A 57,671-nucleotide genomic window follows, 5' to 3' on the forward strand; every position below is an offset into this window, starting at 1 on the left:
AAGCTCATGAATGTCTTTACTGAGAAAATCTCCGCCTTTTAATGCGGAAAAAGCAAGCACATCAGCTCCCGCGGAGAGGATCCCTGCCGCTGTACCGCCCGTCCCGGCTGCTGTTGCCATGAAGTCCGGCATTATTCCTAGCTGACCTTTTACCTCGCCGACCATTTCGGCGACGCCTTTCAGCGCGAGCCCGGTAGTACCTCCCTCAGGAATCATATATGGATTTCCATACTGCTCCGAAATCCGTTTAAGATAGTCTTCCGAATTGCGCTGCCTGTATTCTTCCCTCGTTACGAAATGTAACGCCATCCCTTGCTCGCGGCAAAATTGCAGGGTCGCATTTTGCTCACGTTCCAGTTCCAAGCCCCTTACAATGCCGATTGTATCCAGGCCTAGTGCGCGTCCCGCTGCCGCTGTTGCGTATAAATGATTGGAATACGCCCCGCCAAAAGTCAGCACTGCCTTTTCGCCGCCGGCCTGTGCTTCGAGTAAATTGTATTTCAATTTCCGCCATTTGTTACCCGAAACAGTCGGGTGAATGAGGTCGTCGCGTTTGATAAACAATTGAACCGCCGCCCGCTCAATATCCGTATTAGAGAGCCGTTGCAGGGGCGTGGGTATCGTTGGACTTAGTAAATCCACTTATTTTGATAATTTTGTTGATAGTAACTCCAAAAAGAATGTCCGTAGAACTTGTTGATATTGCCTCGGAAGAGGATGATTTATTTGAACATTACCGCATCGTCGCCGACAAAGGTCAAAGCCTGATGCGGCTGGACAAATTCCTGAATCTTCACGTAGCCAACGCTTCCAGGACAAAAATACAAAACGGGATCGAAGCGGAGGCCGTAAAGGTGAACGGCCAGCCGACGAAGGCCAGCTACAAGGTCAAGCCTTTGGATGTGATCACGCTTTCGCTCCCGGAGCCTCCGCGCGACACGGGAATTGTGCCGGAAGACATTCCGCTGAATATCGTGTATGAGGACGACGTGCTGATGATCATCAATAAACCGGCTGGAATGGTTGTTCACCCGGCTTACGGCAACTGGACAGGCACGCTGATCAACGGTTTGGTATATCACTTCCAGCAACTGCCAACCGGCAGGAACGGTGAAGGTCGTCCCGGACTGGTGCACCGTATCGACAAAGACACATCCGGCTTGCTCGTGATCGCGAAAACCGAATTCGCCATGACTTTCCTGGCCAGCCAGTTCGCCGATCATTCAATTGAACGAACCTATCACGCATTGATCTGGGGTGAACCCAAAGCCGAAAAAGGAACCATAACCGGGCACATCGGGCGCAGCGTGCGCGACAGGCGCGTCATGGACATATACGTAGACGGGAGCCAGGGCAAACATGCAGTGACGCATTACGAGGTTATTAAACCGCTTCGCTATGTGTCGCTGATTAAATGCAACCTCGAAACCGGTCGCACTCACCAGATACGCGCGCATATGAAGCATATTGGCCACCCGATCTTCAATGATCCGATGTACGGAGGCGACAAGATCCTGCGGGGTGTTTCGAGCGGCAGTTACAAGGCGATGATCGAAAACGGATTCAGCCTCATTCCGGGACAGGCATTGCATGCAAAATCATTAGGTTTCATACATCCAACGACGCGGCAATGGATACAATTCGACACCGATCTGCCGGAAGGTTTCCAGGCCATCCTCGAAAAGTGGGAAAACTATGTGAACTCTCAGTAGGAAATAGTATATTCTCGATTCTTAACCTTTCTAATCAATAAAACGCTTATCATGAATATCTCGACCAGGCAGGGAACAGCTGAGGATATACCAGCAATTTTTGAATTGGTAAAAGAGCTTGCGATCTACGAACGGGCCTTGAACCAGGTGACCAACAATGTTGATAAAATGACCCGGGATTACAACGAAAAACTGTACGACTTTTTCGTTGCCGAAGTGGATTCGAAGATCATCGGGCTTTGCCTGTACTACTATCGTTACTCGACCTGGAAGGGAAAACGGCTTTACATGGAAGATATAATCGTAACCGAATCGATGCGTGGTAACGGGATCGGTAAGATTTTATTTGACGCAACGGTGGTTGCCGCAAAAAATGTAGGCTGTACGGGAATGATGTGGCAGGTGCTCGACTGGAATACGTCGGCGGTTAATTTCTACCGCAAATACGGCACCAATTTCGATAATGAATGGATTAACTGTAACCTGGATTTTTAAGCGATTACAGGCATAGTTAGGGGTCGGACCGCGTAGGTCGAACCGCGTAGGTCGGACCGCGTAGGCCGGGCCGCCCGTTGTCATTGCAACAGGTCCGGCCTTCTTTCCTTGGTTCTTTTGAGCGATTGCTCGTAACGCCACTCCTCGATTTTCGCTTCATGCCCCGACATGAGGATCTCGGGTACTTGATGCCCTTCAAAATCGGCCGGGCGGGAATATACCGGAGGCGCCAGGAGATTGTCCTGAAATGAATCCGTCAACGCGGAAGTTTCGTCATTCAAAACACCGGGAATAAGGCGAATAATGGCGTCTGAAAGTACAGCGGCGGCGAGTTCTCCGCCCGAAAGTACGTAATCCCCAATACTGATTTCTTTGGTCACAAAAAGGTCACGCACACGCTGATCGACGCCCTTGTAATGCCCGCATAGCATCATCAGGTTTCCTTTTAACGAAAGCTGATTCACCATTCGCTGCTGCATTTGCTCGCCGTCCGGGGTGAGGTAAATGATCTCGTCGTATTCCCTTTCACCCTGTAATGCGCGAATGCAGCGCGCGATCGGCTCGATCTGCAACACCATTCCGGCACCGCCGCCGAATGCGTAATCGTCTATCGTACGGTGCTTATTAGTCGAGTAATCGCGGATGTCGTGGATTACCACTTCCACGTGATTTGCCTGCTGCGCCCGTTTCAGGATGGAATGCGCGAAAAAGCTGTCGAGCAGGTTCGGAACGCAGGTCAATATATCAATCCGCATCATCGGGAATGCTTTCTGATGAGTTATCGAGATAAACTTCCAACAGGCCCTCCGGCAGGTTTACCAGCAGCGATTTAGCCTCCTTATCAGCTTTAATCACAATATCATTGGCTGTTGGGATCAGCACTTCCGAGCCCTGGTAATCCATCGCGATCAGGTCCTGACCATTCAAAGCATACACTTCGCGCACCACACCAAGCTCGCCTTTCGTTTCGTCTACCACCGTGAAACCTTTGATTTCATGATAGTAAAACTCGTCATCACCGAGCTCGTTCAGTTCTTCCAGAGGCAGGTAAAGCGAGCTTCCCACGAGCGCCTGTGCTTTTACGATGGTGTCAACATCCTCGAAGGTCACAATCGCATTGCTTTGCTTCTGCAAGTTGATGTCTTCGATAAAATAAGGCACCAATTCGCCTTTGATTTCGATATAAACCGTTTCCAGGTCGTCATATTCGTCCGGATAATCCACATCCAGATAAATCACCACGTTGCCGGCAGTGCCGTGGGTCCGTACGATATAGCCCAATAAATAACAGTTGTCCTGTGTCATTTGCGGGATTTAATATTTTAGTTCTGTATAAAACAATATGAGTCTGTGCGGAATACCGACAGACCCATAAAGCATGTATGTAACATTAAATTATTCTGCTGACTCTTCTGCGGCCGGAGCTTCTGCTGCTGCATCCGTTGCGTCGATAGCAGCTTCGTCGGTAGCAGTTTCTTCAACCACTTCTTCGCTAGCTGGCGCTTCTTCCACAGGAGGAGCATTTTTCTTGGCGATCGCCTCAGCACGAGCGTCGTTAACTTTACGTTCAGCGTCGAGTTTTGCTTTCTTGTCAGCCTCTTTCTGCGATGCCAGTGTATCGGCAGCAGTCGCTTTACGATCTGTTTTCGAGCCTTTCCACTCTTCGAAACGTGAATCTGCAACTTCTTGCGAGATAGCACCTTTCAAAACACCTACTTGCAAGTGCTTGCGGAGCAATACACCTTCGTGTTGCAAAATTGAACGGGCTGTATCCGTTGGCTGAGCACCTTTCAAAAGCCAGTCAACTGCTTTGTCTGATTCCAAAACGATGGAAGCAGGGTTGGTACCTGGGTTGTAGATACCCAATTTTTCGATGAAGCGACCATCACGTGGTGCTCTGGCATCTGCGACTACGATATCATAGATCGCTTTCTTTTTGCGTCCCCGACGCGCTAATCTTATTTTAACTGCCATTTGTGAATTTGTTATGGTTGGGAGCTCGTCCCGTAATTAAACAGGGTGCAAAGGTACGCAAAACTTTCCTGTTTTTAAATATAGGCTAACAAAAAAGGGAGACAATTTCTTGCCTCCCTTTTCGGTGTATTTCCCTAAACTACTAGCGGCGGAAACCAGCCGGGTAAGTAGAGCGGATTGTATTGTTAGGCAGAATCTTGATCTCAACACGACGGTTGGATTGAAGACCTTCCACCGTTGTGTTTTCTGCGATCGGACGATATTCACCGTAGTATTCAGTAATGATACGGCTAGGATCTGTCAAACCAGCACGAACCAGGAAGCGTTTTGCTGCATCCACACGACGACGTGACAGGGATACGTTGTAGCTGTCGGAAGCACGGGCATCCGTGTGACCTACGAGTACGATGCGGCAGTTGGTGCGCATGTTCAGGAGCTCAACTACTTTGCTAAGTGTTTCTTTCGATGGGTTGCGGATGATAGCCTTATCGGTATCGAATTCAATGTTACTGAACAAGGCTTCGCATTCGTCTTTCGGCAGGTTGTTTTTGATAGCGTCACGGATGATCTTGTCGATATCCAATGCTACCCCACCCCCTGAAACGATACTACCAGCAGGTGTATTCGCTTCTTTGTCGAACAGGTCGGCTACACCGTCACCATCAGAGTCAGTATAAAGACGTGGGTCAACCGGCTTAGGCATGTTAGCTTTCGCGATTGAATCCGCATCGTTCATAGTCGGGTTGTAAGGTACAGGGATCAGCTGTTGTGGGTTAGCCCAACGCAGGTGGTAACGACCTGCGGCTGCATCGTATTTGCCATCTTTTGCTCTTACCGCATTCTTACCAAGCTTGTAGGTAAGTGCCAGTGACAGCATTCCGTAAGCATCGTTTTTCGAATCACCTTTTGCAAACGTCCAGATTCCCTGTTGGCTATCGTAGTCGCTCAATCCTCCAACAGTCGCATCCAGCTTCTCTGTATTCACAAAGTTATGGGTGTAATCCAGACCAAGGTCGAACCGTGAGCTAAGTTCGTAGTGAACGGTAAAACCAACCGGCACTACCCATTCGCGTGTATAAGTGGATCCGTTTCGTTCCCATTTACCAGCTGTTTTCGAACTGGCATCGGTGTTGGTGGAGAAATGTTTTTCAGGACCTCCTTTGGTTACGTTGGTGTAGTCTACGTCCGTGTGGTAGTAAATGATACCACCTCCCAAATGCGCATCTACTTTCCAACGGCGCAATTTGTTGTAACCGAGCAGCAAACGGTTCACGTTAAGTGTTCCGTCCAATGTCAATTGAACAAATGATGGGCTGTTGAAAGTGGCACTGTAAGTATCACCGCTCAGCGAGCTCTGGTGATTGTCCTTGGCTCCCTGAAGACGGCCGTTGTAACCCGTCAGCTGGATACCCCAAAGCGGCGAAAGCTGCTTGTTGACTGAAAGCCCCCAACCACCTGTTAATTCTTCCCGGTCTCCACGCTTGAAGCCATTGTACTGGGTCAAATCTCCGAAGAATTTTGTAATACCTCCGTAACCTGTGATCGACCAAGTATTCATTTTGTTGGGTCCATCATACGTGCGATTTTGAGCGTACGTATTGTAACTCAGGAGGGTAGAACAAAGTAAAGCAACGTAAAGATTCTTTTTCTTCATGGGAAACACGCGTTATGTGATTCAATTCAAATATAGCATTATAAACAAATTCAAAAATCAGAAAAAAAGCCAAAGCCTATAAGCCGGATTCTGTCACTTCGATCGGTTGCCCGATCTCCGCTCCTGCCATTTATCCAGGATTCCGGTCACCCGGAACCTCTAACGATCTACCCGTGCCGGCGTCCCCGAGGGAACAGAGACGAGTAGCCCCATTAACCGACACCTATTTGATCTTTCAGCCCGTAAGGTTTACCATGCATTCCCTGTCACCAGGGAACCGGTGGGCTCTTACTCCACCTTTTCACCCTTACCGAGGCATACAAAAAATATGCCAGGGCGGTATCTTCTCTGTGGCACTTGCTGTCAACGGACCGTCGCCAGTACGTTGCCTTCCCGTTAGGAAGTACGGCACTCTGTGCTGCCCGGACTTTCCTCCCCGGTTTAAAAACCGCAGCGGCAGGACAGCTTAGACCTTTCCTCTGACCACAAAGCTAAGAAATACTTTCTTTCGATCAGCAGTCAATATACCATAAAAAGTAAAAAAAGATGGCACTCTGGCTGATTTTTGTACAAATTTCTGATCAGATTCCTTTCAATCCGTCGACTTTCAAATTCACTTTTCCAGTCGCAAATACAACAGAATAAAGATGTTTCGGAGTGAGGTAAACCTTATCGGGCACAATATCGGAAAGTATTCCCTTTACAACTACACCTTCGGTGACTTTGTAGTTAGCAAGTGTTTTCTGGATGGTATTTTTTGCGTCGGCAATCTGGCCGCCAACCGGAAACACCATCCGCTTTTCCATCATCCTGCTGAACTGTCCCTGCAAGAGCCAGCCGGCTGTCCGGACGATCGTACTTTTGGTATCCAGGTCGTAATCAAGGCCTTTGAGCGACAACTGCTGCGTGGCGGGATCATAGTAAGGGGTTCCCTTTAAATAAATATCGCCGCTAATGCTGCCTTTCAGCCCGGCTTTGATCACCAGCCGGTCGTTCTGCCCGTACATCTCAACGGAAGTAACCTCCACGTTATACTTTCCGCTCAAAAACGAGAACTTCTCGCCGGCAAACTGCCTGGTAGCCAATTTTGCCGCGTCTTCATACGACACCAGGCTGATCAACCCGATCTTGAAGTCGTCCTGGACCTTATCCACAATCCGCAAGTCGGGCAGCTTCTGTCCAGGCGCCACGGCGGGTTTCACTGCCGACGTAATAGTTTGCGTATAACCTTTAATACCAATGACCGAACGGAGGATATTATTTTTCGCAAGTAAGGGCGTCATCTCCACACCCGTGGGCACGATCACCAGCCAAGTATCATATTCCTTAGCGAGCATAACCGGCTGCCTCGCGATGTTCCAGGCCAGCTCCGCATTCTTTTTGAGTGCGAGGTTCGTTGCTACCTGCTCGTCGATGGCCTCGGTGATCTTATCAAAATTCTTGTTCAGCATACGGCTCACCATTCCCTTAATGGGGATATTGATGCCCGCCACGCGGATGTTCGGTTCGCTGAGCCAGTCGTAACTGTCAACATAGGTTTCCGATTTAATCTGCCACGACGGCGTAATGCCTATTTTGGAAATCAGCCGAATGCGGATTGAAAACTCGGTATCTTTGTATCCCGACATCGTCATGCCCAGCGGACTGACCTTATACCCGGCACTCACCCAGATTTTCAGTGGTACTTCAAATAGAAACGAAGAATCGATCGCGACGACTTTGATAGGACTGATCTTCCACACCTTCGCTTTCAGGTTGTCGTTATTCTCGTCCTCGTAACTGTCGTCGTCGTAGATCAACCCTTTGATCTGGTTGTTGATCTGCTTTTCGATTTCCGCAACCGGAATCTCGACCGGTACGTTCAGCACCGACAAATGTTTCTCGTTCTGGATCTCCTTATCCGAATATTTGTATTCTTCCATAGGGGCCTTAGGGGAGGTTTTTTTAGAACCGCAGCTCCAAAAAACAACGGCTGCCAGCGCGATTACCAGAAAATAACCGCGCCTGACGTATACATTACTTGATTTTGACGAGGGTTGCACCGTATCCGAATTTCTCTTTTAATGCATCTTTAAAAAATTGCACATGCTGGTTCTTTCCCAGCCTGCGGTGCAGCTCATTTTTCAAAGCGCCGCTGCCAGCGCCATGTATAAACGTAATTTCGTCCATTCCATTGGCAATGGCCGATTCGAGGTTACTCTCGAAAATATCCAGCTGCTTTTTCAGTATCGCGTCACTGGACAGGCTTTTGTGGTTGTTAACCAGCTTTTCGATATGCAGATCGACCACCTGATCGGGTTTGGGAAGGGTGTTTTGCTCCGAAACCGGTTGACCAAGCATACTCGCCTTGATCTCCCCTGCGATATCCTCCGAAATACCGGGCGACTCGCGTTTCAGATTTTCTTCATCCAGCTGATACACAAAGCCATCCTTCGCCAACACCGGCACTTTGCCTTTGTTTTTGTAAAACGACTGGGCACGGCAACGAATACGTTTGTTCAATGCGACGGGCAACTGGTGATTGCCTTCGCGGAAATACAATGCATGAATGTCGAAAACCGGCCACGACTCGAAATCCTTCATCAGTACTTCGGTCAGCTTTTGCGAAGTGCGCGGTTGCAAAACGCCGGCAGCGAGGCCGGTAGTCACCGATTCGGAAGCCGCTACGGCTGTGAATGGTAATATCCAGTCGGTATTGTTAATGACGTGAACAGTCAATGAACGGTCGTTCACGGAAATGAATGCCAGGTAAATACCTTTTTCTGCGAATGGAGCATTGCGCGGTACGATCACATCCGCACGTGCCGCCACTGTCTTCGGTTCTTCGGGCTTGACCATTCGTTGCGATTCCACAGGCGAAATCGTCACAATCTCGTTTCTGAGAACGGGAATGCGAAACCCGTCCTCGATCTCGATTTCCACCACATTACCAGGCAAAAAAGCGTAAATAACCCCCTCTTCCCTACCGTGCACCAACCGTACTCTATCTCCGATATTCATAGTAAATATTGCTTTCCGATCAGATGAACCACTTTTCGATTCAAATAATACTGTTAAAAATAAAATGGTTTGAAGTCCACGCCTTTCCTGCTGATCTGCAATGCAGGGGCTGGAATTTTGATGGAATTGGCCAGGAAACCCAGCGTCTTAACAAACTTGCTCCGCGTTTTGATCTTCGTGAGATCGATATCCAGCGATAAATAATATTGCCGGTAAGGCCGGTAACCCTTTTCAATGCTTACGTCTTTCTGAGCCGAGACCATATTCTGGATACCATAACCTACTGAAAAACACAGCCAGGCAGGCCAGTCGGAGCCCTTAAAAAACGACCTGGGGCTGGCCGAGAACCAGTAAGTCTGCCCGTTATAATCTTTCAGCCATCGCTCCGACCAGGTGCTTCCGAGCAACTGGGGCCTTACATGCGCAAGCGAAGTGTAGTGAAATGAAAACTTGGGCTGAATGCGAACCTCATCCCACAGCGCTACCTGGCCGAGGTATAATGCCGAACCCGTAATGTTCGCGATCATGTCCCCGGGCGAAAAACCATAGTCGGGCGAAAAGCCGTCGAGAATTTCGATCGGTGTTTGAAAAATAATCCCGGAAATGGCGCCATAAACCAACATCTGCCGTTTCGAAATACCTGTTTTTTTATACAATGCCGCAGTATGGCGGGCAATCTGGTAAGATGTGTAAAGGTGCCCCATTTTGTCCATTTGTAACCACTCGCGGCTGTCGTCTTCGATCGTGAATTTGGTCAACGGATTTTTGTACCACGATTTGCTCAATCCGTAAATGGTACCCAGGTAAATGGCCGACTGAGCGGCAAAAATACCACGGAGCATTTTGTAGTTGGGCCTCACCTGAGATACGGTGTCCCGAACAAGCGTGTCCCGGACAGGCGTGTCGCGGACAAGCGTGTCGACCGGCGGCACCTGCGCGCACACGGGAGACAGCGTTCCAGCCAGGAGGCAAATCAGTAAACAATGAAGAGTAAAACGCATTCGATCACACCGGGACCAGACATTAATAACCGCCATGGTATTTTCTAAGTCCCCATTCCGCTCCCAGCAATATCACGATCAGGAAGAACAGCCATTTCAGATAGATCAGCTCGACCATATCTTCGGTACTGTCCAGCCTGTCGGCCGGGCGGTCATTTTTAAGTTTTTGAATAAATTGTTGAAGTGATGCAGGCGTCATGAATGTTCCTCCCGACCGCCTCGCCAGATCGCGGAGCATTCCAAAATCCGCTGTGGTATTGCTCAGTTCGAGGTCGGCGTTGCGGATCACAAACTGGCCCGAAACACGTTCCTCTTTACCTTTCATGATCGTCGACGCCGCGTACCGGTAAACGCCATCGGCAAGCCCACTCACATTGAAACGGGGGGTCTCCTTCGAATGGGTGTAGGTAAATTGTTTGCTTTTACCCTTTTCATCCACCAGTTCCAGCTTCACTTCCTGACCAAAAATCGGCTCGTAAATATCGTTGTAAACTTCCGTCTGAAATGCTACCTGTTCGCCGGCCTCAAACTCATTGCTGATCGGGTACACCCGAAATTTCCGGCGGTCCTCCTTCACAGAAAGCACCTGGATCAGCTTCTGAAAAAGGTTATCCACTACTTCCTGTTTGCTTGTCTGGGCAAATTCCTCCTGTCGCCATTGCCAGATCCCCTCTCCTGCCAGCACGGCCGTTTTCTGATCACCATTGGTGTTTAAAACCAGTAGCGGCTTGTTCGTATTAAGCGTTCCTACCTTCTGGAAAAGGATTGTTTCCGTGCCCGAGGATATATTGTACTCTCCAAAAGGCACCGACAGCGGTGGAAGGCGTTCGAGCAATTTCAGGCTCTCCGCATCCAGATTTAGTTGTGAAAATGCAGGATTGAACCGCGCTGTAACCTTATCCACCTGGTTGTTGGCCGCCACATTGATGAACAGCGACCGGTTCAGCGAGCTCGCCAGCGGCACCGCCGATTGATTTCCCAGGATAAAAAACAGCGGCATTTTCGCATCCAGAAACTTGCGCACCTGTGCATTACCCAACCCGAGCACATTCGGGATCTGGTGCAGTATCACGAGGTCGTAAGGCTTAGTATTGGCCGGTGGGTTATTGGCAATGGATAAAATATTGATATCCAGCTCATAGTTATCGTTCGCCTCGATCACACTCCGGATACTTTTGATGTCGGGATGTGGTGCGAGCGCCATAAGCAATACCTTCTGGCGGCCATCGATAATGTCGATGTAAACATCCTTCCGGTTATTCCGGCCGGATGTTTCTCCCGAAACTGCGCCCAGCTCTATCGTATAGTGCTGAACACCTTTCTGGGCGGAAGATGTTTTGAAGTCGAATGCCTTGAAGTATTCCGCACGGTCGATGACGACGGGCTGGCTTTGGATCACACGCCCATTTTGCTTTAAAGTAATCGTCGTGCTTTTGCCTTGCAACCCATTCGCTCCGACCTCAGCCCTGACCGGGAACTCGTTGCCCAGGTACGCGATGCGGTTACTCACCACATCTTTAATCCGGATATCCAGCTTTGGAACCGAATCTCCGACTGCCAGTGCATTGATCCTGAACGGATAACGATTATAGGTGGGCGATATGCCCTGGTTCACGATGCCATCCGACAGGAGTACGACGTCCGTCACGTTTCGGCCTTCAAAATTGGTACGGACCGTTTGCAGCAGCCCTGCCAGGTTGGTGCTATTCTGATTGAATGCAATCGAATCCACATTCTTCCCGGCGCCTCCGAGCGATTCAATGCTTACTTCAAATCCTGAATCGTTCAGCTCGCGGGAAGCGGCTCTCACCAGCTCCATCGCTGCCTCTCCGTATTTACCAACAGATTCCGAGTTGTCGATCGCGAAAACGATCTTGGCCTTATCGACCGACGTTTGTGAACGCCGCACGAGCGGGCTCAGCAAAAGGAAGCAAATCAGCGCGACTACAATGCCACGCACAGCGGCGAGCGCGTAGTTCAGTTTCTTACCCCAGGCCGGTTGCGGCTGATACAGCAACCAGGCGTACGCCAGGCCCGCAAGCACGCAGAAAATGATGAACCAGTAAGGGGTTTGGAATATGAGCTCTGACCGCATGGATTGGGATTCAATAGCTGGCGATCCTACAATATACGGCGAAACCGCCAGCTATTTACTAACGAAGAAAGACTCTATGTTAACATACCACCGTCGACCTGGATTACCTGGCCGGTAATGTAGCGCGACATGTCCGAAGCGAGGAATACGCAGGCATCCGCCACTTCTTCGGGCTGGCCTCCGCGCTTCATCGGGATAGATTGTTTCCAATCGTCGACCGCCTTGGCATCGACCGCGTCGGTCATTTCAGTTTCGATAAATCCGGGCGCTACTGCATTTGAGCGGATATTTCTTGAACCCAGTTCCAGCGCGATAGATTTGGTAAAGCCGATGATACCGGCCTTCGAAGCAGCATAGTTCGACTGACCCGCATTCCCACGTATACCAACTACCGATGTGATATTGATAATCGACCCGCTTTTGGCACGGATCATGGATTTCGTAGCAGCTTTGGTAACGTTGAAAACCGATTTCAGGTTGATGTTCACCACGGTGTCCCATTGCTCTTCACTCATGCGCATAAGGAGCCCGTCACGGGTGACGCCTGCGTTATTGATGAGCACGTCGAGCTTGCCGAAATCAGCAATAACATCGGTAACGAGCTGATCTGCCGCCTGAAAATCGGACGCGTCCGAGCGGTAGCCTTTCGCTTTTACCCCGAACGATTCCAGCTCTTTGGCCAAAGCCTCGCCCTTTTCGACGCTGGACAAATAGGTAAATGCGACATCAGCACCTTCCTGAGCCAGGCGCAACGCGATCGAACGTCCGATACCCCGCGAAGCTCCCGTTACCAATGCAACTTTATTTGCTACTAACTTCATAAATAGGATTAGAATCTGTCAAAATGTATACTGCCGGCAAAAATAGGATATTGGGGAGAGACCGGCAAATAAACGCCCTATGGTACTTTATCACAAAATGATGTAATATTCAGGCAAAATACCTTCTCCAACAATTTAACTTACACTAACATGAACACTACAAATGCCCAGAAAACCTCCGGAGCCTTCATTGCCGCGTCATGGATCGCATTGGGCGTAGGAATGGCCGGCTTCATCATCGGCCTCTGGCGGTCGGAAATGCTGCTGAGCGAAAAGGGATATTATTTTACGGTATTAATGTACGGGCTTTTCGCAGCGGTGTCAGTCCAGAAGAGCGTACGCGACCGGCTGGAAGGCGTTCCGGTGACGGCTATTTACTACGGTATCGCCTGGTTTTCGACCATCCTCGCCATTGTGTTGCTCGTAGTGGGCCTCTGGAATGCGACATTACTGCCGAGCGAAAAAGGCTTTTACGCATTCGCCTTCCTGTTGGGCATCTTCGGCGCTATTGCGGTTCAGAAAAATACCCGCGATACGGCGATTTTTGAAACCGGCAGCTCATTTTCCAAACCTTCTGATCATTGATGCTGTTAAGCCTTTACGTGTAAATTTTTGAAATAAAAACTCAGGTAATGGCAGAAACAATCAAAACAGCCCTGATCACAGGCGGTTCAAGGGGAATAGGATATGGTATTGCCGAAGCGTTGATCCGCGACGGGATCTATGTGGCAATTACGAGCCGGTCGCAACAAAATGCCGACGAAGCTGCACTAGCTTTGAACAAAATCCGTGCGGGTCACGCACTGGCTATCGAATCAGATGTAAGAAATCTGGAATCCCAGGAAAAAGCGGTGCAAACCGTGCTCGACCAATGGGGCCGGCTCGATTACCTGATCGCGAATGCGGGTGTCGGCCATTTCGCGCCGATTCACGAACTAAGCGCCGAATTGTGGCAGGAAACCATCGATATTAACCTCACAGGCGTGTTTTTCAGCGCGAAAGCGTCCATCGCTGCATTAACGGAGTCGAAAGGTTATTTTATCAACATCGCGAGCCTGGCAGGCACCAACTTCTTTGCCAACGGCACTGCCTATAATGCTAGCAAATTCGGCCTCGTCGGCTTTTCGCAGGCTATGATGCTCGATGTGCGCAATGCGGGCGTGAAGGTTACGACCATCATGCCGGGTTCCGTCGCTACGGAGTTCAACAACCACGAGCCTTCGGACAAGGATGCCTGGAAAATCCAGCCGGAAGACATCGGCCAGATCGTGTCGGACCTGATCAAAATGCCTGCAAGAACATTACCAAGCAAAATCGAAGTCCGCCCCACTACACCGAAATAAGCTCGCATCAAATGTGATTAAGTTGTCCCCCTGAGCGAAGTCGAAGGGTATTTGCGAGATGCAAATAATGTTTCGACTTCGCTCAGCACGACAACAAGCGTCATTTTGCTCTTTTACACAACGTCTTTATATTTTATACCACTTGGGGAATGCATAAAGCGAAAACAGCAACCCGCACCCAGCGATCAGAAGGAGCGGTATTTTATATAAAATCAATAAGGTAAGGCCCACAAACCCAAACAGAAACACCTGCATCGCATTTTCCGGCAGTCCCGATCTTTTATAAAAATAGAGGTGTGAGACTATGAGGATGGTTAACCCGAGCACGTACAATTGTGCCACCTCCGCAAAGCCGAGGGCGCCACTACGCAGCACGACAAGCGTTTCGGGGACGATCAGGATCAAATGCGCCGTCACTACCCTGCCCCAACGCTTCCAGACCGGCACCGGCAGCGACCTGCCCCAAAGCCAGATTTCGCCTTCCCATTGAAACAGCTCGAACGAAAGGCCCAGATTTAGCAAATAGGCCAGCGACATGCCAACGGCCGGCATTCGGATGTCGTATTCGCCGGTGCTGTAATAAAGCATCGTCCCGGCGGCTACCAGCATAGCACCCAGTTTTCCTACCAACAAGGTAATCCCCCGCTCCCGCATCAGCCATTCCATCGACCAATAGAGCCACGACGTTGGCCTCCCAAACGGCCATTTGATCAGGCTTTTACCTTTGACAGGAACATACAAAACCGGCTTCCGGATGCGCCACTCAGCAAATAGCGCAAGCATGGCCGTTAAAATAATGTAGAAAGGAATGACCTGCCAGAGACGAGCCAGCAACTTTTCCTGAATGGCGATCATAAAAAGGTAAACGCCGTAGTAAAGTATCGGTTGAAGGAAGCCTAATGCCTGCCCGACAAACCTTCGCGCACGTGTGAGCGCGGGCCATGTGCGGGCATGGAAAATGAACGTGTATTCAGGCAGCTTCCAGGTGTTAACTACGAATTGCGCACATAAAAGGCCATAAACCAGCCATATCCCAAAAAGAGTGAGCATTCCATAAGTACCAGTCAGGAAAAACAGGGCGAAAGCATGGTGCTCGTTGGCGCTCAAAAATCCGAAAAGCACGCCGAGCAAAACGAGGAACGTCCCCGCCCGCTGCCTGAAAAAAGCTGAAACGGTAGAGGTCAGCAGCATTTTCATAGCGCGTCGGTAGCTATGAGTGTTTTGTCTTTCAGCCGGAAACTTTGCGAAACGTGCAAGCCTTCCTGCTCGAAAAGCTGGTGCGAGGACAACAGAAATGTGACGCCGTTGCGGTGGTATTCCTTGATCAATCCGAACAACACTTCCCGCGCTTCGCGGTCGATAGTAATGAGCGGCTCGTCGAGAATAATGAGCGAAGGGTCGCCCAGAAATGCCAGCAGCAGGGATACTTTTTTCACCATTCCGCTGGAACAGCTCCCGAACGGATTTGAAAGGTAGTTGATCCCGAAAGCCCCGGTGAGCATTTCCCTTTGTTCGCGGGGGGCTCTTTGTGCTTCGGCTACGAAGGCAATGAGATCGGCAGGTGTCAAAAACGATGGATAGAGTGGTTCGGCTTCTCCGAGGTTGAGGCGCAACCGATATTCGACCGGATCTTTTTTAAGGTCATAACGCCCGTCGAGCTTTACAGACCCTTCGAATGGCAGCATACCGGCCAGCGTCCTGAAAAGCGTTGACTTACCTGCACCGTTTTCTCCCTGTATCCAGTAAATGCCTTTTTCAATCCCAAAAGACGGGATCGAAAGGATTTCCCGCTCACCATACCGCTGCCTCAGCTGATTGATTTCCAGTACCATATCGCGGGATGGCGGCTACTTATGGATGAATATTGAACTCGTCTTTCAGTGCCTGCAACGCTACGGATTCTTCATAACGGTAAAGATCCTTATCGAAAAGCGCATTATGGCCGGCATTCTGCATACTAATCCAGCTGTGGGTCGCGTAGGGATCGTAATCGAAATGCTTAAAGGTATGGCCCAAATTGTTCATATCGGCAAACCATTTAACACCCACATCGAGGCGGTCGTAAGCCCCGAATGCGGCACCTTTGCCGATGGGCATCGTGTCGTTCCGCGTTTTTTCGAGATCGATCATCGCTACATATTCATTGAGCCGGCATTCGGGCAACGGCCATGGCGCAGCGCGGTCGACCACCAGCTTGTACTCATGCGTGCGTGCCTGCGGGTAGGTGGCAGCCAGTTGCATCAGTTCTCCATAATCCGGCTTGTATTCCGTATATGTTTCAGAATCGCAGAGGCCCGCTTGCTTTGCGGGGCACACCCAGCATTGCCCGATGCTCCCGATACCCGATGCAGTGCCAATACCATTGACATATTCCCCTACCAGGTCGCCTTTGAAATACACATCGTTATGGATGACGAGCAAGTATTTCTGATCCGACTGCTCCCAGGCATATTGGTAGCGGACCGCATGCCGGTAACGCTTGAAATTCAACAAAAAATCGAATTTTACGTTTTTTGTCCAAAGCCAGACATTAGGCTTATAGTACACGATCTTATCCCCGAAATGATCGAAAATAAATTTGAAATTCGGCGGCTCGGGCTGCTTTGCTTCCTGTACGAAATAGATTTTATTGATCCATTGGTGTGAATGCTTCATGAGCGTCAGCAGTGTGATTGCCGTCTGGTACGGCTTGCCATAAGCATTGATTGCCACATCTACACATGCCTTCGGAGAGTTCGTCATCGTGTGTTCCGTTCGTTTTTCTGAAACAAGTAGCCAAAGGTTGCCATTAAATCAGAAACCATCTGTTGTTAGATTGAAAAATTTAGTAAGTGCCCAAAAGCCCCTGCAAGTGCTGCTTTTAAACTGTTACAGTGCAAATATTTCAAAATAAGGGACTTCGACCAACAGATCATATGAAATTTCATATTTTAATTGATCACAAATTTCGTGAGATGTATATTTGAAAAAATTTTAATTAAAGTCCCGAGATATTTTTAAAATTTTGCAAAATAGATCTTGCTACTCTAAACCCGTTATGCCGGATACCATGAAAACGAATCGTAGATCCTTCCTCCGCCTGTCGGCTTTTGCCCTCCCTTTCACGCGGGTAAACCAGTTGTTCGCCAAAACACCAAAGGCCGCCACTCCGGTGGCCGGTACCCCGGTGGCCGCCGCCCCGGTCGTTATTTCTACCTGGGACAGCGGGCAGATCTCGAACGCCGCCGCATGGCCGGTGCTGGAAAAGGGAGGTCGTGCCCTCGACGCCGTGGAACAAGCTGCCATCGCCATTGAAAACGACATCAACTGCTGCGTCGGCCTGGGTGGCAATCCCGATCGCGACGGTCACGTGACGCTCGACGCGTGTATTATGGATGAAAAATCCAACTGCGGGGCGGTAGCATTTCTGGAAAGAATTAAACATCCAGTTTCGGTTGCCCGCAAGCTGATGGAAACGACGCCGCACGTGTTCCTCGTGGGCGCGGGCGCACAGCAGTTCGCATTGGCCAACGGTTTCAAGCTGGAATCCGGCAAACTTTCGCCCGACGCGGCCGATGAGTATAAAAAATGGCTAAAAAAGGCTGAATACAAGCCGGTTGTCAATATAGAACACAAACAATCGAAAGGTCACGGCCCATTTGCACCGGCGCGCCTTGACAACGGAGACTTCAACCATGATACCATGGGGACCCTCGCATTGGATGCACAGGGCAATCTTTCGGGCATGTGTACCACCAGCGGCATGGGCTTCAAAATGCGCGGCCGCGTGGGCGATTCGCCTGTTATCGGTGCAGGACTTTTTGTCGACAATGAGATCGGCGCGGCAACCTCTTCCGGCCAGGGAGAGGAAGTGATCCGCGTTGCCGGGACGCATTTGGTAGTCGAGTTCATGCGCAATGGTTCTTCTCCGGAAGAAGCGTGCAAAAAAGCCGTCGAAAGGATTGTAAAACGCGACCCGGAGCGGGCCAAAACTTTCCAGGTAGGCTTTCTGGCCATCAGCAAACAGGGAGAAGTGGGTGCCTATTCCGTACAGTCCGGATTTGCCTACACCATTACCAGCGGCGATGGCAAAGGCAAGGTTGTGGCTTCCAAAAGCCATTTTGCGTAAACCCTCATTCAGCAGTATTTACCAAACACTTAACCATTCCAATGAATCTTAAATCCACAGCTATCCTTCTTGCAGGGCTGCTATTTGCTTCCGGATCGTATGCGCAGCAGCATTCGGAACAAAACCACTCCAAATACGTTGCGCCTACCGACCCGCTTGTGCAGCAAAAACTCTCCAAATGGCAGGATATCAAATTCGGCCTGCTGATGCACTGGGGGACGTATAGCCAGTGGGGCATTGTGGAATCCTGGTCGCTATGCCCTGAGGACGAAGGCTGGTGCGAACGCCGCGGGCCGCATTCGCACGACTGGTATGAGTATAAAAAGGCTTACGAGGATATTTCCAAAACCTTCAACCCGGTTAAATTCAACCCCGAGCGTTGGGCTAAGGCGGCCAAAGGTGCCGGTATGAAATATGTGGTGTTCACTACGAAGCACCACGACGGTTTCTCGATGTTCGATTCGAAATACACCGATTACAAGATTACCAATACCCCCTTCAAAACCAATCCCAAAGCGAACGTTACCAAGGAAGTGCTTGCGGCATTCCGCAACGAGGGCTTCATGACGGGTACCTATTTCTCCAAACCCGACTGGCACACCGACTCCTACTGGTGGCCCTATTTCCCGCCGAAGGACCGTAACGTTTCGTACGACCCGAAGAAACGTCCTGAGCTCTGGAACAAGTTCAAGGATTTCACCTATAACCAGATCGAAGAGCTGATGTCGGATTACGGCTCCGTCGACATCCTCTGGCTCGACGGCGGCTGGGTACGCCCGTTCAGCAGTATCGATACCACCATCAGCTGGCAGAAAACTATTCCCTACGACCAGGACATCGACATGGCGCGCATTGCCAAAATGGCCCGTTCGCACCAACCCGGGCTGCTCGTAGTGGACCGCACCGTTACCGGCGAATTCGAGAATTATGTAACGCCCGAGCAATCCATTCCCGATCATTATATGTCGATCCCGTGGGAATCGTGTATGACCATGGGCGACTCATGGTCTTATATTCCCAAAGAGAACTTCAAGTCGACGCAGAAGCTTGTTCACACATTGGTTGATATCGTCGCCAAAGGCGGTAACCTGCTCCTGAACGTGGCTCCCGGCCCCGACGGAGAATGGCACGAAGAAGCATACACGCGCCTCGAAGAAATGGGTAAATGGATGAATGTAAATGGTATTGGTATTTACGAAACCAAACCGCTGGCCCCTTACCGCGCCGGCAAATGGGCGTACACCAAAAAAGGCGCCACCACCTACGCGTTCTACCTCGCCGAAGCAGGCGAAAAACTTCCTGCCAGCCTGAAACCGGAAGGGCTGGAAATTTCCGCCAAAGCAAAAATCACATTTGCGGGTAATAAAAAGGCATTGAAAGTGAAGAACGGAGCGATTGAACTACCGATGAAGACTGTCGCCGAAGTAGGCGCGCAGCCGGCATATTTGTTTGTGATTAATCAAGATCCGATAGGAAAACGGCGATAGATTTGGTGAACTCGCCTAAAAAAAACGATCTTCACTTCCGATTTGCATCACCCCCATCTGTATCATCAGAAACACCTTTTCAAATGATCAAACAAATAACCGGTCTCCTCTGCCTGACGGCGTCGATCGCTTTTGCGCAAACACCTCCGAAACCCTATGGCGCACTGCCGGCACCCCGCCAGGTCGCATGGCATGAAACCGAAGTTTACGGCATCATGCACTTTACCCCTACCACATTCGAAAACAAAGAATGGGGCTATGGCGATGCCGATCCCAAGACCTTCAACCCATCGGATTTCAATGCAGAGCAGATCATTCAAGCTGCCAAAGCAGGCGGTTTGCGTGGGATTGTACTCGTAGCAAAGCACCACGACGGCTTTTGCCTCTGGCCCACCAAAACGACCGACTATAATATCGCCCAAAGCCCGTTCCGCCAGGGCAAGGGTGACCTCGTGCGCGAAGTAGCGGACGCCGCGCGCAAGCACGGCCTGAAATTCGGGGTGTATTGCTCGCCCTGGGACCGCAACAATGCCAAATATGGCACGCCGGAATACATTAAAATTTACCGCGAGCAGCTTCGCGAGTTGTATACCAATTATGGCGACTTGTTTATGTCATGGCACGACGGTGCCAATGGTGGGGACGGCTACTACGGCGGTGCGCGTGAGAAGCGCTCGATCGACAATACTACCTATTACCAATGGGATTCGACCTGGACTAACTACACCCGCAAACTGCAACCTAATGCCAATATTTTCAGCGATATCGGCTGGGACGTTCGCTGGGCAGGCAACGAGGACGGCAGCGTGAACCCTACTTCCTGGGCAACACTTACTCCGAAGCCTTCGGAAGGGCAGAATGTAGCAGTACCCGGCCAGGCCAATGCAACTGAGAACCCGGGCGGTACACGCGGCGGGAAGTTCTGGATCCCCGCTGAATGCGACGTTCCATTGCGCAAAGGCTGGTTCTACCACGCCAACGAGAAGCCGAAAACGCCCGAAAAGCTATTCGACCTCTATTTGAAAAGCGTAGGACGCGGCGCCGCACTCGATTTGGGACTGGCACCCGACACCCGCGGCCAGTTGCATAACGACGACGTAGTAGCGCTCAAAACATTCGGCGACCACGTCAAAAACACATTCGCAACCAACCTGATCGGTCGCGCGTCTTCCAAAGCCGTAAACGTGCGTGGTTACAACTCCATTTACAGCGCCAAAAACCTGCTCGACGGCAAACCCGACACCTATTGGGCCACGGACGACGATTTCAAAACACCGGAAGTGGTGATAGAAATGAGCCAGCCGGTCGTTTTTGACGTCATCAGTCTGCAAGAATATATCAAGCTCGGACAGCGTATTGAAGAATTCGCCGTAGATGCCTGGATCGGCAATGACTGGAAAGAGGTTTACAAAGGTACCAGCGTAGGAGCCAAACGCCTCGCGAAGCTCGATGTGCCCATCACTTCCAACAAAGTACGCCTCCGCATCACCAAATCGCCGGTTAGTATTGCTATCAGCGAATTTGGGGTTTATAAGGACTCGGAATAGTACGTACAACAATGTGCAAAAAGCGCCGGTTGAGTTTTCGACCGGCGCTTTTTGCTTTCTTTCCTTACCTTATTGTGCGGTCAGCCTTTCCAGCCGCGCATACATTTCCAGCATCGCCCCCTGGTCTATCAGCGTTTTCACAGGTTTGCGGCCCAGAAGGTTTTTCCCGTCGCGTTCTTCTTTCCAGATCCGCTCGGCTTCGGCGACAAAGATCTGGTAATCCCCGGCCTGGGGGTCTATTTTATGAAGTTCCTCGAAGCCCCGGAGCAGCACCACGTTGAACCAATAGTTGTCGGGCAGCTTATTGTTCTTATAAAAATACTTTTTCGACCCCTCTGCCAGGGCTTTTGCCTCAACGAGATATTCCTTGTTACCCGTGATATTATGCAGCATCGCAGCCGATTGCAGCATGGTACCCGTATTGTAGGAGTACTTCGCCGAATCGATTTTCAATGACGGAACTTTGATAGCGTCATAATAAGTACCGTCGCCCGCGCGCAGGTTCTTTTTAGTCCAATCATAAAGGTTAATCGCCGTTTTCAGGTATTCCGGCTCCTTTTTAATTTGATAGAGTTGCAGCGCAACCAGTATTCCAGGGCCGTTGGAACAGGTATTTTTCGTGTTCTTTTCGTCTTCTTTCCAGTACAGCCCGCCGCCCGCTTTATCGTCGTAGCCGGTCATCATGAAGCGGTAGATTTCCTCCGCGACGACCAGGTAATCTTTATCGCCCGTGCGGTTGTACGCGTCCAGGCACGCGATCGCGATCCATTGGTTGTCGTCGTAGAACCGGGAATCCTTTTGCTCACTCGTCACATACGCCTGGTAACCAGGAGCAGGTGCAGCGGTATTGTAATATTGTTTGATGGCCCCGAGCACCGGTTTCATGTATTGCTTGCCCGGGCTCACTGCCTCCGACTCGGTGGCTGCTTGGAGCAATGCACATAGCGGCCACAAGTACGAATGCGGCTTTTCGTTCTTGCCATTGGTTTCAATAAAAAGGCCTGTGGATGACTCGTAAAATACGCCTTCGATGTTGTGGAGAATCTGCCCGCGGCGCGATTTGTAATCGGGAGCGGTCTGCGATACGGCGAGGTCGAAGCGGGCTATGCCGAGCAAAACCAGCGCCGTTGTGTACATACTTTTCATAAATAGTTCCGATTTTTTTGAGTAGAAGCAGGCCCTGCAAGGTTCTCTACTTGAAAGCTCCTCTGCAAAAATTGCTGGTCCCGAAAACGCAACCAACTGTTTTCTGGTAAAATAGAATAATAAAATTTGGTTATTCTAATAATATACAAAACACTGTTTTATATCCAGCACGCATCACCTATTTTTGACTTAATCCCCCATTAACCCGACCGCCTTCTTGACCGCATTTGGCAAACATACCGACGATGCAGTGCTATGGAATTCGTTCCGTGGTGGGGACGAGCACGCATACACGGAGCTTGCCCGGCGACATTACCGGACGCTCTTCCAATATGGCCAGCGGTTCACGCACAATATGCAGTTGATCGAAGATGTGATCCAGGATCTGCTGGTACATCTCTGGCTCCACCGCACCACCATTAATGAGACTCCATCGGTCAAATTTTACCTTATCAAGGCATTCCGGCACCGGATGCTGAAAACGATCAAACCGCTCTCCGACGAGACAGGTTTGACCGACGAATGCGACAATTTGCTGTCCGAATTTTCGAGCGAGGAAGATTGGATTGGGCGGGAGAATGACCTGGCTTTGAAACAACAGGTCAGAACGGCGATCGACCAGCTCCCTGCCCGCCAGCAGGAAGTCATTTACCTCCGTTTTTTCCAGAACCTGATGCCCGAGGAAATCGCGGGACTGCTGGCGATCAACGCGCAATCGGTGAGTAATATCATCCAGCGGGCATTGTCCAACCTGCGCGGATTCTGGCGCACTCCTCCTTCTATCTCCGTCATACTTTGTTCTTTCTGCCAAATTTTCGCACAGTTTTAAATTAAACTGAAAAATTTTTCACACCCAACCGAGTATTCCGGCAGAATAAACGGATAATGTATAAAAACGCATTGTTCGATGTTACCCGATCCATCCGGCCATTTACTACAATCACTTCTCGGAAACCCTGCATTTAGGTGCTGGGCGGAGGGAAAATGCCCCGAAGATGGTCCGGCTTGGAACAAATGGGCTGAGGAGCATGAGAACGGGCAAGATATTCTCCGACAGGCTGTGGAGATCGCGCGGGCCGTGCCAGTGCGTGACGAGCATTTGACAGACGAATATATTCACCACAAGGTACAAGAAGCGCTCCAAGCCGCAAAAAGGCGGGAGCAACGGGAGAACAGGGAAGGAAGGGAATCGTTTTTCCCGGTGTTCGTGTCAGGCTGGAACATCGCCGCGAGCCTTCTCATCATCGCCGGGCTCTGCTTTGCGCTGTTGCGCATATACAATCATACGCAACCGGCTGCGACAGCCGGGCAACCTTCCCGGTTGACGACGCCCGCTTTAAAGGAAGTCGCTAATACGGAACGACCGTTCAAATATGTACAGCTTCCGGATGGCAGCTCCGTGGTATTGCAGCGGAACAGTACATTGAAATACCCTCGGGCCTTTTCCAGCGCAAAACGGGAGGTTTACCTTACCGGCGAGGCGTTTTTTGAAGTAACCAAAAATCCTGATCAGCCGTTTTTCGTCTACGCAGGTGAACTTGTCGCGAAAGTGCACGGCACCAGTTTCAGTATCAGGGCAATTGCCGAGGAAAAAGAGATCACCATCGCCGTCAAAACCGGGAAAGTATCGGTGTTCACCGAGCAGGCCTCCCCAACCCTCCTGCTTACCCGCAACCAGCAAGCCACCTTCGAACGTGCGCAGGCCAGGCTCGTGCGCTCCGCGCTTAAAAGCTCCGCACTGCTGAATATTCCCATTGAGAACCAGGAATTCACCTATTCGGAAACGCCCGCCGCAGAAGTTTTCGACGCGCTCGGGAAGGCTTATGGCGTAAATATCGCATTTGACCGTAACAGCCTGGCGCATTGCAGCATTACCGCGACGCTCGGCGACGAACCGCTCGAAAATAAGCTGAAATGGCTTTGTACCATCCTCGAAGCAAGTTACACCATCAACCAGGACAACATAACCATTACCGGAACCCCATGCGACTGATTATTCACTTCAAAACCCTGCTATTTGAATAAAAAAACAAAAGGTGAACGATGCTACCAACATCATTCACCCGATTAAAATCCCCCCTCATTCTATGCTGACGCTAAGAAATCCCGGACTGAAAGTCCAACAGGGACAAGGGAATTATTTTGCCGATTTTTTAAACCTACAAAACAGACAAAAGTATGAAAAAAACCTTTGACCGGCAGAGTTACCTGCTCAAAATTATGAGAATCAGCCTCATACAATTGTTTATCATTATCCAGGTTTCCGGGCTCGCCGTGGCGTTCGACGGTTTCGGACAGGAACTACTCAACCGTCGTTTGACGGTAAACATCCGTGAACAGAAAATTGGCGCGGCATTGGAGCAGATTGGCAAAATTTCCGGCGTGCATTTTATGTACAGCCCGGAGCTTATCCGTTCACAGCGTAAGGTCACTTTCAGTGCCAGAGAGGAAAAACTGGAAACGATACTCAACAACTTCCTTACGCCATTGCAGGTGTCTTACGAAGTTTCAGGCAAACAGATTTTGCTGAAAAGAGCCGTTTCAAAGCCTGCGTCTACCCTGCCCGAAGGAGCAGGCACGTCCATCAAAACGATCCAGTCTATTGATTTTCAAATTAAAGGAAAGGTGAAGGACGCAACAGGCGGCACCATTCCCGGCGCGACGGTCGTCCTCAAAGGCAGCTCGTCGGTGGGAACTACGACCGATGCCGACGGCGGATTTGCATTGAATGTACCCGATGGCAGTACGACCCTCGTGGTTTCGTCGATCGGCTTCCTGACCCAGGAGATCGATATTACCAGCAAAACCCTGGTGGAAGTAACCCTCCAATCCGATATTAAATCACTTTCGGAAGTAGTGGTAACGGGTTACTCGTCCCAATCGAAACGCGACATTACCGGCGCAGTTTCTACCGTTGACGCTACCGAACTCACCAAAGTGGCCGCTCCGAACGTGGCTCAGCAGTTGCAGGGCCGCGTGGCCGGTGTAACCGTGACATCCAACAATACACCCGGCGGCGAAGCGACCGTCCGCATCCGCGGTTTTGGCACGATCAACAACAACGACCCGCTTTACGTCATCGACGGCGTACCTACGAAAGGTGGTTTGAACAGCATTAACCCGAACAATATCGAATCGATGCAGGTATTGAAAGACGCTTCTTCGGCTTCGATCTACGGCTCACGCGCTGCAAACGGGGTGATTATTATCACTACAAAAAAAGGAAAAGTAGGTGCCCCAAGATTTACATTCAATTCCCGCGCGGGCTTCCAGACCGGGAAAGTTGATCTCGACCTGATCAAAGACCCGCAGCAATTCGGCGACCTTCTTTGGACGCAGCGTAAGAATGCGGGCGTGCTCACGAACGGCAACCCGTCGCACCAGCAATATGGCAATGGGCCATCGGCGGTTGTGCCTGATTACATTCTCGCAGGTTCGAGCTACGGATTGAATATCAAGACAGATCCATCGAACCCAAACAGCCCCGATAATCCGGCCGTGCTAGCTCTTGTCGATCCCTCCCGTTACAACTACAACCGGTCCGGTTTTTACCAGATCGTAAAGGCCAATAAGGAAGGTACAGACTGGCACAAGGAAATCCTGCGCCCGGCGGCGATCCAGGAATACAATATCGGAGCAAACGGCGGTACGGAGAACGGGCGTTACGCGCTTGCACTCAATTATTTCAAACAGGACGGCGTATTGATCCACACCTCATTCGACCGCTATTCGATCCGTTCGAATACCGAGTTTAGTTTCAAAAAACGCATTCGTCTGGGCGAAAACCTGGAATTGAGCTATACCGAAAACAAAGGTTACTACAATGCGAACGGTACTGCCAGCTCTACCAACAACCAGGATGGCAACCCGATCGGCAATGGCTACCGCATCCCTTCGATCATTCCGGTGTACGACATTGCGGGTAACTTCGCCGCCACCCGCGCGGCAGGTCTTGGCCCCGCTACCAACCCCGTTGCACAGCTTTGGAGAAGCCGCAACAACCAGACCAATACCCTGCGTGCTTTCGGGAATGCCTACCTGGAAGTGGATATTTTAAAAGACCTGACCGCCAAATCGAGCATTGGTATCGACTTTATCAACGCCAACCGCGTGGGTTATACTTTGCTCGACCTCGAAGAAGCGGAGATTGAAGCCGCCAATGCGATGACCAACGGAAATGCCTACGACATTAACTGGACGTGGTCGAATACACTGAACTATACGAGAAACCTCGGCGCCTCACACAAACTGAGCGTGCTGGCTGGTACGGAGGCGATCAAAGGCACCGGCCGCGACTTCTCCGCCACCCGCACGACCTTTTTCTCCGAAGACCCGTTATATATGTACCTCAACTCGGGAACCTCAGGTATTGCCAACACCGGTGCAGGCTATCAGTGGGCATTGTTCTCCGTTTTTGGGAAAATCAACTATGCATTCAAAGACCGCTATTTGCTCGAAGCTACCGTGCGCCGTGATGGTTCTTCACGCTTCGGACAGAACAACCGCTACGGTACATTCCCGGCGTTCAGCGCAGGATGGCGCCTGTCGGAGGAAAGCTTTATGAAGAGCATTCCCTGGCTGGATGATCTGAAACTGCGTGCTGGGTGGGGACAAACCGGAAATCAGGAGATTGGTAACTACAATGGTTTCAGCACTTACCGTTCGAGCCTGAGCCAGTCGTCGTACCCGATCGACGGTTCGAACAATGCCGTGCAGCCGGGCTTCGATACGGAAGCATTCGGCAACCAGAACGCGAAATGGGAGACCACCACGCAGACCAACGTCGGTATCGACGCCACTTTCCTCAAAGGGATGTTCGGCCTGAACCTCGATTTGTACAACCGTACCACTTCCGACATGCTTTACCAGGTTGCATTGCCTGCAACACAGGGTGTGGCGACCATTCCGTTTGTGAATGTGGGTGAAATGAACAACAAGGGTATCGACCTCGCCATTGACTTCCATAACAAAGCATTGAACGGCGATCTCACCTACTCGATAGGCGCCAATTTTTCGACCTACAAAAACGAAGTAAAACGCCTGAACGCCAGCTCTACCGCGGTACTTCTTGGCCCTGCTATCCGCAGCTACACCTGGACCCGCTCCGTAGCAGGCATGCCGCTTTACTCATTTTACGGCTTGCAGATCGACGGCATTTATCAGAACCAGGGCGATGTGGACGCCGGTCCGAAATACCCGGGCTATGCGGCTGTGGGTAAATACAAATACCACGACACCGACGGTGACGGCACCATCACCGACAACGACCGCAAGTTCCTCGGCAACCCGCATCCGGACTTCACTTACGGTATCAACCTGAATGCCGGTTACAAGAACTTCGATTTTTCGGCATTCTTCCAGGGCGTAAAAGGTAACCAGATCATCAACATGGTGAAGCGCTGGGTGGACTTCAACAACCAAGCCGGTAACCGCAGCCTCCGCATGCTCAACGATTCGTGGACGCCCGAAAATCCGGATGCAGTATTGCCCATCCTGGACGCCAACGACAGCCGCAGCCAGCAACCTTCGAGCTATTTTATCGAAGACGGCTCCTATTTCCGTATGAAAAACCTCACGCTGGGCTACACGCTGCCTGCAGGGGTATTATCGAAAATCGGTTTCGAGAGTGCCCGCGTGTATGTACAGGCGCAAAACCTTTTCACGATCACCAAATACAGCGGCATCGATCCCGAGGTAACGTCGGTAGGCTCTACGCCGGGAAGCACCGTTCTGGGTGTGGATCAGGGTAATTATCCCAATTCGAAGATGTACCAGATCGGTATCAATTTCGGGTTCTAGTTTGGTTTAATAAAATTCTTTTAACACGGTATCATTTCAATTATCGATATGAAAAAGAGCGTATTAGCATTAACAGCAATGGTCTGCGTGGGTGTACTCACCTCCTGCGGGGACAGTTTTCTCGAAACCACGCCGCTGGGTGTGGGGAACGAGGCCATGCTTGCCAATAAAACGGGGGTCAATGCGGTATTGATCGGCGCATACAGTCTACTCGACGGCGTTGGTTCCGGGCCGGTAAACACTTCGTCTGTCAGCAACTGGATCTACGGCTCCATCGCGTCCGACGACGCCTATAAAGGCAGCGACGTGGGCGACCAGGCGCAAATCACCACCATCGAACGTTACATTCCCCAGGCCGATATCGGTGCCTATAACGACAAATGGGTAGCGGTTTACGACGGCGTTTCGCGCTCCAACAACGTGATCAACCTCATCGCCAAGGCTACCGACATGACCGCACCTGAAAAAGCGCAAGCCTTGGGCGAAGCGCGTTTCCTGCGCGCCTGGTACCATTTCGAAGCGAAAAAGCTCTGGAATATGGTGCCTTATGTGGACGAAACGGTCGTTGATTACATTAACCTGCCCAACGACAAGGATATCTGGCCCAATATCGAAGCCGACATTCAGTTCGCGATCGACAACATTTCGGCGACCAAAGCACAGGCAGGACGCGCCAGCAAATGGACAGCGAAAGCATTCCTGGCCAAAGTGCATATGTACCAGCAGGACTACCTCGCCGCCAAACCATTGCTGGACGACGTGATTAACAATGGCCCGTTCTCGCTCGTGAACAGTTTCCACGACAATTTCCGTATTACCACGGAGAACAATGCGGAATCTATTTTTGAGGTACAAATGTCGGTAGCCGACGGCGGTGCCGGGCAAAACGGCAGCTGGGGTGATAACTACAACTTCCCTTATGGCTCGGCACCAGGTGGTTGCTGCGGGTTCTTCCAACCCACCCAAAACCTGGTGAATGCATTCAAAACCGACGCCGCCGGGCTTCCGTTGCTCGATACATTCAATGATGTAGATGTCAAAAATGATGAAGGGCTTGCTTCCTCCGACGCATTCACACCATACGAGGGTACTTTGGACCCACGTCTCGACTGGACGGTAGGACGTCGCGGCCTGCCGTTCCTCAACTGGGGAACGCATCCGGGCAAAAACTGGATTCGCGACCAGAGCTTCGGCGGACCTTATACGTTCAAAAAATTCTTTGCTTACAGCGGTGAAAACGCGGGTGCCGAATCGCCGCGTGCCAATGCCAACAATTACCGCGCCATTCGCTTCGCCGACATCCTGCTGATGCGTGCGGAAGTGGCTGTGGAGGACAATGACCTTGCTACCGCTTTGAAGCTCGTGAACCAGGTACGCACAAGAGCCGCCAATGTGGTGGTGCTCGACGCAGCCAGCAAACCCGCCGCCAATTACCTGGTTAAAACCTATCCTGCATTCGCGAACCAGGAATATGCGCGCAAAGCCGTCCGTTTCGAGCGCCGCCTGGAACTGGCGATGGAAGGCCACCGGCATTTCGACCTGGTGCGCTGGGGCAATGCGGATGTGGTGCTGAATGCCTATTTAACCAAAGAAAGCAAGAAACGTACGTACCTCTCCGGAGCCACTTTTGTAAAGGGTAAAAGCGAGTTTTTCCCGATCCCTCAGGCGCAGATTGACATCATGGGCGCAAACGTTTTGAAGCAAAATCCATAAAAGTGACAAATTTTTAATATTATTATCCAAAATTATCACAAATGGAACACCACGAACAGGATACCACCTCCCGGCGCGACTGGCTCAAAACCATTGCATTAGGTGGTGCAGCGGCGATGACCAGCCATGTTGCACAGGCAGAAACGGCTCCTGCCGCCCCCACAGCGCGCAGGATACCCATCGCCGTCTCGACTTATTCCTACTGGCATTTCCAGGAACAGAAGTATCCCGTTGATAAGGTGATCGAAGATGCGGCGCGGCTGGGCTTCGACGGCGTGGAGATCTTGCACCGGCAAATGGACAACGAAACCATTCCATATATGAACAAGCTGAAAAGGCTTGCATTCGACAACGGATTGGCGCTTCCGTTACTTTCTATCCATCAGAGCTTTGTGCAGCCGAAGCCGGAAGATCGCAAAAAGGACATTGAACATACCCTGAAATGTATTAACCTTGCCACCCAAATGGGCATTCCGGCGATCCGGATGAACACCGGAAGCTGGCGGACGGTGAAGCGCGATGCCAACTATTACAAGGATGGCAAAGAGCCGCCGATCCAGGGCTTCACGGATCAGGACGCTATTAAGTGGTGTATCGAATCGATGCAGGAATGCCTCGTAGCTGCCGAAAAGGCGGGGGTCGTTCTGGCAATCGAAAACCACTGGGGACTGTCGTCGAACATCGATTACCTGCTTGAAATTTATAAGCCGCTGGCATCGTCTCCAGCCATGGGCATGAATGTCGACACCGGCAATTTCGTGGGCGATACCTACCCCCAGTTCGAGCGCCTGGCCCCCTACGCGACGATCGTTCAGGCCAAAACCTATTACGGCGGCGGGCATTATTACGACCTCGACCTGGATTACAAACGGATCGCAGGCATTTTGAGAAAAGCGAATTTCAAAGGTTACGTATCGCTGGAAATGGAAGGAAAAGAAGACCCGGCCACAGCGGTGCCGAAGAGCCTGAAAGTATTAAGGGAAGCATTGAGCTAACCCCTTAAAAGAGTTTCATAATTATATTCTGTAGTTAATAAAGTGCAGCTTCTCTGGGGCCGCACTTTTTGTTTTAATAGTGATACTTACACTGAGCTATCGTGATGCACCCATCCGCAACCTTATACACCAACCGATGCTCATCGGTAATCCTCCGAGACCAGAAACCGGAATAATTCGAGCGTAGCAATTCCGGCTTTCCCTTTCCTTCGAACGGTGTCCGCAAACATTCCTTGATCAATTCGTTGATTCGTTTTGCAATGTTCCGGTCGATCCGCTGCCATTCGACGTAATCCTCCCACGCATTAGGATGCCAGGAAAGGATCACAGATCAGTAAGATCGCGGGAAAAAATGTGGTTTCCTGATTCGATATCCTTCATTGCTTCCAGCAAACGGGCTTTGTTAGCCGGACTTTTCATGAGATAGGCAGTTGTATCCATTTCCTGATCCGCCATCGCGGTCTGGCGACGGTTCAGGAACTTGAAGAGATTAAATATGGATTGCCTCTTTTTCAATGGAAGAGCGAGTTTCATGTCTTTTTATTTCAGTGTGTTTGATAAATTTCGTTTAAAGTTAAGCTCTAAATGTCTGTCATCCAAACCTTCTAAACACGCCGCCGAGACGATCCCCGGACAATCAGCTCCGTACTCAAAACCCGCTTTTCATTCACGATAATGTCCTCGGCATCTACCAGTTGCAAGACCCACTCCGCAGTGGTGTGCCCGATTTGCAAAGTCGGCTGCCGAACGGTGGTCAGGCCCGGGCCAATATAGGCCGATTCGGCATTATCGCTGAAACCCACCACGCCAAGCTCATCGGGGATTGAAATGCCTTTTTCCTGAGCCATCAGCATGATTTCAATGGCAGAAGAATCGTTTACGGCAAATATCGCATCGGGGCGCTCGGCGAGGTCGAGGAGGTATTGGCCGTAAATGCGGGCTTTCTGCTGGGTTAGCATGCCCTGAATGATCATGTGGTCCTTGATGGGCTTACCGTACTTTTCCATCGCCGCCTTGTAGCCCCGTAACCGCTCCTGGCTTACCTGCAACGTGAGCGGCCCACCGAGGTGGGCGATCCGCTCGTAACCATTCAAAATAAGGTGTTCTACCGCCTGAAACGACGCTTCAAAATCGTTCACAACCACTTTCGGCACGTCGATCTGGTCGCATACGCGGTTGAATTGAATCAGCGGAATGCCGCGTTTCGCAAAAAGGCTCAGGTGATCGAAGTTATTGGTTTCCTGGGTGAGCGAAATAAGCAGCCCATCGATCCGGTTTGCCAGCATTGCCTTGGTATTCGAGATTTCGACCTGGTACGACTCGTTGCTCTGCATAATCGTAAGGTTGTAACCCGCCTGCGTGAGCACTTCGTGTGCGCCTATGATCACGTTCGGGAAAAACTGGTTCTGAAATTCCGGAACGATCATTCCAATTGTATTAGTCCTGCTTTTTACCAGGTTGTAGGCAAGCTGGTTAGGTTGGTAATCGAGCTGGGCAGCCTTATCGAGCACGGCCTGGCGTGTTTCCGGGCTAATGTCCGCATGCCCGTGCAACGCCCGCGAGACGGTCGAGTTCGAAACGCCGAGTGATTTGGCCACGTCGATAATCGTCGTCTGGTGCCGTTTGCGTTTTACGAGGGATTGGATCGAATCGTCTCTTTCCGAATGCGTGAAATAGTAATTGCACCATTTGCACAGGTACCGCTGCTTGCCCCGCACGTAACCCGCCTTCATGATGCCATCCACCTGCGCACACTTCACACACTGAATCATAACCCTTGTACTTTTTAAATAAACACCCTTTCAAATACCCAAATCAATGCCCTCTTCAACACAGATTACAAAAATATAAAAATCTCCTATTAATCATCAGCAAAACCATATATCGGTAACGTCTCCGCAAACGTTACCGATACTTTTTGTTCAATTCCCGGAATTTTCAGCTCAAAAACCATATTGATACCGCCTCCCATGGCTGCTATATTTAGGTAGAAACCGCATTTAAGCACGGTTTGTCATAAGTAATGGTAGCCCACAGCAATGCCGATTCAATGCCACAAAATTGCACTTTTCCCATTTTATCAATTTTGATCAAACCCTAATTTTTAACTACATGAAGAAAAAAATACGTGACTTGTTCCTGCTCAGCATTCTGTGCCTGGGCATTACGCAGTCGCTGCTCGCGCAGAACGTGACAGTGAAAGGCAAAGTGACCGACGATAAAGGCGAAATGATTCCCGGTGCAAGCGTGACTGTAAAAGGCTCTCAGCAAGGAACACTGACAGACGCAGAAGGTGTATACTCCCTCGATGTGGCAGGAAACGCGACCCTCGTATTCTCATTTTTGGGCTATCTGAAAGAAGAAGTAGCCGTTTCGAACCGTTCGACGATCGACGTTTCGCTTAAAACCGACACCAAGGCGCTGGAAGAAGTGGTGGTAGTCGGCTACGGAACGCAGCGCAAGATCGAAACGACCGGCTCCATTGCTTCCGTAAAGGCGGCCGACCTCGTGCAAACGCCCGTCGCGAACGTAGCCCAGGGCCTTCAATCGCGGATCGCCGGCGTGCAGATCAACCAGAACACCGGCTCGCCCGGGGGTAATGTGAGCGTGCGTATCCGCGGTACCAACTCCATCAACGGCTCTTCCGAACCGCTTTATGTGGTGGACGGTATCCAGATTTCAAATGGCGGCGGTATCAACGACGTGAGCCCGCTTTCGACCATTAACCCCAATGATATCGAGTCCGTGGAGGTATTGAAAGACGCCTCTGCATCAGCAATTTACGGCGCACGCGCAGCCAACGGGGTAATCCTGATCACAACTAAACGCGGTAAAAGCGGCGCCACACGTGTTACCTACGATGGCTACTATGGTTCTCAGAAAGTAAACAAAATGCTGAAAGTCCTGAATGCGGCGGAGTTTGGGCAACTGGAAAATGAGGTATTCAAAGACAATTATTATGCAAACCCGGCATCACTCGGCGAGGGTGTCGACTGGCAAAAGGTAATCTTCCGCAAAGCGCCTATTCAAAACCATCAGCTGTCGATCAATGGAGGAAGTGAAAAAACGCAGCTCGCATTGTCGCTCAACTATTTCGATCAGGACGGTACCATGCGGGGATCGGCGTTTACACGCTATTCTTTCCGTCTCAATCTCGACCATCAGATCAATAAGAACATCAAAATCGGAACCAGTATCCTTGGGAGCCAGTCGGTCGCGGATGGCATTCAGACAGGCAGTACCGACATCGGCAACGCGGGTGTGGTTACCGCTACGGTATTGGGTGCGGCCGTCGGCGCTCCTCCTACCCTGCAACCTTACCGCCCCGACGGCACTATTTTCCCATTCGGAGAGCAAGGCAATGGCCGGTACCGCGAAGTAACCAACCCGCTGAGTTTCATCGAAGTACTCAACAAGCGGAGCATCAAACGCGTACTGGCGAACCTTTACGGGGAGGTCAAATTGTTCAAGGGGCTTACCTATCGCGCCTCATTCAATCTCGACCAGAAAGGCGAGCTTTATAACTATTACTCGCCCCGCAGTATTGTCAACAAAAGCGACCTCACCGATGCTTCGGGATCGGCAAGCAAGGGCAACTACAATAACCTGGCGCTGCTCCACGAAAGTATCCTGACTTACAGCACCAATTTCGGCAAAAATCATTCATTCAAAGCGACGGCGGTATTTGGTACCCAGGGCGAGCAATACAACGAAAACGTCATGAGCGCCCAGGGATTTCCCAACGACGCAACACAGAACGAGGCTATGCAGCTTGCGCTTACCCGCACAGTGGGCAGTTTCCGGAGCAGCCAGCGGCTGGATTCCTACATGGGACGGGTCAACTACGGATTCAAGGATAAACTCTTCGTAGACGTCACTGCGCGGATAGACGGGTCGAGCAAATTCGGGGCAAACCTTAAATATGGGATTTTCCCCGCCATATCAGCGGCATATCGCCTCATCGAAGAGCCGTTTATGAAAGATCTAACCTGGCTTTCGGACTTCAAACTTCGCGGAAGCTTCGGGCTTACCGGTAATGCGGGCGGCCTGGACCCTTACCAATCCCTGGCCACAGTGGCTGCCAACGGTAGCAATTACATGCTCAACCACCTTTACGCAACCGGTATCGACCCGTCCAGGATCGCCAATAAAGACCTCCGCTGGGAACAATCGGTGCAAACCAACTTTGGTGTCGACGTAAGTTTGCTCAATAACCGGATCAGCCTTATTGCTGATGTTTATTACAAGAAAACAGAAGACCTGCTATTTGAAAAGACGCTGCCGATGAGTTCGGGATATACCAAGATCAATGGCAACTTCGCGGGTCTTCAAAACAAAGGGCTGGAACTGGCAGTTAATGCGCGCATTCTCGATGGTCCATTGAAATGGGATGTTTCAGCGAACACAACCATCAACCGTAACAAGGTCACAACGCTGGACGGCGGCGTGACGAGCGAGCGTTTCATTAATACTTACAGCCTTTTGAAAGTAGGCGAGCCACTGGGCATATTCAAAACTTATGTGTTTGATGGCATTAACCAAACTGGCGAAGCGATTCTCCCCGGATATGACGGGCGCCTGGGCGGGCAAAAGGTGAAGGACATGAATGGCGACGGGAAGATCGATGCCAACGACCAGGTTATTACCGGCAACCCTAATCCTAAATTCATTTACGGCTTCTCCACCAATCTTTCTTACAAAGGATTCGACCTGGCCGCATTCCTTTCCGGTTCGCAGGGGAACGACATCTACAACGCAAGCCGACTTTCCTTCGAGAACCCGCTCGGACAGCGCAATTTGCTCGAAGGCGTCGTGAACCGCTGGTCGCCTACCAACCCCAACAATCAGTATGCAAGTGCATTTCAGGCCGGGCGGCTGCCTATTTCGGACTATGTCATGGAGGACGGTTCTTATCTCCGCTGCAAGAACATTACGCTTGGCTACAAATTGCCCGCATTCAAAGGCGTGCAGAGCATCCGCGTGTACGTGAGCGCCAACAACCTGTTCACCATTACCAATTACAGCGGTTTCGACCCGGAGGTTAACACTTTCGCTGGTTCAAACACGCAGATCGGGGTCGACAACTTCGTATATCCGCAAGCCAAATCGTTCCTGGGCGGTATCCAGGTTTCATTCTGATTATTCCGAATCCTTTTGCCGAACAAAGGCTAAAACGACATGAAAAAGCTACTAAAAATTACCACATATCTGGGCATGGCCGGGACCGCGCTTATCGCCCCTTCCTGCAAGCTTGACGAAACGGTTTACTCGTCGATCTACACAGAAAATTTTTATAAAACCGCCGCCGACGCCGAGAAAGCATTGATTTCCGTGTATGGCGCGCTGGGAAGTCTGGGCGGCGGGCCCGCGTTGACGCTCATTGCCGATTTCAGCGATGATCAGACATACCCCCGCGGCGTGGTAGGCCGTAATACGCTGACCCAGTTTACCTACGATCCCAATTATACGACGCAGAAAAGCAACTCGCGGGTGAACGAATCGCCGCAGCAGATCTGGCAGTCGTGTTATGCCGGTATCGAAAAAGCCAACTGGGTCATTGCCAAGGTGCCGGACGCCACTATGGACGAAGCGCGCAAAAAGCAGATCATCGGCGAGGCCTATTTCCTGCGGGCGTTCTACCATTGGTTTTTGAGTAAAAACTTTGGGGATATACCGGTCAAAATCACGCCGAGCTATTCGGAAGCGGATGCCCTGACGGCGAAAAGCTCCAAAGCGGGTGTTTACAAGCAAATTTACGCCGACCTCGACCAGGCTTTGAATGCGGGACTACTTTCCTACCCCACTGTGGAGAAAGGCCGCGTGGCGAAAGAAGTCGTTAATGCATTGTATGCCAAAGCTGCTTTGTACAACGAGGATTGGGCCAAAGCGTTGGAACAGGCCAAAGTTGTGATCAACTCGGGCAAATATGTACTCCTGGACGATGTGCGCGATGTGTACAAATATGATAAAGAGGATGCCGCGCGCATTGAAAACATGTGGGCATTCGAGGTAGATCCTGTTTCTCCCGGCCTTGGTCACCAGCTCACGGGCCTCTGCGGCCCTCCGGGAAGCGCCGGGCCCGAATATGCCCGCACTTCCTATGGTTCGATGTTCGCCTACCAGGCATTTTTCGACTCCTTCGACCCTACCGATAAGCGCCGCACCTTGCTGGACACCAATTACACCGACAAATCCGGCAAAGTGGTCCCGCAGAAAAGCATTACGCCCATTACCACGAAAGGCGTGCTGATCAAGAAATACCAGGATCCCATTTCGACCGTAGGCATGATCCCGAACATCCCGATCTTCCGCCTGCCCGATGTGTACCTCATCGCCGCCGAAGCGGAAGCTCGCCTGAATGGCGCCACGACCGCGGCTTACGATTTCATCAATCCGGTGAGAAAGCGCGCCGGCCTGGCCAATCTAAAAACCGGCCTGACCAAGGACGCATTCATCGAGGCCGTTTTACAGGAACGTGGATGGGAGTTTTTCGCGGAAGGCGATCGGTGGTATGATCTCACCCGCACCGGCAAATTCCTGACCGTGATCCCGAAAGCGGTCAACGATGTGTATCCGACCCGGAACGTTACGGCCAAAAACAAATATTTCCCGATCCCCCTCGACGAGATCAATGCCAACCCGAAACTGGAACAGAACCCTGATTGGAAATAGGTTATTGAAATAATGATGCTGATCGCCCAAGTACTACTCTTCCTGGCAATGCTTACATCCGTTCCTTTTCCCGACAGGCAAAAGGAGCGGGTCAGGGAGTTCACGGTCACCGAGAACGACACATTAACCTACACCCTGAAACTTGCGCTCGACGATAAGGGACAGCCGCAGTACTTTTTCAGGAACATCTTCACACCGGTTTGCTATACCAACGAATGCAAACCGGTGTATATCAATTTCTATTGGGACCTGCTGGGCAATTACGAACGCTATGACCTTCCCGAGGGCAAAGTGCTCACCAAAGTCGATCACGACGAATTCAAGGAGGCGGATTACCAAAAGTTACAGGATATTCTTGCTCAAACGAACTCCATTTTCGCGGACCTGAAAATGGAAGACCTGATCTCCAAAGGCACGGATAATCTGACCGACTCCGTCGACGCGAAAGCTGGCGCGACTTTAAAAACCATTAAAAACCAGGTGATCGACGGCGCGGTCTATACCTGTTACACCCTTTGGCATATCGCGTATGGTAAGGCGGTTCCTGAAATGCGGAAGGTCATCGAAACCTATTCCAACGACGCATTGCTGCACCGGTTTCTGGAAAGCAAAAATCACCATTACCAGTATTGGGCAATGGCTAAGGTCATGGATGCAAGCGGATCTGTGAAAAGGCCTTTTGAAAAAGACATCGAGGCGATCATCGCCGGCAAGAACGGCTTCATTGCCAAATATGCGTTGCAGCATGTAGGAACCGACTTTTTCAAAACGGAACAAAGGCAAAACTGGCTTTGGGAAACCTATCAGAAAACGGGTTATGCCACGCAAATAGCCATACTGAAAAGACTTAATACCGACACCATCTCAATCTCGAAGCCCCTGGCAGCAAACCTGCAAACCAGCTTATCTAATGCCAATGAAGAACAAACGCTACTAATTCAAAAAATCCTGCAAAAACAATGAATATCTCCCATAACCCAAGGCTTATGCCTTGGGATCCAGACGCCCCAGGCACCCGGACCAACCCAAGGCTTAAACCTTGGGCTATGACACTCCTGCTAGCCTTGCTCGCCCTACCCGCCCTGGCGCAAAAACATATCCTCGTTGAAACAGAATCCTTCGAGGACAAGGGCGGCTGGGTGATTGACCAGCAGTCTTTTGTGGTCATGAACTCGTCCTATATCATGGCCCACGGAATGGGACGACCGGTGAAGAATGCTGCTACCACTGCAAAATTCCCGAAAACCGGGAAGTATCATTTGTGGGTCCGTACCAAAGACTGGGCGCCATTTCCGAAGGGGCCCGGCAAGTTTCAGGTGCTGGTGGACGGCAAATCCGTGGGCCAAACTTTCGGCGAAAGCGGCTCCGATACCTGGAAATGGTACGACGGCGGTGTAATCGATATTCAAAATACCGATACAAAACTGGCATTGAAAGACCTTACCGGCTTCAACGGCCGCTGCGATGCATTGCTTTTTACGGACGATTTGAAATTTACCCCGCCGAACGACCTCGAAGCATTGACGGCATTCCGCAGAAAGCTACTGAATCTAACCGACAAGCCGCAGGAGGCCGGTCGCTACGACCTCGTGGTAGTAGGTGGCGGCATTGCCGGAACGTGCGCGGCCATTTCTGCCGCGCGAATGGGCCTTACCGTAGCATTGATCCAGGACCGCCCCGTGCTTGGTGGCAACAACAGCTCCGAAGTACGTGTGCATTTGATGGGCGATGTGGATAAAAACCATTACCCTAAGCTCGGCCGCATTGTCCGCGAAATGGATAATGGCGACCCGGGGAACGGCAACCCCGACGCCAAGGAGTATGGCGATGCACGTAAAATCTCGATCGTAAAAGCGGAAAAGAACCTGTCGCTATTCCTGAATACCCACGTTTTCAAAGTTGAAAAAGAGCATGACATTATTACGGCGGTAGTAGGCCGCGACATTGCTACCAACCAGGAACGCCGCTTTTCCGGCTCGTTCTTTTCCGATTGCACCGGCGACGGCACGGTGGGCTTCCTGGCAGGCGCCGAGTTCCGTATGGGGCGTGAAAGTAAGGATGAAACCGGCGAATCCCTCGCGGCAGACAAAAGCGATGGTTTCACATTGGGTACTTCCAATTTATGGGCTTCCGTGGATCGCGATACCGTTTCATCGTTCCCCGAAACACCCTGGGCCATGCAGTTTTCCGACGAGTATCACATCGATGAACCGAAGTCGGACTGGCAATGGGAAACCGGGTTCGGAAACTTCAACACCATTACCCAGGCCGAACAAATCCGCGACCATAACCTGCGCGCCATTTACGGTAACTGGTCGTATTTAAAGAAAAACAAAGCTGCTAAATACGGTAAAAAGGACCTCGCCTGGGTGGCCTACATCGGTGGCAAACGCGAGTCGCGCAGGATCATCGGCGACTATGTTTTGAATCAAATGGATATCCAGGAGGGTAAATTTTACCCCGATGGCTCAGTCACGGCTACCTGGACGATCGACCTGCATTTCCCCGATGCCAAAAACAGCAAGTATTTCGAAGGACAGGAGTTTTTCGCGGGAACCAAGCACATCAAAGTGGCGCCCTATACGATTCCATACCGCTGTCTTTATTCCAAAAACATCCAAAATCTGTTTATGGCCGGTCGGAATATCAGCACTACGCACGTAGCGTTCGGGAGTACCCGCGTCATGCGTACGTGCGGGATGATGGGCGAGGTCGTAGGATTCGCTTCGTACATCGCGGCCAAATACAAAACCACCCCGCGGGGAGTTTACAAAGACCATCTGCCTGAACTGACAGGCATCCTGAAAGGCGAAACGTTGGCCCCTCAACCCTGATTTTTATTGAAATACGCTGTGATCCATATTGCCGGAGTAATATCCGCCCTCATCTCGATGATGCTGCCGTTGGCGACAATGGCAGCCATCGATGAGGGTATGATTTCAATCGACGGCGAGGCGCAGGGTACTACCTATCATATCCGTTATTTCGATCCGCAGAACCGCAATTTCAAGCATGCCATCGACTCCATCCTGACCGATTTCGACAAATGCCTGTCGCTATACCGGCCCGATTCCGAACTGTCGGATTTCAATGCAAATGCGAAACATTCGTTCCGGTCTCCGTGGTTTCATGAGGTTTTGGTTAAGTCAAAAGAAATCCACGCCGCTACGGGCGGGGCATTTGATCCCACCGTTATGCCGCTTTCGGAGGCTTATGGTTTTGGAAATAAAAAGAATGTCGACCCGGAAAACGTGAACGTCGACTCGTTGCTGCAAAACATTGGTTTTAAGCACATTAAATTCAATAACAAACAAATAGAAAGCCGTCCTGGTGTAAAACTGGATTTCAATGGCATCGCGCAGGGCTATTCGGTGGATATACTGGGAGAATTTCTAAAAAGCCGCAATATCGACCGTTTTATGGTTGAAATCGGCGGGGAAGTGCTCTGCTCGGGCACCAAAAACGGTAATGTGCCCTGGGTGACGGGCATCGAAAATCCTCTAAAACCTGCCGCATTGGCGGCTACCGTAAAGCTTACCGACCGCGCCATGACCACCGCGGGCAATTACCATAACCACATCACCCGCAACGGAATCACTTACAACCACATTATCGACCCGCGCACCGGATCGATGGAGCAGACCCCGCTGTTGAGCGTGACGGTGTTTGCGAAAGATGCCATCACTGCCGACGGCTACGATACCGCATTCTTCGTGATGGGCCTCGTAGCGACCAAAACCTTTTTAAAAAACCGGAAAGATATCGATGTGTACATGCTTTACACCAATGAAGAAGGGCACTTAATGTCCTTCGCCACTGACGGTATCAGAGACCTTATCCAGGAAAAATGAAACGAATAACCCTGTTACTACCCATTTTACTCAGCGTTTTAAACGTTTTGCAGGCCCCGGCCCAACGCACGTCCGTAAAGGCATTGTCCAACCATTCGATCCGCGTTCAGTGGCGGGAGACGGACGGTGCATTGAAGATCGAAGCGATTGCTGTCAATAAAAAAGGCCAATGGACGAAACTGGCAGCGCCTTCAGGCGAGTACACGTTGCTTTATTCCGAAACCAAACCTTCGACCGAATCAGCCGAAACCTTTGAAAAGATCACCGGAGGCAAATTCCCCGAGGAAGCATACCATTACCAGCAAACCCAGTGGAAAGAAAGCACTACCGCCGTGGCGCTGAACACCGTCGGGCGAGCCATTCACTTTTTCCCGCAAACAGGCGCAGCAAAGGATAACGGATTGGAATTCAAATCGGAAACCGATGTGGCGGGTATCACTGCGCATTGGAGGATCGACCCTCGTTTCCCCAGCGACGTACTGGTAACGATGACTTTGAATGCGAAGAAAAAAGGCTACTTCTCGCTGGCTACGCCCACCCTGGCCGCATTGCCTGTCGACCAAATGAGCTGGGCGTCGGTGCCGGGCTATTTTCAGGGAAATTTTATACAAAAGAACTTTGTACTGGCCTACGCTTACGGCCATGGTATCCCCGACCGCCCGGTCGTGTACCGCGAGCGTTGCGCTTCAACGCTAAGCCCGCTGGTGAGCAGCAAAGACGGCATTACGCTGTCGGTCGTGCCGGAACCCGGCCTCGCGCGTGACCCGTGGGCGAAAGACCGGATCACGCAGACTGACTGGCATCTCGGCCTTTCCCACATGAACCGCAAGGCACAGCTTTCGCCGACGCTGTATTATCCTGTTTTGGGGGAAGAAAAGTCTGAAATGGAGGCCGGGCAATCGGTTTCTTACACGTTCCGGTACAGCCTTATCGCGGGCGACTGGTTCCAGGCCACTAAGCACGCGGCCGTCGATATTTACAAGTTCCGTGAGACCCTGGCACTCCGGCAAAGCAAGCAGGCGCTTACGGACCGGATCGAGAAAATGCACCATTACCTCATCGATCCCAAGACTTCGCTCTGGAATATCGAGGAGTTCAAAGGCAAGCAGATAGGCGCACAGTCGTACCTCGGCGGCGTGGTGGGTTCGGACAAGGATGCGATGAAAAACTCAGATTACGGCGCGATGTGGATGCTGGCCAATGCGACCAGGGACCCCGAACTGATCCAGAAAGTCCTTCCGCCGGCTCAGAACTTCAAGCTCGTTCAGCAGCAAACCGCCAAAGGTTTCTTCGAGGGAGCTGTCGAAGGCCAGTACTATTTAGCTAAAAAGAAGAAGTTCGTTGAAGAATGGGGCGAGGTGGTCGAGCCTATTGCATTGACTTACTATGTGATGCTCGATGTAGGCAATATGCTGCTTTTCGAACCGGACAATGCGGAGCTGAAAGAGCGTTTGACGCTAGGCGCCGAAAAACTGCTCAGCTGGCAGCGCGAAGACGGCAGCTTTGCCGTGGCCTACGACCGAAAGACCGAGCAGGAGACCTTCAAGGATATTCAGGATGTGAGGCCAACGTTTTACGGGCTGATCGTCGCTCACCGCATTTTGAAAGACGAAAAGTACCTGAAAGCCGCTGAAAAGGGGGCCGAATGGTTTCTTAAAAATGCCGTCGAAACCGGTGCCTTCCTGGGCGTCTGCGGGGACGCGCGCTATGCCCCCGACTTTGCTACCGGCCAGTCGGCACAGGCACTGCTGGATTTGTTTGATTTAACCCAAAACAAAAAATACCAGGATGCAGCCATTACCTGCGCGAAAATTTACACCTCATCCATTTACACGCACCCGATTGCCGACCATAAACCCAAGACTGTAAACGGAACCGTCCGGGAGGATTGGGAGATCAGTCAAACGGGCCTCAGCTTCGAACATGGCGGCATTTTCGGTTCTGCTACCCGCCTCGGGCCTATTCAGCTGGCCAGTCACGCGGGATTGTTCATCCGCATTTATCAGCTCACCGGCGAGCAGCTTTTCGCCGATATGGCCCGTGCGGCGGCCATTGGCCGGGATGCATTTGTGGACAGTAAAACCAGCGTGGCCTCCTACTACTGGAACGCCATGAACCGCGGCGCCGGCCCCTATCCGCACCACGCCTGGTGGCAGGTGGGCTGGATCACCGATTACCTGCTTTCCGAAGCTGCATTACGCTCGAATGGCAAGGTTACATTCCCACGAGGTTTTGTGACACCCAAGGTAGGGCCGCACCAGACCTACGGCTTTGCGCCGGGCGATGTTTTCGGGGATAAGGCGAGCCTGGTTATTCAAGAAGGCTTCATAACCGCCGACAGCCCATCCATCGACCCTATTATTTCAAAATCAACTACTCAAAACATTTATTACGTGACGCTCCTCAACAACAGCCCGCAGCCGACGGCTTTCAACCTGAAAATCGACCATGGCAAAGTGTCTGAAAGTCACGCGGCCGCAAGCACGAAATGGGCCGAGACAAACCAGAAAGCGGCCATTAACAATATCAAACTCCCCGCCTTCGGAAGCAGAACCCTTCAACTCAACTATTAACAAAGCCGACAGCCGACCGCTGAAAGCCGACAGCCTATGAACAATACCACCGATACCATCGTCATTCTCGTATTCTCCGCATTTGTAATGGGGATCGGGATGCTTTTTGCCAGGACGGGGCGCAATTTGAAATCGTTTTTCGCGGGGGGCGAGGCTGTTCCGTGGTTTATCGGCGGGTTGTCGCTGTTTATGAGCTTTTTCTCGGCGGGCACGTTTGTAGCCTGGGGCTCCATTGCCTATAAACATGGTTGGGTGGCCATTACCATTCAATGGACGATGTGCATCGGTGCGCTCATTACCGCCATTTACCTCGCTCCACGCTGGAAAAGGACCGGTGCATTGACGGCCGCCGAGTTCATTCGCGAGCGGCTCGGACTGCCGGTTCAGAAGACCTACATTTTCATTTTTACGCTGGTTTCCGTGTTCATCAAAGGCTCGGTATTGTATCCGGTGGCCAAGCTTGTGAGCGCCTCGCTCGATTTACCGCTGGTGCCCTGCACAATCGGATTGGGACTTTTTATGATCGCCTATACGGCAGTGGGCGGGCTTTGGGCGGTGATGGTGACCGACATTCTGCAATTTGTCGTACTGTCGGCTGCCGTATTCATTCTGCTTCCGCTTTCATTTAACAAAGTCGGCGGCTGGGAGGGGTTTACCAACAACATTCCCGACGACTTTTTCAACCTGCTCAATGGCGAATACACGCTCGGTTTCGTCGCCGCATTTGTGATTTACCACATTTGCTACATCGGCGGCAACTGGACCATGGTGCAGCGCTACACGAGCGTCGACAGCGAAAAATCAGCAAAGAAAGTCGCTTATCTGTTCGCCGGCCTCTACCTGATCAGCCCGGTGATCTGGATGTTCCCGCCGATGATTTACAAGGCAATTAATCCCACATTGACCGGCCTGGATACCGAAAACGCTTATCTGATGATCTGCAAACTGGTGCTTCCTCCCGGACTGCTGGGCCTGATGCTCACCGGCATGTACTTCTCCACCTCCGCCAGCGCCAATACGGCACTCAACGTCGTTTCGGCTGTTTTCACGAATGACATTTATAAGGGGATGGTCAATCCTGCCGCCTCCGACAAGCAGCTCATACGCGTTGCACGTGGCTCGTCCTGGTTTTTTGGCTTGGGTATGATCGGCATTGCATTGCTGGTACCGGCAGCGGGCGGCATTGTGGAGGTGGTACTAAGCATTTCCGCTATTTCTGGCGGCCCGCTGCTCGCACCACCGCTCTGGGCGTTGTTTTCCAAAAGGTTGAATGGCAAGACCACGCTCTGGATTACCTGTATCGGGCTGTGCGTCAATCTGTTTTTTAAAACCCTCGCCCCACTCCTGCTCGACTTCAAGTTATCGCGGGGAATGGAGACGATCGTGGGTGTCGGCTTGCCGCTCCTCCTTTTGCTCGCCTATGAACTTTGGGGAAGGTCGAAAGACATCATCGCCGATGAATACACCATTTACACGCTTTCCAAAGACCAGCGCAAGCAGGACGCGACAGCTGCCGATCCGGAAGAGGCATTGGAAATCCAAAAGCAAAATCGTTTCGGCCTGCAGGTCATCGCCGGGGCGCTGCTGTTTACGGCGGTGATGCTCTTCATTCTGAGCTTCCTGACCACCGACGGCGCAATGGTCACGGCAGGGATTGCGACGGTAGTATTGTTCTCGGCATTGATACCGTTTTGGGCAGCGCGGAAGGTGGTGTTGGTGAAAGAAGATGAGGCGCGGATTGCCGCATAAATGTCGTCAGGCATGCAACAACAAAGCGAACTGAAAGGAGTTGAACGGTCTTCAAGCCGAGATTTCAACGCATTTGTAGGAAAATGCTTTTTACAAAAAACAAAAAATCAATCCCAAAAAACAAAACCGTAACCGAACGACACTCACACAATGAAACGCTTAACCCTTTTAACCTTCTCATTACTATTATCATTAACCTGCACGCGGCTGACGGCCCAGCCGGGTGCGGCCCAGCCGGGTGCGGCCCAGCCGGGTGCGGCCCAGCCGGGTGTGGCTGAGTACCACATCCGGCAGCCGAATGCGATCACGCTGCATGGTGAATGGTGGTTCCTGCTCGACCCGGCCGGGCTGGGCGTTGCCAACCAGTGGTACCGCGACGGTATTGCACAGGAAAGCCGCCAGGACAAGGTAACGGTGCCGCATTGCTTCTCGACTGATCCGCGTTATGAATTTTATACCGGTACGGCCTGGTACCGCAAGACTTTTGCCTGGAAACCTGCCGCCGGAAAACGCGTGATCCTGCATTTCGACGGTGCCTACTACAAAACCAATGTATGGCTGAACGGTCAGAAAGTCGGTGAACACGAGGGCGGCTACACGCCTTTCAGCTTCGATGTGACCGACCAGTTGAAAGACGGCAACAACCTGCTCGTAGTGGCTGTGAATAACGATACCTGGAAAACAAACACGATCCCCGGCATTAAGGACAAGGGCGATATCAACGACGGATTTGTGGGTTGGGTGAACTATGGCGGCATTATCCGGCCGGTTTACCTGACGATTGAACCGGAGGTTTATGCCGAAAACGTGAAGATCGACCCGTTACCTGATCTGGCCAAAGGCTCTGCGGTAGTGAAAGCTAAAATCAGGGTGCGGAATGCGTCGGCGAGCGCGACCAATCCCAAAATCGACTTCTCCGTTTGGCAAGACAAAAAGCCTTTGGCGCTGAAATGGAAAACGAACGAGGCGAGCATTCCGGCAGGGCAAACCGCGGTGATTGAAGCCGAAGCTGCATTGACGGCAGCGCAAACCAAACTTTGGGACCTGGACCAGCCCAATCTGTATGAATTGAAAACCATCATTGGTGGCGATACGCTGGCTTCGAACTTCGGGATCAGGAAAATTGAAGTAAGCGGCACGCGGATTCTCCTGAACGGAAAGCCGGTGAGAGTGGGTGGTGGCAACCGGGTGATCGATTATCCTGGCCTCGGCTCGCTGGAACCCGATTGGCTGATCGAGAAGGATTTCAAATTGATGAAAGAGGCCGGAATGGAATTCCAGCGTCTGACGCATTACACACCGTCCGAATATTTCTACGACCTGGCCGATCGCTACGGCATGCTGATCATCACCGAAGCCGGTAACTGGCAGCTTACGCCCAAGCAAATGGATAACGACTCGATGCGGACGAAATTCCGGTCGCAGTTCCGCGAAATGGCCGAACGCGACTGGAACCACCCCAGTGTGATCGCGTACAGCGTGGGTAATGAATACGGCTCTACCACTGCTTCCGGCCAGCGCTGGACGAAAGATATGATCGCTTACGCACGCGAGCTCGATCCTACGCGCCTGTACACATTCGCCAGTATGCTGCTGAATTCGCTACCCGAGAAACCGGAAGACGAGGCCAGTCAGTATGTCGATTTTGTTTCTACTAATACTTATGGCGGCCATGCCAAATCACTGGACCATATTCACAAGCTGTATCCTAACAAACCGGTGTTTATCAGCGAATGGGGCACGCGGTCGGATGGCAAAGGCGGTGAGCAGGGACAAGCTCAACATTTAACAGATGTAATGGCGGAAATCCGGAAACGCCCGTTCGTAGCCGGTGCGTCGTGGTGGACTTATAATGACTATCGAAGCAAGCTTTTCGGCACAAATGTGAATGGTTTCCGTCCATGGGGCATTGTAGGACCCGACCGGTCTCCGAGGCTGGCCTATCCGGTCCATCAGAAAGAATTTTCCCCTGTTTTGATTGAAAAAGCAAGTTTCAAAACCGGCGGTCAGGGGGTTCATCAACTGGTTTTAAAAGTCACTTCCCGTGGTGATTTCCCTTCAAAAACCCTGCGTGGGTATATTCTGAAGGCGGGCGAGGCAAGCATTGTGGTACCCGATCTGAATCCAGGCGAGAGCAGGGAGATCGCGATACCCATCCGCGGGTTCGATAAGCAAATACATATTACAGTAATTAAGCCGACCGGCTTCATTACCATCCAAACTGACATTGACCTTAAATAATGCCGCCGTAAATGGCTGGCAGACTATGACATATAAAGACCTGACAAGATGATAATCGGAGAATCGACACACAAAAGAGAACCCAAAACCATTGCGCTCGCGGCAGACCTGGTGATTGTAGGAGGCGGATTGACAGGCACCTGCGGGGCCATTACCGCGGCACGGGCCGGATTGAAGGTAGTACTGGTACAGGACCGGCCCGTGTTGGGTGGTAACTGTTCGAGCGAGGTGCGGCTATGGATATTGGGTGCCACCTCGCATATGGGGAACAACAACCGCTGGGCGCGTGAGGGTGGCGTAATTGATGAAATTATGCTTGAAAACGCCTACCGCAACCCCGACGGCAACCCGTTGATCTTCGATACGGTTTTACTGGAAAAAGTAACACAGGAAGACAACATCACGCTACTGCTCAACACGGCGGTTTACGATCTTGATAAAACACAAACTGGCGATAAGATCGAAGCTGTTCATGCATTTTGCAGCCAGAATAGTACCAAATACTCAATAACCGCGCCGCTTTTCTGCGATGCATCGGGTGATGGCATCATGGGGTTTCTGGCGGGCGCCGCGTTTCGGATGGGTGCCGAGCCGATGGAGGAATTTGGTGAAAAGTTCGCGCCGGACAAGGGGTATGGCGAGTTGCTGGGACATTCTATGTATTTCTATTCCAAAGACATAGGCCGGCCGGTGAAATTCGTTCCGCCTTCCTTTGCTTTGCAGGACATTACCGAAATTCCGCGCTATAAGACTTTCAATCCCAAAGACTTCGGTTGCCGGCTGTGGTGGCTGGAATACGGCGGCAGAATGGATACCGTGCACGATACCGAGAAAATCAAGTGGGAGCTTTGGAAGGTCGTTTACGGCGCCTGGAATTATATTAAAAACTCCGGTGAATTCCCGGAAGCGGATAATATGACGCTCGAATGGGTCGGTGCTATCCCCGGAAAGCGCGAGAGTCGTCGTTTTGAAGGCGATTATCTCCTGAAACAACAGGACGTGGTCGATCAGCAGGTATTTCCCGACACGGTGGCATTCGGCGGTTGGAGCCTCGACCTCCACCCCGCCGACGGTGTGTATTCCGACCAGGCTGGCTGCAACCAGTGGCATAGCAAAGGCGTTTACAGTATCCCCTACCGATGTTTTTACAGCAAAAATATTGAAAACCTGTTCATTGCGGGCCGCATTATCAGCGCTACGCACGTCGCGTTTGCATCCACGCGGGTAATGGCCACCAGTGCCACCGGCGGACAGGCGGTCGCGATTGCGGCGGCGGTTGCTAAAAAGCATAACTGCTCACCGCGGGAAGTGGGCGAAAAGCATTTGGAAGAATTGCAGCTGGAACTTTGGCGCTCGGGTCAATATTTGCCACAAACCGCGATTTCAGACCCTGACAACCTGCTAAATCACGCGCAAATAATGGCTTCTTCTACACTGGAACTGAAAGAACTGGCTGGTTCCGACCTTTGGAAACCGATCGAGCATTCCGTCGCGCAAATGCTGCCTGTAAAGGGCGATATACCTGCGGTGACAGTGTGGGTTGAAGCTTCGCAGGATACAGAACTGTTGGTGGAACTCCGCAAAAGCAGCAAAGCATTCAATCACACGCCTGACGTGACTTTGGAAACCAGAAGCTATCGTTTGATAGCGGGCAGGCATGAACTGGTTCTGGATTGGGACAGCTACTTTCCGGAGGAATGCTATGCGTTCGTTTGCTTCCTGAAAAATGAGCACGTCAGAATCCAGTACAGCGAACAGCGCGTAACCGGGCTGGTAACCGTTTTCAATGCAACCAATCCGGCGGTTTCAAACTACGGCAAGCAGGAGCCGACCGAGGATTTAGGCGTGGACACTTTCGAGTTCTGGTGCCCGCAACGCCGCCCGGCCGGTTTAAACCTCGCATTTGCATTGAGCAAACCTGTTTCACTCTTTGGCACAGAAAAACTACAAAATGGCTGGCACAGGCCCATTGCGGGGCCGAATGCCTGGGTAGCCGCCATCGACGATCGCAATCCTGAGTTAAATCTGCAATGGAATGAAAAACAAAGCATTTCTAAAATAGATTTCGTATTCGACACCGATTTTGACCACCCGATGGAGAACGTGATTTACGTCCATCCTGAAACGGTAATGCCTTTCTGTACCCAGCATATAGAGGTCCTCGATGATGCAGATAATGTGATCGGAACAATAAATGACAACCACCTGACGAAAAGAACATTGACGTTGACCATGCCGGTAACGACGCATTCGCTGAAAATCAGGCTGCAAAACAGCCACGCACATGTGCCGGTATCGCTCATGGAAGTCCGCGTTTATTAGCGCGGCTTCCGTTTTATTCTTTGAAAACTAATAAATTGATCTTAAATTTGCCGTCCTGAAATAGCAAACATCTGTTTGCTATTTTCTTGAAAGTTTACTCTATAATTATAGTATACTACATAGACTTTGAAGGAAGCGGCGGATTTTACACCCTCAACTGAAAACAGCGAAAAGAATTGGGATTCGTTACACGTTGCTTATATCGCAAGTGGTGATCCTGAGGAAGATCGGCGTTTGGCTGTGCTTGCGCGTGAACAGGGGAAGGTGGTTTTTCTGCGTGATCTGCCGGAAGAATCGGACGATATCTTCCAGCAGGCCGGAAACAGTCCCGTAAATGCCGGCCCAGCATATTCGACTTCTAAAAATAATCCAAAAATACCCCTTACCTGGGAAACCATCCAGCAAAAGCTTTGGGCAGCAACCGTCCGCAAACGGAGCCGCACCGAAGTAGCGGTTAACATCTTCTCTGCGATCGCATTGATGATTGTCGGGCATTTGCTTTTCACCTTTTTCTCCTACGACCGGCTTACGTTACTCTGGAACGAGCTCGAAGTGAGTGAAAGCTTTTTTTACTATATCCTTGGCGGCTTTGTAGCCCAGATGATCGACGGCGCGCTGGGCATGGCCTACGGCGTTACGGCATCCACCTTCCTGCTGACATTGGGTGTTCCGCCGTCGGCCGTGAGTGCCAGCGTCCACACTTCCGAGATCTTCACGAGCGGCGTTTCAGGTTATATGCATCTGAAATTCGGGAACGTGAATAGCAAGTTGTTCAAAAAGATACTCTTCCCCGGCGTGCTCGGCGCGATCGTGGGTGCCTATGCCCTATCGTCCCTCGAACAATACATTTACATTATTAAGCCGTTGGTGGCAATTTATACGCTGATCCTGGGAATCCTTATTATCCAGAAAGCGTTAAAGAAACGAGTTGAAAAAAGGCCGATCAAGAAGATCGGCTGGCTGGCGATGGCAGGCGGAACGCTGGATTCCATCGGCGGTGGCGGCTGGGGACCTATTGTAACCTCTACGCTGATTGCGCGAGGAAGGCACCCCAAATACACCATCGGATCGGTGAACCTCGCAGAGTTCTTCGTGTCGCTGGCAAGCTCGGTCACATTCATCAGCATCATCGGATTTTCACACTGGCAAGTGGTATTGGGCCTTATCCTCGGTGGTATGGTCTCCGCCCCGATCGCCGCCACACTATCCCGCCGCCTGCCGATCAAGACCATGATGATCATGGTAGGAACGATCGTCATCATCGTCAGCGTGAGGATTATTTATATGGTTTTAAGCAGCTTATAACATACCGGTGCATTCCGGAAATCATCAATTATAAATCAAAGCTGACCGCCGAAAGCCGACAGCCGAAGTATCCACATCATGAAAAAACAGACCAAAGCGATACGCACCCAGACCAGTAAAACCAAGTATCGCGAGCATTCGACTCCCCTTTTCCTGACCAGCAGCTTCACATTCGAGAGCGCAGAACAGGGAAAAGCGCTTTTCGAGGAAACCGAAGAAGGTAACATTTACAGCCGCTTTTCGAACCCTAGCGTGCAGGAGTTCGTGGATAAGGTTTGTATGCTGGAAGGTCTGGAAGACGGTGTGGCAACGGCAACCGGTATGGCGGCGGTGTTCGCAAGCATGGCTGCATTGCTGAAAAGCGGCGACCACATCCTGGCTTGCCGTGCATTGTTCGGCTCCGCGCACCAGATTATTACGCAGATACTACCGAAATGGGGCATTACACACACATACCTGGATGCGGACGCAAGCGAAGCAGAATGGGAAGCGGCAGTACAGCCTAATACCCGCATGATCTACCTCGAAACTCCGTCCAATCCGGGACTCGACCTGGTAGACCTCGCGATGATCGGTCGCATTACCAAGAAGCATAATATCATTTTCAATGTAGATAACTGCTTTGCCTCACCTGCATTGCAAACCCCGGCCGATTTCGGTGCCGACCTCGTGCTGCATTCCGCCACGAAGTTCATGGACGGACAAGGCCGCGTTTTGGGGGGTATAGTTGTAGGTAAAAAAGAATATATCAAGGAGCTGCGCTTTTTCTGCCGCCAGACCGGGCCGTCGATGTCGCCATTCAACGCCTGGGTTTTGAGCAAAAGCCTTGAAACGCTGCACCTGAGAATGGAGAAACATGCTTCCAACGCGTTGGCACTGGCCACGGCTTTGGAGAAGCATCCGGATGTAAAATCGGTAAAATACCCATTCCTGGAATCGCACCCGCAATATGCGCTTGCGAAGCAGCAAATGAGCGCCGGCGGATCCATCGTGACCATCGACCTCGAAGGCGGTTTCGAACGTGTGGCGGCATTTATGGATGCATTGGAGATCGCATCGCTGTCGTCCAACCTGGGCGACACCCGCACGATCGTTACCAACCCGAACACGACCACCCACGCGAAACTGAAACCGGAAGAGAAAGCCGCATTGGGCATTACCGAAGGTTTGATCCGCATTTCGGTTGGTTTAGAGGACATTGAGGACCTCATCGAGGACTTCACGCAAGCCGTGGAAGTGTCGGTGAAAAGTGATATATTGGAGTAAGCATTAAAGTGGGTTGCTATGCGGCCCGATATTCACCATGAACGAAACATTAGCATCTTTAAACGCCGCCATCGAGGGTAAAAGTGAAATCGAATCGCTCGCGATACTGGCGGATCTTTTTCCCGGTGAAGTCGTTTTTTCAACCAGCCTCGGGTATGAGGACCAGGTGATCAGCGACCTCATTTTAAAGAATAACATCAATATCGGCATCTTCACATTGGATACCGGAAGGCTTTTCGCAGAGACATATATGACTCTGCAAAAGACCAATAACCGGTACGACACCAAAATAAAGGTGTATTACCCGCAAACGGAGGCGGTAGAGAACATGGTCAGCACGAAAGGGCCCCTCAGTTTCTACGAGTCGATTGAGAACCGGAAGGAGTGCTGCTTCATCCGTAAGGTAGAGCCGCTGAACCGTGCGTTGAAAGGTGCGAAAATCTGGGTGACGGGTATCCGGGCAGAACAGTCGGGAAACCGTCATGATATGCCGAGGCTCGAATGGGACGAAGCGCATCAGCTTTTCAAGTTCCACCCGATCCTGCATTGGTCGTTCGAAGAGGTGAAACATTATGTAAAATCAAACGGCATTCCCTATAACCCATTGCACGACAAAGGTTTCGTGAGCATCGGCTGCGCACCTTGTACACGTGCGATCCAGGAAGGCGAGGATTTCCGCGCTGGAAGATGGTGGTGGGAAGACGAGTCGAAGAAGGAGTGCGGGTTGCACGCGAAGTAACCCATTAACATTTAAATCAATAACCAAAAATATGTCAATTTCAGTGAACGAGGCCTCCGACATCCAACGGGAGATTAGTGAACGCAGCGCTCCGGATTACCTGGATCAGCTGGAAGCAGAGGCCATTTACATTATGCGTGAAGTAGCCGGCCAGTTTGAGCGCCCTGCCCTGTTGTTTTCAGGAGGTAAGGATTCGATCACATTGGTTCATTTGGCGAGAAAAGCATTCGCACCCGGCAAAATCCCCTTCCCGCTCGTGCATGTCGATACCGGTCACAACTTCATTGAGGCGATCGAGTACCGCGACACGCTGGCAGAGCAGATCAATGCGAAACTGATCGTTCGTTATGTAGAGGATACCATCAAAGCGAAAGGTTTGAAAGAGCAAACCGGCAAGAATGCAAGCCGTAACTGGCTGCAAACCTTCACGTTGCTGGATACCATCGAAGAATTTGAATTTGACGCATGTATTGGCGGCGCACGCCGTGACGAGGAAAAAGCACGCGCGAAAGAGCGTATCTTCTCGTTCCGTGACGAGTTTGGTCAATGGGACCCGAAACGTCAGCGCCCCGAGCTTTGGAATTTGTTCAATGGCCGGATTCAGAAAGGTGAAAACGTGCGCGTGTTCCCAATCTCGAACTGGACCGAACTAGATGTCTGGGCTTACCTGAAAAGAGAAGGAATCGAGTTGCCTTCGATCTATTTCGCACATGAGCGCGAACTGATCCTCCGCGACGGCAAATTGTTGAACAATACGCCGGTAATCGAACCCGATCCGGAAGATCAGATCGTAACACGCCAGGTGCGTTTCCGTACCGTGGGCGATATGACCTGCACCGCGGCAGTAGAATCCGCAGCAGCCACCCTGGACGAAGTAATCGCTGAAATCACCATTTCCCGCATCAGCGAACGCGGCGAAACCCGGATTGACGACCAGCAGACGGAAGCGGCGATGGAAGACCGTAAGAAGGGCGGATATTTTTGATTTAAATTGAACAAACAAAGTGGATTTACTAAGATTTATAACAGCAGGCTCGGTTGACGATGGCAAAAGCACATTAATCGGTCGCTTGCTTTACGATACAAAAAATATCCTGGCCGATCAGATGGAAGCCATTGAGCGTGCCAGCAAAACCCGTAATGCCGGTGAAATCGACCTCGCATTGCTGACGGACGGTCTGCGTTCGGAGCGCGAGCAAGGCATTACCATTGATGTCGCTTACAAATATTTCCAGACGCCGAACCGCAAGTTCATCAGCATCGATGCGCCGGGGCACATTCAGTATACCCGTAACATGGTTACCGGTGCTTCCAATGCGGATCTGGCCATTATTTTGGTGGACGCGCGCCACGGTGTGGTGGAGCAAACCCGCCGCCATTCGCTGATCGCCTCCATGCTCGGCATTCCGCACGTGATCGTGGCGGTAAACAAAATGGATTTGGTAGGAAACTCGGAGGATGCATTCCTTGAAATCGCTCAAAGCTATAAAACATTAGCTGAGAAACTTGCCATTAAAGACCTTACCATTATCCCGGTAAGCGCCCTGAATGGCGACAATATCGTCGACCGTTCGGAGAGCATGTCGTGGTACACGGGTGAAACACTGCTTTCGGTTCTGGAAAATGTGAATGTGTTGAAAGACCAGAACCAGGAAGACGGCCGTTTCGCGGTACAATATGTAATCCGCCCTCAGACCGACGAGCTGCACGACTACCGCGGTTATGCCGGACGTGTCCAGAGCGGTACTTTCAAAAAGGGGGACGCCATTAAGGTATTGCCCTCTGAGAGAGAATCTAAAATCGCTAAAATCGAATTTGGCGGAAACGAAATACCGGAGGCGTCTGTTCTTGAGTCTGTAACGATATTACTCGAAGACGATATCGATATCAGCCGCGGCGACACCATTGTTTCTGTTAACAACTCGCCGATCGTGAGCCAGGATATCGAAGCATTGATTTGCTGGATGGACGACAAGAAGACGTTGAAACCAGGTAACAAATACGTTTTGCAACACGGCACGGCACGTTCACGTTGTTCGATCCGTGGCATCGAATATCAAATCGACATCAACTCTTATGAAAAACTGGATGAGGTGGAGGCCCTGAAATTGAACGACGTAGCAAGAATTGTGCTCAGGACGGCCCAGCCCATCGCATACGACCCCTATCAGAAAAACCGTGCAAACGGCGCAGCGATTTTGATCGACGAAACGTCCAATGTGACGGTCGGGGCTTGTATGATCGAGTAATGTCACGCTGAGCGCAGTCGAAGCGCGTGCGATATCGCAAATATCCTTCGACTACGCTCAGGATGACATAGAACGCACTATTGAATAAAAATATACTATCCCGATAGACGATTAGAATATCATCATGAGCGATTTAATCATTTCTGACAAAGTATCCGCCGTTGCGAAGCGCGATATCATTGACCTGCAACAAAAGATCGGTGGTTTCTACTCCGGTGAGACCCCGGAAGAGGCGTTCCGTAAGTTCCGTCTGACACGCGGTGTGTATGGTCAGCGCCAGCCCGGCGTGCAGATGATTCGTATCAAACTGCCTTACGGTCGCATTACAGCCGATCAGCTGGTTCGTATTGCAGATACTTCCGACAAATTTGCGACGGGCAACCTGCACGCAACGACACGCCAGGACATCCAGCTGCACTTTGTAAAACTTGCAGACTCGCCCCAGTTGTGGGCCGACCTGGAAGATGCAGGCATTACTTTGAAAGAAGCTTGTGGGAACACAATCCGTAACGTTACGGCATCGTCTGTCGCGGGTATCGATCCGGATGAGCCGTTCGATGTGACGCCGATCACCCATTCGATCTTCTCCTATTTCCTCCGTAACCCAATCAACCAGGATATGGGCCGGAAGTTTAAAATAGCCGTATCTTCCTCTGAAAAAGACAGCGCATTGGCATTCATCCACGACGTGGGTTTGATCGCCAAAATGGGTCAGAATGAAGCGGGTGAAACAGTTCGCGGCTTCAAAGTGCTGATCGGCGGTGGACTTGGCGCACAGCCATTCTCCGCGCAGACTGCATTCGAATTCCTCGAAGAAGACAAAGTCATCCCGTTCATCGAAGCGATGCTTCGCGTGTTCGACCGGTACGGCGAGCGCGTACGTCGCCACAAGGCACGGATGAAGTTCCTTTTGAACGACCTCGGCCTCGAAGGCATGATGGAAAAAGTGGAAGAAGAACGTAAAGCGGTTCGTAACAAGGTATTCCAGATTCCGGAAGATTTGTTTGGAACCAATGAATATGAGGCGATCAACCACGCACCTCGCCCGGCATTGTCGGAAGCGGAAATCCTGAAAATCGCAGCCGAAAGCATTGACGCCGACAAGCTCGATATTTTCACCAAATGGCTGCGTACTAATACATTTGAGCAAAAACAAAAAGGCTGGTATGCCGTGCAGCTGCGCGTCTTGCTGGGTGATATGCACTCCGACACGGCCCGCAGCCTTGCCGATGTAGTCCGTAAATATGCTGCCGACGATATTCGCGTAACCGTAAACCAGGGTTATCTCCTGCGTTTCGTAAAAGGTGAAGATCTGGTAGCCATTTACCACGAACTTGCCAAACTGGGGCTTGCTGCGCCGGGCTTCGACAGCACGATGGACATTACCACATGCCCCGGAACAGATACGTGTAACCTCGCGATTTCGAGCAGCTACGGGATCACCCGCGTGCTCGAAGACGTGATGCGCGATGAGTTCCCTGAAATGATCTATAATCAGGACATTAAAATCAAGATAAGCGGCTGTATGAACGGTTGTGGCCAGCACAATGCAGCCAACATCGGTTTCCACGGCAGCTCGATCAAGAATGGCAAGCTCGTCTTGCCCGCATTGCAAGTGTTGCTTGGCGGCGGTTTCTCCGGCGACGGCATTGGACTAATAGGTGACAAAGTAATTAAGGTACCTACCAAACGTGGCCCGGAAGTATTGCGCCTGCTTTTCAATGACTACGAAGCCAATGCATTGGATGGTGAGTATTTCAACCAATACTACCTCCGCCAGACTAAAAATTACTTCTTCCAGTTGCTGAAACCGC

The 57,671-nt window shown here is 51.2% G+C and carries 44 protein-coding genes and 1 other RNA gene (2 of these 45 only partly in view); 27 read left to right on the forward strand and 18 right to left on the reverse strand.

The annotated features are described in order from the left end of the window. Window positions 1–642, reverse strand: partial view of a 1-aminocyclopropane-1-carboxylate deaminase/D-cysteine desulfhydrase gene (locus IEY24_RS21185; protein ID WP_229222810.1) — the 5' portion only. 255 nt of this gene lie to the left of the window's left edge; only the first 642 of its 897 coding nucleotides appear in the window; the start codon lies at window positions 640–642; the stop codon falls past the left edge of the window. A 38-nt stretch (window positions 643–680) separates the two neighbouring features. Here IEY24_RS21185 and IEY24_RS21190 point away from each other — a divergent pair, with 38 nt between their 5' ends. Both IEY24_RS21190 and IEY24_RS21195 read left to right on the forward strand, forming a co-directional pair. Further along, a complete protein-coding gene (locus IEY24_RS21190) occupies window positions 681–1,712 on the forward strand; it encodes an RluA family pseudouridine synthase (protein ID WP_188935798.1) in 1,032 nt (343 codons plus the stop codon). A gap of 51 nt (window positions 1,713–1,763) precedes the next feature. Further along, window positions 1,764–2,207 (forward strand): GNAT family N-acetyltransferase, encoded by a 444-nt coding sequence (locus tag IEY24_RS21195; RefSeq protein ID WP_188935799.1) that lies wholly within the window; start codon window positions 1,764–1,766, stop codon window positions 2,205–2,207. Window positions 2,208–2,287: 80 nt separating this feature from the next. Here IEY24_RS21195 and trmD read toward each other — a convergent pair whose 3' ends face one another. The 10 genes from trmD to fabG all read right to left on the reverse strand — a co-directional run bounded on the left by trmD (window position 2,288) and on the right by fabG (window position 12,752). Beyond that, a complete protein-coding gene (gene trmD / locus IEY24_RS21200; RefSeq protein WP_188937279.1) occupies window positions 2,288–2,962 on the reverse strand; it encodes a tRNA (guanosine(37)-N1)-methyltransferase TrmD in 675 nt (224 codons plus the stop codon). Then, entirely contained in the window at window positions 2,952–3,512 is a 561-nt protein-coding gene (gene rimM, locus IEY24_RS21205) for a ribosome maturation factor RimM (RefSeq protein ID WP_188935800.1), read from the reverse strand. Before rimM ends, trmD begins: the two co-directional genes overlap by 11 nt. A gap of 90 nt (window positions 3,513–3,602) precedes the next feature. After that, window positions 3,603–4,181 carry a 30S ribosomal protein S16 gene (locus IEY24_RS21210; protein ID WP_188935801.1) on the reverse strand — a complete coding sequence of 193 codons (579 nt, stop codon included), beginning with the start codon at window positions 4,179–4,181 and terminating at the stop codon, window positions 3,603–3,605. Window positions 4,182–4,323: 142 nt separating this feature from the next. After that, window positions 4,324–5,835, reverse strand: a complete 1,512-nt coding sequence (locus IEY24_RS21215; protein ID WP_188935803.1) for an OmpA family protein — start codon at window positions 5,833–5,835, stop codon at window positions 4,324–4,326. Window positions 5,836–5,898: 63 nt separating this feature from the next. Then, window positions 5,899–6,308: RNase P RNA component class A (rnpB, locus tag IEY24_RS21220), an RNA gene on the reverse strand. A 108-nt stretch (window positions 6,309–6,416) separates the two neighbouring features. Next, entirely contained in the window at window positions 6,417–7,757 is a 1,341-nt protein-coding gene (locus tag IEY24_RS21225) for a DUF4403 family protein (RefSeq protein ID WP_188935805.1), read from the reverse strand. A 94-nt stretch (window positions 7,758–7,851) separates the two neighbouring features. Continuing rightward, on the reverse strand, window positions 7,852–8,835 hold the full coding sequence (locus IEY24_RS21230) for a Smr/MutS family protein (RefSeq protein ID WP_188935807.1): 984 nt from the start codon (window positions 8,833–8,835) through the stop codon (window positions 7,852–7,854). A gap of 53 nt (window positions 8,836–8,888) precedes the next feature. Further along, window positions 8,889–9,836, reverse strand: coding sequence for a DUF2279 domain-containing protein (locus tag IEY24_RS21235; protein ID WP_229222812.1), 948 nt, complete (start codon window positions 9,834–9,836; stop codon window positions 8,889–8,891). A 22-nt stretch (window positions 9,837–9,858) separates the two neighbouring features. Then, complete coding sequence (locus tag IEY24_RS21240; protein ID WP_188935811.1) at window positions 9,859–11,931, reverse strand: VWA domain-containing protein; 2,073 nt, start codon at window positions 11,929–11,931, stop codon at window positions 9,859–9,861. A gap of 74 nt (window positions 11,932–12,005) precedes the next feature. Continuing rightward, a complete protein-coding gene (fabG, locus tag IEY24_RS21245) occupies window positions 12,006–12,752 on the reverse strand; it encodes a 3-oxoacyl-[acyl-carrier-protein] reductase (protein WP_188935813.1) in 747 nt (248 codons plus the stop codon). A 150-nt stretch (window positions 12,753–12,902) separates the two neighbouring features. Between fabG and yiaA the strand changes: the two genes are divergently transcribed. After that, window positions 12,903–13,337, forward strand: a complete 435-nt coding sequence (gene yiaA / locus IEY24_RS21250; protein ID WP_188935816.1) for an inner membrane protein YiaA — start codon at window positions 12,903–12,905, stop codon at window positions 13,335–13,337. Window positions 13,338–13,384: 47 nt separating this feature from the next. Then, entirely contained in the window at window positions 13,385–14,095 is a 711-nt protein-coding gene (locus IEY24_RS21255; protein WP_188935818.1) for an SDR family oxidoreductase, read from the forward strand. Between the two features lie 126 nt (window positions 14,096–14,221). Here the strand turns inward: IEY24_RS21255 and IEY24_RS21260 are convergent, their stop codons facing one another. Genes IEY24_RS21260 through IEY24_RS21270 form a run of 3 tightly spaced genes read right to left on the reverse strand, consistent with a single transcriptional unit; the run spans window position 14,222 to window position 16,837 of the window. Continuing rightward, a complete protein-coding gene (locus IEY24_RS21260; RefSeq protein WP_188935820.1) occupies window positions 14,222–15,292 on the reverse strand; it encodes a hypothetical protein in 1,071 nt (356 codons plus the stop codon). Continuing rightward, complete coding sequence (locus tag IEY24_RS21265) at window positions 15,289–15,927, reverse strand: ABC transporter ATP-binding protein (protein ID WP_188935822.1); 639 nt, start codon at window positions 15,925–15,927, stop codon at window positions 15,289–15,291. The genes IEY24_RS21260 and IEY24_RS21265 overlap by 4 nt, the downstream gene beginning before the upstream one ends. A gap of 19 nt (window positions 15,928–15,946) precedes the next feature. Beyond that, a complete protein-coding gene (locus IEY24_RS21270; RefSeq protein WP_188935823.1) occupies window positions 15,947–16,837 on the reverse strand; it encodes a hypothetical protein in 891 nt (296 codons plus the stop codon). A gap of 307 nt (window positions 16,838–17,144) precedes the next feature. Between IEY24_RS21270 and IEY24_RS21275 the strand changes: the two genes are divergently transcribed. From IEY24_RS21275 to IEY24_RS21285, 3 genes are all read left to right on the forward strand, one after another. Then, complete coding sequence (locus IEY24_RS21275) at window positions 17,145–18,203, forward strand: isoaspartyl peptidase/L-asparaginase family protein (protein WP_188935824.1); 1,059 nt, start codon at window positions 17,145–17,147, stop codon at window positions 18,201–18,203. Between the two features lie 41 nt (window positions 18,204–18,244). After that, entirely contained in the window at window positions 18,245–19,690 is a 1,446-nt protein-coding gene (locus IEY24_RS21280) for an alpha-L-fucosidase (protein ID WP_188935825.1), read from the forward strand. 83 nt (window positions 19,691–19,773) lie between these two features. Next, window positions 19,774–21,237, forward strand: coding sequence for an alpha-L-fucosidase (locus IEY24_RS21285; protein WP_188935826.1), 1,464 nt, complete (start codon window positions 19,774–19,776; stop codon window positions 21,235–21,237). Between the two features lie 69 nt (window positions 21,238–21,306). On the opposite strand, the gene IEY24_RS21290 is transcribed toward IEY24_RS21285, so the two are convergent. After that, window positions 21,307–22,383: a glycoside hydrolase family 76 protein gene (locus IEY24_RS21290; protein ID WP_188935828.1), complete on the reverse strand. Its 1,077-nt coding sequence runs from the start codon at window positions 22,381–22,383 to the stop codon at window positions 21,307–21,309. Window positions 22,384–22,600: 217 nt separating this feature from the next. Between IEY24_RS21290 and IEY24_RS21295 the strand changes: the two genes are divergently transcribed. The 5 genes from IEY24_RS21295 to IEY24_RS21315 all read left to right on the forward strand — a co-directional run bounded on the left by IEY24_RS21295 (window position 22,601) and on the right by IEY24_RS21315 (window position 30,890). Beyond that, entirely contained in the window at window positions 22,601–23,212 is a 612-nt protein-coding gene (locus tag IEY24_RS21295) for an RNA polymerase sigma factor (RefSeq protein WP_188935830.1), read from the forward strand. Window positions 23,213–23,290: 78 nt separating this feature from the next. Beyond that, window positions 23,291–24,376: a FecR family protein gene (locus IEY24_RS21300; protein WP_188935832.1), complete on the forward strand. Its 1,086-nt coding sequence runs from the start codon at window positions 23,291–23,293 to the stop codon at window positions 24,374–24,376. A 185-nt stretch (window positions 24,377–24,561) separates the two neighbouring features. After that, the gene (locus tag IEY24_RS21305) at window positions 24,562–28,182 is read left to right on the forward strand and encodes a SusC/RagA family TonB-linked outer membrane protein (RefSeq protein WP_188935834.1); all 3,621 of its coding nucleotides are present in this window, start codon (window positions 24,562–24,564) and stop codon (window positions 28,180–28,182) included. A 48-nt stretch (window positions 28,183–28,230) separates the two neighbouring features. Then, window positions 28,231–29,895 (forward strand): RagB/SusD family nutrient uptake outer membrane protein, encoded by a 1,665-nt coding sequence (locus tag IEY24_RS21310; RefSeq protein ID WP_188935836.1) that lies wholly within the window; start codon window positions 28,231–28,233, stop codon window positions 29,893–29,895. A 41-nt stretch (window positions 29,896–29,936) separates the two neighbouring features. After that, window positions 29,937–30,890 (forward strand): sugar phosphate isomerase/epimerase family protein, encoded by a 954-nt coding sequence (locus tag IEY24_RS21315; protein WP_188935838.1) that lies wholly within the window; start codon window positions 29,937–29,939, stop codon window positions 30,888–30,890. Between the two features lie 73 nt (window positions 30,891–30,963). Here the strand turns inward: IEY24_RS21315 and IEY24_RS21320 are convergent, their stop codons facing one another. The 3 genes from IEY24_RS21320 to IEY24_RS21330 form a co-directional block, all read right to left on the reverse strand. Continuing rightward, on the reverse strand, window positions 30,964–31,215 hold the full coding sequence (locus IEY24_RS21320; protein WP_188937282.1) for a Txe/YoeB family addiction module toxin: 252 nt from the start codon (window positions 31,213–31,215) through the stop codon (window positions 30,964–30,966). Then, window positions 31,215–31,424 carry a type II toxin-antitoxin system Phd/YefM family antitoxin gene (locus IEY24_RS21325; RefSeq protein ID WP_188935841.1) on the reverse strand — a complete coding sequence of 70 codons (210 nt, stop codon included), beginning with the start codon at window positions 31,422–31,424 and terminating at the stop codon, window positions 31,215–31,217. The genes IEY24_RS21320 and IEY24_RS21325 overlap by 1 nt, the downstream gene beginning before the upstream one ends. Before the next feature lie 71 nt (window positions 31,425–31,495). Next, window positions 31,496–32,662, reverse strand: coding sequence for a substrate-binding domain-containing protein (locus IEY24_RS21330; protein ID WP_188935842.1), 1,167 nt, complete (start codon window positions 32,660–32,662; stop codon window positions 31,496–31,498). Between the two features lie 340 nt (window positions 32,663–33,002). On the opposite strand from IEY24_RS21330, the gene IEY24_RS21335 reads away from it, so the two are divergent. From IEY24_RS21335 to IEY24_RS21405, 15 genes are all read left to right on the forward strand, one after another. Beyond that, window positions 33,003–36,029, forward strand: coding sequence for a SusC/RagA family TonB-linked outer membrane protein (locus tag IEY24_RS21335; protein WP_188935844.1), 3,027 nt, complete (start codon window positions 33,003–33,005; stop codon window positions 36,027–36,029). 39 nt (window positions 36,030–36,068) lie between these two features. Next, complete coding sequence (locus IEY24_RS21340; RefSeq protein ID WP_188935846.1) at window positions 36,069–37,562, forward strand: RagB/SusD family nutrient uptake outer membrane protein; 1,494 nt, start codon at window positions 36,069–36,071, stop codon at window positions 37,560–37,562. A gap of 12 nt (window positions 37,563–37,574) precedes the next feature. Beyond that, the gene (locus tag IEY24_RS21345; protein ID WP_229222814.1) at window positions 37,575–38,525 is read left to right on the forward strand and encodes a hypothetical protein; all 951 of its coding nucleotides are present in this window, start codon (window positions 37,575–37,577) and stop codon (window positions 38,523–38,525) included. An 83-nt stretch (window positions 38,526–38,608) separates the two neighbouring features. Then, the gene (locus tag IEY24_RS21350) at window positions 38,609–40,396 is read left to right on the forward strand and encodes an FAD-dependent oxidoreductase (protein ID WP_188935848.1); all 1,788 of its coding nucleotides are present in this window, start codon (window positions 38,609–38,611) and stop codon (window positions 40,394–40,396) included. 6 nt (window positions 40,397–40,402) lie between these two features. Beyond that, window positions 40,403–41,413, forward strand: coding sequence for an FAD:protein FMN transferase (locus IEY24_RS21355; protein WP_229222816.1), 1,011 nt, complete (start codon window positions 40,403–40,405; stop codon window positions 41,411–41,413). Then, a complete protein-coding gene (locus IEY24_RS21360) occupies window positions 41,410–43,986 on the forward strand; it encodes a glycerophosphoryl diester phosphodiesterase (RefSeq protein WP_188935850.1) in 2,577 nt (858 codons plus the stop codon). Before IEY24_RS21355 ends, IEY24_RS21360 begins: the two co-directional genes overlap by 4 nt. A 36-nt stretch (window positions 43,987–44,022) precedes the next feature. Beyond that, window positions 44,023–45,735: a sodium:solute symporter family protein gene (locus IEY24_RS21365; protein WP_188935852.1), complete on the forward strand. Its 1,713-nt coding sequence runs from the start codon at window positions 44,023–44,025 to the stop codon at window positions 45,733–45,735. A gap of 150 nt (window positions 45,736–45,885) precedes the next feature. Then, window positions 45,886–47,976 carry a glycoside hydrolase family 2 protein gene (locus IEY24_RS21370; RefSeq protein WP_188935854.1) on the forward strand — a complete coding sequence of 697 codons (2,091 nt, stop codon included), beginning with the start codon at window positions 45,886–45,888 and terminating at the stop codon, window positions 47,974–47,976. Between the two features lie 48 nt (window positions 47,977–48,024). Beyond that, window positions 48,025–50,298, forward strand: coding sequence for an FAD-dependent oxidoreductase (locus tag IEY24_RS21375; protein ID WP_188935856.1), 2,274 nt, complete (start codon window positions 48,025–48,027; stop codon window positions 50,296–50,298). Between the two features lie 126 nt (window positions 50,299–50,424). Continuing rightward, window positions 50,425–51,603 (forward strand): sulfite exporter TauE/SafE family protein, encoded by a 1,179-nt coding sequence (locus IEY24_RS21380; protein WP_229222818.1) that lies wholly within the window; start codon window positions 50,425–50,427, stop codon window positions 51,601–51,603. A 78-nt stretch (window positions 51,604–51,681) separates the two neighbouring features. Next, complete coding sequence (locus tag IEY24_RS21385; RefSeq protein ID WP_188935859.1) at window positions 51,682–52,869, forward strand: trans-sulfuration enzyme family protein; 1,188 nt, start codon at window positions 51,682–51,684, stop codon at window positions 52,867–52,869. A gap of 37 nt (window positions 52,870–52,906) precedes the next feature. Then, on the forward strand, window positions 52,907–53,608 hold the full coding sequence (locus IEY24_RS21390; protein ID WP_188935861.1) for a phosphoadenylyl-sulfate reductase: 702 nt from the start codon (window positions 52,907–52,909) through the stop codon (window positions 53,606–53,608). Window positions 53,609–53,639: 31 nt separating this feature from the next. Further along, window positions 53,640–54,593, forward strand: a complete 954-nt coding sequence (gene cysD / locus IEY24_RS21395; protein ID WP_229222826.1) for a sulfate adenylyltransferase subunit CysD — start codon at window positions 53,640–53,642, stop codon at window positions 54,591–54,593. Window positions 54,594–54,612: 19 nt separating this feature from the next. Beyond that, window positions 54,613–55,857 carry a sulfate adenylyltransferase subunit 1 gene (locus IEY24_RS21400; RefSeq protein ID WP_188935863.1) on the forward strand — a complete coding sequence of 415 codons (1,245 nt, stop codon included), beginning with the start codon at window positions 54,613–54,615 and terminating at the stop codon, window positions 55,855–55,857. Window positions 55,858–55,981: 124 nt separating this feature from the next. Continuing rightward, a protein-coding gene (locus IEY24_RS21405) for a ferredoxin-like domain-containing protein (RefSeq protein ID WP_188935865.1) crosses the window boundary here: on the forward strand, window positions 55,982–57,671 show its 5' portion. 539 nt of this gene lie beyond the right edge of the window; only the first 1,690 of its 2,229 coding nucleotides appear in the window; it begins with the start codon at window positions 55,982–55,984; its stop codon lies beyond the right edge, outside the window.

The sequence above is a fragment of the Dyadobacter endophyticus genome (assembly GCF_014641595.1).
GTDB classification, from domain to species: domain Bacteria; phylum Bacteroidota; class Bacteroidia; order Cytophagales; family Spirosomataceae; genus Dyadobacter; species Dyadobacter endophyticus.

Excerpts from the sequence above, each read along its gene's own strand:
- IEY24_RS21190 (WP_188935798.1), top strand. The coding sequence starts at position 681 with ATGTCCGTAGAACTTGTTGATATTGCCTCGGAAGAGGATGATTTATTT.
- IEY24_RS21195 (WP_188935799.1), top strand. The coding sequence starts at position 1,764 with ATGAATATCTCGACCAGGCAGGGAACAGCTGAGGATATACCAGCAATT.
- trmD (WP_188937279.1), bottom strand. The coding sequence starts at position 2,962 with ATGCGGATTGATATATTGACCTGCGTTCCGAACCTGCTCGACAGCTTT.
- rimM (WP_188935800.1), bottom strand. The coding sequence starts at position 3,512 with ATGACACAGGACAACTGTTATTTATTGGGCTATATCGTACGGACCCAC.
- IEY24_RS21210 (WP_188935801.1), bottom strand. The coding sequence starts at position 4,181 with ATGGCAGTTAAAATAAGATTAGCGCGTCGGGGACGCAAAAAGAAAGCG.
- IEY24_RS21215 (WP_188935803.1), bottom strand. The coding sequence starts at position 5,835 with ATGAAGAAAAAGAATCTTTACGTTGCTTTACTTTGTTCTACCCTCCTG.
- IEY24_RS21225 (WP_188935805.1), bottom strand. The coding sequence starts at position 7,757 with ATGGAAGAATACAAATATTCGGATAAGGAGATCCAGAACGAGAAACAT.
- IEY24_RS21230 (WP_188935807.1), bottom strand. The coding sequence starts at position 8,835 with ATGAATATCGGAGATAGAGTACGGTTGGTGCACGGTAGGGAAGAGGGG.
- IEY24_RS21235 (WP_229222812.1), bottom strand. The coding sequence starts at position 9,836 with ATGCGTTTTACTCTTCATTGTTTACTGATTTGCCTCCTGGCTGGAACG.
- IEY24_RS21240 (WP_188935811.1), bottom strand. The coding sequence starts at position 11,931 with ATGCGGTCAGAGCTCATATTCCAAACCCCTTACTGGTTCATCATTTTC.
- fabG (WP_188935813.1), bottom strand. The coding sequence starts at position 12,752 with ATGAAGTTAGTAGCAAATAAAGTTGCATTGGTAACGGGAGCTTCGCGG.
- yiaA (WP_188935816.1), top strand. The coding sequence starts at position 12,903 with ATGAACACTACAAATGCCCAGAAAACCTCCGGAGCCTTCATTGCCGCG.
- IEY24_RS21255 (WP_188935818.1), top strand. The coding sequence starts at position 13,385 with ATGGCAGAAACAATCAAAACAGCCCTGATCACAGGCGGTTCAAGGGGA.
- IEY24_RS21260 (WP_188935820.1), bottom strand. The coding sequence starts at position 15,292 with ATGAAAATGCTGCTGACCTCTACCGTTTCAGCTTTTTTCAGGCAGCGG.
- IEY24_RS21265 (WP_188935822.1), bottom strand. The coding sequence starts at position 15,927 with ATGGTACTGGAAATCAATCAGCTGAGGCAGCGGTATGGTGAGCGGGAA.
- IEY24_RS21270 (WP_188935823.1), bottom strand. The coding sequence starts at position 16,837 with ATGACGAACTCTCCGAAGGCATGTGTAGATGTGGCAATCAATGCTTAT.
- IEY24_RS21275 (WP_188935824.1), top strand. The coding sequence starts at position 17,145 with ATGAAAACGAATCGTAGATCCTTCCTCCGCCTGTCGGCTTTTGCCCTC.
- IEY24_RS21280 (WP_188935825.1), top strand. The coding sequence starts at position 18,245 with ATGAATCTTAAATCCACAGCTATCCTTCTTGCAGGGCTGCTATTTGCT.
- IEY24_RS21285 (WP_188935826.1), top strand. The coding sequence starts at position 19,774 with ATGATCAAACAAATAACCGGTCTCCTCTGCCTGACGGCGTCGATCGCT.
- IEY24_RS21290 (WP_188935828.1), bottom strand. The coding sequence starts at position 22,383 with ATGAAAAGTATGTACACAACGGCGCTGGTTTTGCTCGGCATAGCCCGC.
- IEY24_RS21300 (WP_188935832.1), top strand. The coding sequence starts at position 23,291 with ATGTTACCCGATCCATCCGGCCATTTACTACAATCACTTCTCGGAAAC.
- IEY24_RS21305 (WP_188935834.1), top strand. The coding sequence starts at position 24,562 with ATGAAAAAAACCTTTGACCGGCAGAGTTACCTGCTCAAAATTATGAGA.
- IEY24_RS21310 (WP_188935836.1), top strand. The coding sequence starts at position 28,231 with ATGAAAAAGAGCGTATTAGCATTAACAGCAATGGTCTGCGTGGGTGTA.
- IEY24_RS21315 (WP_188935838.1), top strand. The coding sequence starts at position 29,937 with ATGGAACACCACGAACAGGATACCACCTCCCGGCGCGACTGGCTCAAA.
- IEY24_RS21325 (WP_188935841.1), bottom strand. The coding sequence starts at position 31,424 with ATGAAACTCGCTCTTCCATTGAAAAAGAGGCAATCCATATTTAATCTC.
- IEY24_RS21330 (WP_188935842.1), bottom strand. The coding sequence starts at position 32,662 with ATGATTCAGTGTGTGAAGTGTGCGCAGGTGGATGGCATCATGAAGGCG.
- IEY24_RS21335 (WP_188935844.1), top strand. The coding sequence starts at position 33,003 with ATGAAGAAAAAAATACGTGACTTGTTCCTGCTCAGCATTCTGTGCCTG.
- IEY24_RS21340 (WP_188935846.1), top strand. The coding sequence starts at position 36,069 with ATGAAAAAGCTACTAAAAATTACCACATATCTGGGCATGGCCGGGACC.
- IEY24_RS21345 (WP_229222814.1), top strand. The coding sequence starts at position 37,575 with ATGATGCTGATCGCCCAAGTACTACTCTTCCTGGCAATGCTTACATCC.
- IEY24_RS21350 (WP_188935848.1), top strand. The coding sequence starts at position 38,609 with ATGACACTCCTGCTAGCCTTGCTCGCCCTACCCGCCCTGGCGCAAAAA.
- IEY24_RS21360 (WP_188935850.1), top strand. The coding sequence starts at position 41,410 with ATGAAACGAATAACCCTGTTACTACCCATTTTACTCAGCGTTTTAAAC.
- IEY24_RS21365 (WP_188935852.1), top strand. The coding sequence starts at position 44,023 with ATGAACAATACCACCGATACCATCGTCATTCTCGTATTCTCCGCATTT.
- IEY24_RS21370 (WP_188935854.1), top strand. The coding sequence starts at position 45,886 with ATGAAACGCTTAACCCTTTTAACCTTCTCATTACTATTATCATTAACC.
- IEY24_RS21375 (WP_188935856.1), top strand. The coding sequence starts at position 48,025 with ATGATAATCGGAGAATCGACACACAAAAGAGAACCCAAAACCATTGCG.
- IEY24_RS21385 (WP_188935859.1), top strand. The coding sequence starts at position 51,682 with ATGAAAAAACAGACCAAAGCGATACGCACCCAGACCAGTAAAACCAAG.
- IEY24_RS21390 (WP_188935861.1), top strand. The coding sequence starts at position 52,907 with ATGAACGAAACATTAGCATCTTTAAACGCCGCCATCGAGGGTAAAAGT.
- cysD (WP_229222826.1), top strand. The coding sequence starts at position 53,640 with ATGTCAATTTCAGTGAACGAGGCCTCCGACATCCAACGGGAGATTAGT.